Below are 56,256 nucleotides of genomic sequence, written 5' to 3'. Positions count from 1 at the left end.
TGATACAAAGCAGCAGATATTCCGCGCCCAAGCTGCTCATGAATACCAACACCACGGCGCCGCTGATGTAGGAGAGTGCCAATACGCGGTGTGGCTCGAAGCGGTCCATAAACCAGCCCAGCATAATCGAACCCAGCGGGCCGCCCAATTGGAACATGGCCGAAATAATCGAAGCTTGCGCTGCTGTCATGCCGGATTCTTTAATCATGGTCGGCATCCAGCTGCCCAACAGGTATACCAAAAACAGATGGCTGAAGTAAATCACCCACAGCAGCAAAGTGCCTTTGGTATAGTGCTGGTTCAACACGGTTTTAATCGGGTTTTCATTGCTTTGTACTGTTTGCGGTTGCGGAACGAAGAAGGTCGATTGCTCGGTAGTGCTGCCCGGGGCGCATTGTTCCACGATTTTACGGATTGCTTGGCGGTCGGCGCCTTTGTGCACCATATAGGCCAGAGATTCCGGCAATTTGAAAATCATAAACAGGCTCAGCAGCATCGGCACCACGCCGCCGAACCAAAACACGCTCGGCCAGCCCCATTGCGGAATCATCCAAGCCGCCAAAAAGCCGCCGCCTGCTGCGCCGACAGTAAAGCCGGCAAATACGATGGTCACCAACAGCGAGCTGCGGTGTTCGGGTGAGTATTCTTTGGCCAAGGTCGCCACCATCGGCATGATGCCGCCCATGGCAAAACCGGCGATGAAGCGGAATACAATCATGTGCCAGATCTGCGTGGCAAACGCCACCAACAGTGTGAACAGGCCGAAAATAAACACGCTTACAATCAACACTTTGCGTCGTCCGAAGCGGTCACCCAACGGGCCGGCGGCCAGCGCGCCGAAGGTCAAACCGAACAGGGCTGCACTCAATACCGGCGCCAAATCGTTGTTGGATAAATTCCAGGCTTCTTTCAGGCTCGGGCCGACGAAGCCCATGATCACCACATCGAAGCCGTCCATCACCACAATCAGAAAGCAGAGAAAAATCACCAATTTTTGGTAGGTACTCACGCCGCGGCTGTCGAGTAGCTCGCGGACGTTGATTTCATGATTTTGCGACATTGGTTTCTCCTTATCTATCGCGTTTTTCTTATCAAACGGTGTTGAGTTGGTTTCAGACGGCCTTGAAATAAAAAGAGGCCGTCTGAAACCATCAATACTGAATACGCGCCACTTCGCGCAGATGCTCGGCGGTCGTGGTCGGCAGGCCGAAATATTCCAAGTAAACCGGAATCTGTTCAAACAGCATATCGGTACCGACCTGAATCACGCAGCCTTTGGTTTTGGCGGCGGCCAAAAATGCCGTGATTTCGCTTTGCAGCACCACATCACCGACAAACGCTTCCGGCGCAATGCGTGCCACATCAACCGGCATAGGATCGCCTTCATACATGCCCATCGGTGTGGCATTCACCACCAAATCAAAACCTTGCGGGTCGTTGCTGCCGGTTTCAACGATTAAATCGGCATAGTGCTGTTTCAGACGGCCTGCCAATGCCTCGGCAGCGGCTGCGTTGACATCAAACAAAGCCAAAAGCGCCACGCCCGCTGCCGCCAAAGAGGCTGCAATCGCGCAGCCCACGCCGCCGCTGCCGACCACCAAAGCCGCTTTGCCTTCCGGTGCAAAACCTTTGCGGCGCACACCGCGCACAAAGCCTTCGCCGTCGAACATATCGCCTTCCAGCTTGCCGTCGGCACCACGGCGCACGGCATTGCATGAACCGGTAATTTGCGCGGTCGGCGTCAGGCGGTCAACCAAATCGATGGTGGTGACTTTGTGCGGCATGGTCACCAGCGCGCCGATGACATTTTCGCAGGTGAACACGCTTTTCAGAAAATCAGGATAAACCGGCGTTTGCGAAGAAAACGGCACCACCAGCGCATTGATGTCGGCCGCTTCGAAATAAGGGTTGTAAATCATCGGCGATTTGAAGGTTTGGGTGGGGTAGCCGATGTGGGCAATGACTTGGGTCAAGCCGTTGATGTTCATGAAGCTTCCTTTGTATTTGAGTGAAATATGGGTTTTTAACGATAAATTTTTCAGACGGCATTTATATCGATGCTCAGGCCGTCTGAAAAAATAGAATCATAAACCTAATCTGCGGCGGCTGGTTGTTTATTTTTGAATATTCAACCAAGGCCGTCTGAAAAAGTAAGATTATTGTTCAGACGGCCTTTATGACTTCATGAGCCAGCCCAAACACGTGCCGGAACCATCACTTCGCCGCGCATGATGTTGCGGGCAGTGCGGATTAAAGCCGCGCCGCTGACTTTGCCGTTGCCGTCGGTTTCCAACGCCACGCTGAATTCGCCGCTTGGGTGTTCGATGGAAAGCGAAGCCGGATTGTCGGCCACGGCCAAACCGCCGGCCACGCTGTCTTTCATCACACAGGCAGTGGCGATGGTGACGGCTGCCAATACGCCGATGGCTTCGTGACAGACATACGGAATAAAGCAGCGGGTGTGTACCGCACCGCCGTCAACAGGGGCGTTGAGCAGACACATTTTCGGATAGTTTTTGGCGGAAACATCGCCCAAACCCATTTTTAAAGAGGCTGTCAGCCGCAGCTTTTCCAAGATGGTTTTGAGTTCGCCGTCGTTATTTAATTCTTCCACGCTTTCATAGGCAGTGCGCTTCACATCGGTGGCGCGCACCAATATCATCGGCATACCGTTGTCTATGCAGGTGGCTTCGAGCGGGCCGAAACCTTCGATGTCGAACACGTCGCTGGTGTTGCCGGTTGGCAAGAGGCTGCCGGCTACCGAGCCTTCGGTATCTAAGAAACGGATTCGGATGGGGGCGGATGTGCCGGTTACGCCGTCGATTTTGGTATCACCGTCGTAATTGATGATGCCGTCGGGCGTTTCGACGGTGATGTCGCTCAACATGCAGGTGTTCAAGGTCAATACGCGCACAGTCGTTTCATCGCCTTGCGCCTGAATCAACCCTTTTTCCAACACAAACGGCACCACTGCCGCCAGCATGTTACCGCAGTTGGGTTTGGTATCGACAACATCGTTTTTCGGCTGCAATTGCGCAAACAAAAATTCCAAATCCAGGCCTTCTTGTTCGCTCACGGACACCACGCCCACTTTGCTGGTTAAAGGATGCGCGCCGCCGGCACCATCGATCTGGCGCGGGTCGGGCGACCCCATCGCCGCGAGCAACACTTGATTGCGGGTCGCCTCGTCGGCGGGTAAATCGGCAGCGGCAAAAAACAGGCCTTTGGAACTACCGCCACGCATCAGCATGGCAGGGACAGCGGTTTGGGCAGCCATTTCGATTCCTTTGGAAATGTAGTGGTATGTAATGGATTATTATAGGTAAAGAAATGTTTGGCGTTGAGGCAACTATCAGCTATATCAAATTAGTATAATTGCAAAGTCAAGCTATACTATAGTCGTTTAAAATAAAAATAATACAGCGTTGCCAGCTCCCTTATGTATACCTGTACACGGTGGTCGCTGCCGCCTTGTCTTATTTCTATTTTAAACGACTATTAAGATAATCAATATCATAAAACCAATAGCCAGAGATTGAGAAAAAGTCATGGATTTGAAACAGTTACGGTATTTTCAGCAGGTGGCGCAACAAGGCGGCTACACCCGTGCTGCCGATATTTTGGGCGTGGCGCAACCGGTATTGAGCCGCCAAATCCGCCTGTTGGAAACCGAATTAAGGCAAAACCTGCTCAACCGCCACGGACGGGGCGTTTCCCTCATCTAGCCGGGCAGGATTTTGCTGGAACACTGCGGCGTGATTTTGCAACAGATTGAAATGATTCAGGAAGATTTGAGTTTGAACAGCGGCAAGCTCAGCGGCCATATCACGCTCGGCTTGCCTCCGACGATTGCCAAATTACTGTCGCTGCCGATTATCCGAGAATTCCGCCAACATCTGCCCGATGCCCAATTGCGCATTACCGAAGGCTTGAGCGCACAGCTGCAAGGCCGTTTGCAGCAAGGTAAAATCGACATGGCGCTGCTGTATAATCCTGCGTATTCGGCCGATGTGAAAACGCAGTTGCTGTATGAGGAGCATCTGTATCTGATGGCACCGAAAAATGATTGCCTCCTCAATGCCGACACGCCCGTCAACGCCGAGCATTTGGCCGCCTTACCGCTGATTCTGCCTTCCGTGCCCAATACCTTCCGACTGCTGGTCGAACAGGAAATGGCGCGGCATAATCTTGTGCCCAATATCGTGATGGAAATAGACAGTGTGGAAACCATGTTGCAACTGGTGGCTGAAGGCATGGGTTATTCTATTTTGTCGAAATATTCGATTGATTTGATGAATTATAAAGAATCGATTCAGGTGATTCCGATTGAATCGCCGCAATTCGTCAGCCGTCTGTTTTTGCGACTTCGGCCAAACATGCGCTTACGCGCACGCAGAAAGAAGAGGATAAGATTTTGAAGCGGGTATGTTTGAATTTGGTGGAGGAAGTTTCAGACGGCCTTGATGGGCATGAATCAAGGCCGTCTGAAAACAAATAATTTACGACTATCAATAAAGCAGGAGGTTGTCATGAAAGCGCAATGTTTGTGCGGTGCAGTATCGTTGGAAGTCGAGCATAATTGACGTGTTCATGCATGTCATTGCGGAATGTCCAAAACTTGGGGGTCGGGCGCATATTTTGCTGTGGACGCGTTAGGTGCTCCTAAAATCGAAGGCAGCGAATATATATAAGCAGATATCGATCATCAGATTGGAATGAACGTTGTTTTTGCAAACAATGCGGCACGCATTTATTTTGCCACCTCATTCCTTCTGACGGATATGCAGTCAACGCGGGTTTATTCAAAAATGAAGCGTTACATTTGGATATGCAATTTTTCAGCGATTTACAACCGGCCTATTATCAGTTGGAGAATCAAGTAAAGTCATGACAGAGGCGGAAGTTATGAATCAGTTTAGGCAACCGTAAAAATACAGGCTGAGACCTTTGTAAAACTCCCTAAAAACCCACAGCACAAAGAACCGACGTCATTCCCGCGCAGGCGGGAATCCATTTTTGAGCATGGCAAACTATTGAATGAAATAAGTTTCTGAAATTTTAAGATGGATTCCCGCCTGCGCGGAAATGACGGCTGTTTAGTTTTTTATTGGTGGTGCATGAGGTTTTGCAAAGATTTTGGCCTGTTTGTTTTTCAGGATTGCAAACCTAGCTTCTTCAACAAAGCCATGCTGCCAGAATCGACCAAACGGAAAGTTTCGTCAAAATCGCCGGTGTACCACGGGTCGGGCACATGGTCATAACCGCTTTCGGGAATCAAATCGGTCAGCTTGAACAATTTCTCGGGATGTTTGCCGAACAGCTTTTCCAAATCACGCAAGTTGTTGTCGTCCATCGCCAGAATGTAATCGTAATGGTCGATGTCGCTGCGTTTGACTTTGCTGCTGATGAAGCCGGTGTGGTCCATGCCTTGCTGCGCCAGTATTTGCCGTGTGCCTTGGTGCATGTTTTCACCATCGTGCCAGCCGGAAGTACCGGCGCTGTCAGTATAAACGCGGTGGCCGACACCGGCTTCTTTGGCACGGTGGCGCAACACGAATTCACCCATCGGCGAGCGGCAGATGTTGCCGAGGCACACGAATAAAATACGGTATGTTTTCATGATTATTCCGCGAAAAACGGGTTGTGGCCTGCCGATTTCAAGGCTTGGGCGTAAGTTGGCAATTCGCTGTTTTCCGGCACCACATCATGCAGCATGTAAACATGTTCCACGCGGCATTCGGCCATCAAATCCAAGAAGTTTTGCTGGATAACGGCGATATTGTCGGTTGGCGATAAGGCCCAAGTATAGACTTGCGGTGTAATTTCAAACGCGCTGTCGGTGGCATTAAAGCCGAACTGAATCTGTCCGCCGGCTTTGGCGGCCACTACCACACCGACGCGCGGGCTTTGCATGCGGATAGCACGGATGGCGTTGGTGGAGAAGACGTCCATCGCCATCCGTTGGCGCATGTGGCTGCCGGCCGTTAATGCAGACAGCGGCGTATCAGGCGACAGGGGATTGACGAATAAGGTTAAGCCCGGCTGGGCGAGGGCTTCCTGCCACACCTGCATCAGTGGTAAACCGGCTTTTAACAAATTTTGGTTGAGCGAGTCTTGCAGCTTTTTGTCGCCGTAGCCTAAGGCAAACACCACATGCACCGATTGGCCGCTTGGAATCTGTAATTCAGACGGCCTAAACTGCGCAGCAAACTGCGCAGCGGCTTCGGGGTTTTGTTTTGCTTCAAACCATTGTCCGGCGTTGATTTCGCTCAATGCTGTCGAAGGCACGAGAAACGGCAGCCATGTCGCTTGGTTGAACGCACGCAAATGCGGATGGTTTTCCAACACGGCAAACAGCGTGGCAGTCGGTACGTTCAAAGGCAGAGTTTGATCTTGATTGCAACCGGCCACCAATACCAAAGGCATGACAAACCATTGGCTTTCTTCTTCTTTTTCGGCATTCAAAACCGTGGTCAGGTTGTCGAGTAAGACTTTGTAGCTTTCGGCATCGGCTACCATGCTCATGGCCACCGACAAACCTAAATAAAAATTTTGCTGAAACATCCCGCGGATTTCGGTTTGCAGCGATTCGGCGGATAATTTTCGTTGCGCGGCAGACGTGCTGTGTGCCAAGTTAGAAGCGTGCAGCAAGAGATTGTTTTTAACCGGTGTTTCAGGGTAAGGTCGTGTATCGGCAAGAATGAAAGGGTTGTTCATTTTCTACCTTTGATATTGTTGTTTTGAAAAGAGCAAAGATTATAGCAATAACTGACTGAAACAGTCGGGAATAAAGCGGAAAAAATTTCTATCCGCTTGATTTAGCTGATATAGAAATGAAAAACGCACTGATATGAATCAGTGCGTTTTAGTTTTGGCGCGGCGGACGGGGCTCGAACCCGCGACCCCCGGCGTGACAGGCCGGTACTCTAACCAACTGAGCTACCACCGCGCAAGCAATTGCGTTGCCACAACTGCAAGAAACTTGGTGGGTGATGACGGAGTCGAACCGCCAACATTCTGCTTGTAAGGCAGACGCTCTACCAACTGAGCTAATCACCCAAGGATTCGAATTAAACCAAATATCCCCGTTATACGCAAGTGATTTATGCGGCTTGCTTTCCAGCTTGTTGAAACTAAAATAAAAATTTTCAGACGGCCTATCGGTAATTAGGATTTTTCATAAAGAAAATGACCCAATTTATCCGCTTTTGTGTGCAGATAGCGCTCGTTTTCGACATTTTCACCCACCTGTAACGGGATGCGCGCCACAACATTAATGTCGGCTTTTTGCAGCGTTTTGACTTTTTCCGGATTATTGGTCAACAGTTTGACTTCATGCACGCCCAAATGGTCGTAAATGCTTTTTGCTAAAGTGAAGTCGCGTGCATCGACCGGCAGGCCGAGCTCGACATTGGCTTCCACTGTGTCGCGGCCTTGGTCTTGCAATTGATAGGCACGGATTTTGTTAATCAAGCCGATGCCGCGGCCTTCTTGGCGCAGGTAAACAATCACGCCACGACCTTCTTGCTGCACCGCCCGCATGGCTGCCTGCAATTGTGGGCCGCAATCGCATTTTTGTGAGAATAGGGCATCGCCGGTCAAACATTCCGAATGAATGCGTGATAAAACAGGCAGGCCGTCTGAAACATCGCCCATTACCAAAGCAACGTGTTCTTGGCCGCTTTCTTCTTCAAAACCATGCATGGTGAAGACGCCGAATTCGGTCGGCAAACGGCATGAAGCCACAAATTTTACTGCTTTAGTCATCTTGTGCTTCCTCGTCTTCCACTACGTTCAACAGCACTTTCATCGGCTCGCCCAAAGCCAGCGCTAAGGCCGTCCATTCGGTTAACGCCACATCATCCGCTTGGTTTTTATCGTTAAACTCAATATGCACTACGCCCAAAACTGCGCCACTTTTCGTACAAATCGGCACAGATACTTGCGCCTTGCCGGCCGCATTGCGCTCACCGGAAATTTCGCCCAAAGTCAGCCAGTAGCCAATATCGTTGGCCACATTCATCCAACCGCTTTGCGCAGTTCGGGAAGCCAGATAGATTTGGCTGTTGTCGTCATTAACATCCAAATGCGGCTCCAACCCTAAACCTTGTTGGGTGAGTAAAACCAATTTCGGCGTTAGCGTTTCAGACGGCATATGCGCATAAACAGCCGCGCTTTTGATGTTGGTTTGGCGGCTGTACACCGAATCCAAAACCATAAAAATTTTTTTCAATAAAGCACTGTTATCGACATTCGGTTCGATGTGTTCCGCCAGCTTAAAACCGTTTTTTTCTGGCCACAATACCGAGCGGTCAACCTCGGCATTACCCATGTTAATCACTGCCTGAGCCGCGGTATAAGCAACATACACGTCATCGGCAGACAGCTTCAAACCTTGTATTTGAAGGAAATCTTTAATTAGTAATCTTGGCATGTGCCATTCCTCAAGATACAACAGCGAGGCCGTCTGAAAAAATAAGTTAAGCGTTTTCAGACGACCGAGGCCTTTGCAAAATTTCCATCTTTGGTACATTTCTTCGCAATGAGCTTCATTTAACGCGTACCTATCTGTACCTATCTTCGGTAATACGTCTGCGTATTCCGCGCTGCTATTGCTTTGAACTGTAGTTAAATCATGGGGTTTTTGCAAAGGTCTCGGCTATTAAAATAGTTAATTTATTCCGATATGGTGTTGATTATGCCTTTTTTCAAGACAGAATAGGATTTGCATGCTTGTTGATTGTGTGTATAATTCGCTACTTGGTTTGCGGACGTGGCGAAATTGGTAGACGCACCAGATTTAGGTTCTGGCGCCTCGAGGTGTGAGAGTTCGAGTCTCTCCGTCCGCACCACCCAACCCCTTTTTAGGGGTATTTTTTTGTCTAATGCAATCTAACGCAATCGACCAAATTCAATACCAGCAAGGCTTTCAGGCTGATTCAATGCTTGCTTGGTGTCCAATATCATCTAATGCCGTCTAATTGAATAAACCATAAATTTACGGTATTTTATACGGTAGTAGAAAAATGCCTTTAAAAAAGTACCGTAAAATGCCCTTAAATGACCGACAAATAAAGAATGCAAAACCCGCTGATAAAGCCTACAAGCTGAATGATGGGCGCGGCTTATATTTGTATATCAACACCAGCGGCGGTAAGTTATGGCGGCTTGATTTTGCCATTCATGGAAAACGTAAAACCCTATCAATCGGCAAATACCCCGAAATCTCTTTAGTGGAAGCCCGAGAAGCAGCCGAGAATGCCCGCCGTATGATTGCCCAAGGCCAAGACCCCGCCGCCATGAAGCAGCAGGCCAAGCAAGAGCGTAGGGCGGCCTTACTCAATACCTTCGCCCACGTTACCAAGGCATGGCACGAAAAGAACATCATGCGCAAAGGCTGGAAGCCCAATCATGCCGCCCGTGTTTGGCGGTATTTTGAAACTGATGTTTTCCCCGTTATTGGCGAAATGCCGGTAAACGAAATCGGCAAGAAAGAGATAAAGGCCGTATTGGATAAAGTGACCGAGCGGGGTGTATCAGAAACCGCCGAGAAAATCAGGCAATGGATAGGCGCGGTATTTACCTATGCGGGCTTTGAAGAATTAACCGACCGCAACCCCGCCGCCTTGCTGCAAGGCTATATCAAGCCGTCTGAAACACGCCCTATGCCCGCCTTGCCGCGTGAAGAGCTGACCGAGTTTTACCGCCGTTTGATACTGGCAGACTGCAAGCCGTCAAACCGTATTTGTATTATGCTGATTATGCTTTGTTTTGCCCGCAATAAAGAGATACGCGGCGGCCAATGGCAGGAAATCGACTTTGAGCGCAAGATATGGACTATCCCAGCCCAGCGCATGAAGCGGCCGCGTGAGCATATAATCCCCTTATCTGATTGGGCGATTGAGCTGTTAAACGAGCTGCACGGCCAAACAGGGGATACCCCCTATCTGTTCCCCAGCCGCACCGCCGCAGATGGCTATATCAGCGAAAATACGGCAGGCAAAATCATCAACAGCATGGGCTATTACGGCATTGCCACGCCACACGGTTTCAGAAGCCTCGCCAGCAGTGTATTAAACGAACAGGGCTACAACCCTGATGCCATCGAGCGGCAGTTAGCCCACATTGAAGAAAACCGAATCAGAGCAGCCTACAACCGCGCCGACTATATGGCCGAACGTACCGAGTTTATGCAATGGTATAGCGACTTATTGCGCAGCAATTATCGGGAAGCACTGGCCATGCTTGAAGCAGGCGGGGAGCAAAGGCCGTCTGAAAACACACCAGTTTAACCGGCTGGTGTTTTTTATTGCCTTGAGAAAAACACCATACGCGCGCGAGAAAAGTAGCGGGAACAGCGGGAACGCGGGAACACTAATACATAACTATATAATATATATACATATTTTTATAATTAACTATATTCTATCAGCGGGAACAGAGCGGGAACGCAACGGGAACATTTTCAGTTTTCCCGCTTTGGTTGCTGATTGGATTGTTGGTGTGATGGCTGGATATTCAGAAAATCGACAGCAGGGCGGTAAATTTCATCACAGAGCGCATTTTTTGGTTTGGAAATACCTCTTTTTGCATGTCTTTTGAGATAAATGCCGTTAAATCGCAAATTTGAGCCATTTCTGACAGGGCGGATTTTCAGGCCGTCTTGCATTGGGTGTTTGGCCGGTTGCCGGTTCAACATTTCTAAACATACACCGGCTTACTTTTGGCCGTCTGAAGTTCAACATTTCTAAACATATCGACCCTATATCATGCCTGTTCAATAGCGTGCAGCCGCGTCTAATCCCGTGCTACAATGTAGCGACATATCAAACATATTCGAAAACAGGGGGACAGCGCATGAAAACCATGACAGCCCGAGAATTTAGCCAACACAAAAGCAAAGCATACAGAGACGTGCAAACCGCGCCCGTTGTCGTGACCAACCGCAGCAAGCCCGTTTACGTATTTATGACCTATGCCGACTATCAGAAAATGGCAGCCCGCCCGCAAAGCGCGTTAGACGTGTTGCTTTCGTTGGACAGCCCCGATACCGCAGGCGTTGGTTTTGAAGTACCGGCACGCAGCCGTGCGCAAAGACAGCCGGTTGATTTGAGCATGGGGATTGAGCCGTGTATCTGTTGGACACCAACATTATCAGCGAAATGCGGAAAGTGAAAAGCGGCCACGCCGATCCAAACCTTACCGCATGGCTGGCAGAGCAGGACAGCAACAGCTTCTACACCAGCGCAGTAGTCATGATGGAACTGGAACGGGGCATTTTGGGCATGGAACGCAAAGACCCACAGCAAGGCCGCGCATTGCGGGCATGGTTCGACAGCATGACCGCCGCCCTGCTTTCAGGCCGCGTATTGCCGATAGACGAAACCACCGCCGCCGTTTGCGCCAAGCTGCACATACCCGACCGCAGCCCCGAAAACGACGCATGGATAGCGGCCACCGCAAGGCAATACGGCCTGACCTTGGCAACGCGCAATACAAAGGATTTTGAGCCGATGGGCATCAGATTGTGCAACCCGTTTGAGGCCGTCTGAAATGTTTACCGCCACACCTAGCCCGCGATTAGCTACCAACGGCGAAAACAGGGCATTCCCTAGCCTTGCCGGTGTGGCTTTGATTTTGATTTTAGGGGCTTTAGGGAGAGTTTTAGATGGGTATTATTACCACTTCCAATAAGAAACAGACAGATGATTATTTACTAGCAGCAGATGCAATCAAGTACTTAGCCTATATCGACGATAGCACAGACTATTCAGCAATAGCTAAATTTTTAATCAGAAATAGATTTGATGAAAGCACCGCTGAAATTACTTATGGCAAAAGATTGGATGAAACTTTTTATTGTGTAGACAACCAATACGATGAGTTTGGTAATTGGATTAGCCCAGCATCAATAGATGAAGAGGGTAATTTTTATTCAGCAGATACAAGAAATTTCATTCGTCACGTTGCCATTTGCAACAGTCTTGATAACGAGGATATGCTTTCTGGTTATAGACAGCCTTTTAATTTATATTGGAAAAAGGAATTTTTTAAAAAATGGGTAGAAGAAATTTTTAAGTTGGAATCTGCTAATCAAAATACAGATTTGATTAATTTGCCCGATATTGATGGAGTACTATCAAAAATCAAAAAAGAGGAGATGGATTTATCAATAATAAAGTCTAAATATCGTAACGATTCTACTAAAGAAAACAATAAAAAAGCGATTCGAGAACTTCGTACTATTTTGAAATCAAAAGATGAAATTGAGGAATTGAAAGAAGAAAACCAAAATCTTAAATTGGAAATTGAGAAATACCGCAAGCTAACCGAAGTACTAAAAATAGAACTTGAAAAAAAGGTACAGGAATCAGAAAACAATCTTAACTCAGAGTTTGAGATAATTCGAAGGCATCGGCAATACGCCCCTGAATTTGCCGCCCTAATCCAAACTTTATTGCACCATTCAAATGAATATAAGTATAAGACAGGGGAGCAGCCACTAAAGAAAAATGTTGCCCTTACTTTTAAAGAAAAGGCAAATCTATCTAATTCTAGTAGAAGGCCGGATGAAGTAGCCAGAATATTAGGTTTGCCGGAAGATAAAACCTAATAAAATCAGTTATGACAGGGTGTCATGGCAATATGTCATATATTGCCTGACACCCTATTTTATTTTGCACAATGCCCCTATCTCAACCCGATAGGAATCTATCCAATGCAAACAAATAAACTTATCCGAGCTAAAGAATGCGCCGCCCTGTTTGGCGTTTCTGTTTCCACATGGTGGAACTGGAATAACCCTAAAAGCCGCCATCACCGTGCCGATTTGCCCCGCCCGATTAAAGTAGGGGAAAACAGCACCGCATGGCTGGAAAGCGAAATCAGCGACTATATCGGCAATTTGGCCGCCAACAATCGGGCATAAAGGGGGGAAGCATGGAACAAAAAAACAGCCGCCCAAACACCGGCACCAACACCAGCGTTTCAGACGGCCTTAACCACGCCCGCCATGATAACCGTTTCAGCCCTACATCTCAATGCGGCGAAATACTGGCCGTGTTGCAGGGCGGCCGCAGCATTACCCACTATCAAGCCGCGCAAATGGGCATTATGGGCTTCCCAGCGCGTATCAGCGAATTGCGGGCGGCAGGCTATCCGATTGTCTGCACCATGCAAGAGCATGAAAACAAGCACGGCAAAACGGTAAAGCGCGGCATTTACACGCTGGCGGCAGAGAAAGGGGCAGCGGTATGACACCCAAGCAAGAACAGTTTGCCCGTCTGTATGTTGAAACAGGCAATGCAAGCAAAGCATACCGGCAGGCATATGACGCGGAAAACATGAAGCCCGAAACCGTTACCAATGAAGCCTACAAGCTGTTGCAATCCCCCGATATTTCCGCGATGGCGGACGGCCTGAAAGCAGAGCATAAGGCACGGCATTGTGTGATCGTTGATGATGTTATTTCAGAGCTGGAACAGGCGCGGCAGGCGGCGTTAAGTACACCGACACCGCAATCGGGCGCGGCAGTATCGGCCACAATGGGCAAGGCTAAGATTTTGGGCTTGATTGTGGATAGGGCGGAAATCAAAGCGGAAGCGGAAGTACATAGCCGCAAAATCGAACCGCCCCTTGTATCACCGTTGAGCAAAGAAGAGTTGGATAAAGTCATTGATATGGCCGTGAGTGATTTAAACACCGTTACCCTTGCCGATATTCATGCGGTAACGGGTAATGATGACGACAAGCTGTATTGGGCGGTTTTAACCATCGTCTCAATCAAGAAAATAACCCGATAACGGGATTTTCAGACGGCATTAGGGGGCGGGGGGGGGGGAGTCAAAATCCAAGCGGATTTAGCCTGACAACCGGCTCGACAGCTTAGATTGTGTGCTAACCGAAAATATTTTCATGCATTAGGCCGCCTGATTTGAATTTTCCGCCAAGTACGCGCGTGCGCGCGCGAGGAAACCGCCCAAGATGTCGGAAAATTCAGACGGCCACACGCCAACAAAAAACACCGCTTAATCAGCCCGTTAAATCTTGGCAGGCATTTACCGCTTGCAAAGCTGAAAGCAATCGGGCAATAATACGGCCATCTGTTCAATAGCAGATTCAGCCGTGAGAAGCTGACACAAACAGGCAAGCAGCCGCCTTATTCTCAATGAATTTGAGCGGGATTTTTACGCTTGCATTACCCCCTTGCGTTATCTCTTTCAATGGTAAGCGGGGGCAGAGTAAGGCTATGCCTTGCTGGTTCTGTTTGCCAGTTTCTCACCCTTTGCCCTTTGCTTGCCGCCCCGCAACCGTGAGAAGTTGCAGCGGCTTGATTAAGCCAAACAGAAAGAGAGCATTTCAATGCAAAACCATCAAACACAGGCTGCAAAGCCTATCCGCAGCGCATTCACGCGCCCGATTATTTCTCAAAAAATCCGCAGTTTTGACACGCTGGCCGAAGCAGGCCGCCATATCGGCCGCCTGCAACGCCACAAACTCAATTACCGTTTCAACATCATTCAGACCGGCCGCCGCTGGTGTGTTTGCCGTATCGTTTCAGGCGAGGTGTAACCATGAATCACACCGCCGCTTATCGTGTTTACCGCGACACATGGGATACCGACCAACCACACACCAGCTATACGGTTGAAATCATGCGCCCCGACAATCAGCGATGGCAGCGTATTGCCGTTGCTGACACGCGTGAGAGCGCATTACTGGCCGCGCGTTTGTTTTGCAGTCGTTACGGCTGGCAGCTTTCAGACGGCCACATGCCAAACTAACCCCCGATAACCGCCCTTGCTATTGCTGATATGCGTTACAGCAGGGGGAACTACATCTTTAATTGAGCGTGTGTTTCTGTAAGTGATTGATTTATATCAGTCATGACAAAAGCAAAGCACCGCCGGAAAGTGAGCAAATATCATGAAAACCAACACCACCAACGCCCCTAAAACCATCAACGCCACCGCAGGCTATACCTGTCTTTGCAGCTTGTTGGACAACCTGTTCAAACTGGCCGAGCCGCAAATCCGCCAATTGAGCAAGCAGGAGACGGAAATCTTAACCGAATTGATGAAGGGCGCGGAAAACCATCTTGCCGATATTCAGCACGGTATGGGCATAGTAATGAACTCAATACCGCAAGAGAACTTGGAATTGCAGGGAGCTGACTTTTACCACGGCCTGACCCAAACCCTGCTATTGGGCGAAAGCCGAACCATGTTGAGCGATTTGGCCGATGATTTGGCCTTTGCCGCCGAGCAACGCGGCTGAAAGGATAACCGCCATGAAATACGCTATCCGCACCGCTTTGGCCGCCGCCGTTGTCATGACGGTTTACGCCTGCACCAAGCCCGCCACCGCCGAACCGATGGCAGCAGAGCCGCCCGCCGCATGGGAGCAAGTCTATACCGCCGATCCGATGGCAGCCGTGGTTTATGAGCCGATACCGAAAGGAGCAGCGCAATGAGCCGCCTTGATTATCACGAAATCCGACAATGCGCCGCCGGTAACTGGCACGGCATTTTAACCGCACTTGGCTTGCCGTCTGAAAGCCTGACCAACAAACACCAGCCATGCCCTGCTTGCGGCGGAACAGACCGCTACCGCTTTGACGATAAGGGCGGTAACGGCGGCTTTATCTGCACCCACTACAAAAACGGCGCGGGCGACGGCTTTGACTTGCTGATGCACTACTTCGGTTATTCATTCCATGAAGCAGCGTTAGCCGTTGCCGGTGTATTGGGCATGGCAGAGCAGACACCAGCCGCCGCGCCGCGTGCGGTACCGCTCCCACCCCCGAAAACACCGCCCAAAGACCGCCTGAATAAACTGGCCGCGATATGGGAACAGGCCGCACCGTTGACCGATGGCGACCCTGTTTGCGGTTATCTGCAAGGCAGGGGGCTGTCCATTGCCGAGCCATACCCCGAAGCATTGCGTTATCACGCCGCCTTGCCCTATTGGGCGGAATGTTTGGAAGGCTGGAAAGAAATAGGCCGCTTTCCCGCCATGATTGCCGCCATTACCGAAACAGACGGCACATTGGCAGGCCTGCACATTACCTACCTGAAACGCTGCTACACCAAACCGCAGGGCGACGGCGGCGGCCATACGCAGAGCTACACCAAACTGAATTTGCACCACCCCGAAACAGGGGCGCAATTACCGGCCAAAAAAATGCAAGTGAGATTCGAGGGAGTGAGCTGGTTATCAGGCCATGCCGTGCGGCTGTTTCAGCCGGTAAGCAATGCTTTGATGGTGTGTGAGGGCATAGAAACCGCTTTAGCCGCACATGAATTGACCGGCTGGCCGGTATCGGCCTGTTTAAGCACCGGCGGCCTGAAATCATTCAAATGGCCGTCTGAATTGCAGGCATTGGGCATTTACGCCGACCATGACGCAGCAGGATTGGAAGCGGCCGGCAAGCTGGCACGGCGGGCAAAACAGGCGGGCTTAGACGTGTTTATTTGGAAAAGCGACACGCCCGATACCGATGCGCTGGATGAATTGAACGCCATGCGGGCAGCGGAAGCAGCAGGCGGTATCAACGATTGACGGCAAAGCAAAAGCCGCCTGATTTTCAGACGGCCTTTGCACACGGAAAAAGCATTTAACGGAGATTGAATAATGACAGACACCGCAGAGAAAGACAAGCAGACCGGCAGAAAACCCGATTTTATTAAACTGTTCGAGGGCGTGGACAGCATGAACGGCGAAAGCTATCAATTGAAACCCCGCTACGAAGTAAGCAGTAATGGCGTACAGTACATCGGCATTACCCACGATAAAGACGGTAATTCCCGCGAGCAGCCGCCGTTATTGCTGGCCGATCCGATTGAGCTAATCGGGCGGGGCATAGACGAACAGGGCAGCCATTACCGCATTATCGAATGGCGCGACCGCCTGACCCGCCAAACCAAGCAGGCGGCTATACCGCAGGCCGATATAGGCAGCAATGCAGGCTGGCGGCAATTACAGCAATACGGCATTACCATCTTAAGCGGGCGCGTGAAGCGTGAACGTTTGGCCGATTATCTGCAAAACCACGGCAGCAACCGGCCATATACCATTACCGACCGCGCAGGCTGGCATGGCGGCGTTTATCTGTTACCCAATGGCGAAGCAATCCACCACGGCAAGGAAGCCCCGCGCATTATCTACAATGGCGACACCAGCCAAGCAGCAGCCTACACACCGGCGGGAACGCTGGAAGCATGGCAGCAGCAGATAGCCCGTTATGCAGCCGGTAACAGCCGCCTATGCCTTGCCCTTGGCACCGCCTTAGCCGCGCCGCTGTTGTCGTTATTGGGCGAAGAATCGGGCGGTTTTCATCTGTATGGCGATTCATCGGACGGCAAGACCACCGCCGCGCGTGTTGCCTTGAGCGTATGGAGCAGGCCGTCTGAAAGTATCATGACATGGCAGGGAACGGCCTTAGCGTTTAACAACACCGCCGCCGCCCGCAATGACGGCTTGCTGGTGTTGGACGAAATCAGCCAAGCCGCCCCCAAAGTAATCGGCAATACCGTGTATAGCCTGATGAACGGTGTAAACAAAGCACAGGGCGCAAAAGACGGCGGCAATCGGGCTTTGACCCGCTGGCGTGTGTTGATGCTTTCCACCGGCGAAAAAACACCGAGCAGCATTCTGAAAGCAGATAACGACTGGAACGCAGGGCAGGCAACCCGCTTGCCCAATATCCGAGCCGCCGCACAATACGGCATTTATGACACGCTGCACGGCTTTACCGATGGCGCGTTATTGTCGGAGCATTTGCAGGAAGCAGCAGAGCAGCACCACGGCCACGCAGGACGCGCATTTATCCGCCTGACAGACCAAACCGCACCCGCCGCCGTCAAAGAGCGCATCGCCGCATTTACGGCAACGTTGCCCGAGCTTTCAGGCCAAGCCCGCCGCTTTGCCCGCCGCTTTGCATTGGTTGCCGCCGCCCTGGAGATGGCCGCCCCTGTTACCGGCTTGCCCGCCGGTGTGGGCATGGCCGGTGTGAAACAATGCTTTGACGAATGGTTAGCAACCAACGGAACAGGCAAGTATGAAGATGAAAAAATCAAAGAGCAGACAAGCGACTTTATGCAGCGGTTCGGGCAGAGCGTGAGATTTACCGATTGGAACAGCACCATAGGCGGCAGCACCGACCGCAACCACGCAGGCTGGATTAAGCGGGGCGGGCAGAAAGAAGCTGACGAGTATTGGATTATTCCCGCCGTGTTTATTGACGAAATATGCGGCAGCTTTGACCGGAATAAGGTTTGCCGCGTGTTATATGATGCAAACTGGTTAAAGCGCAACGAAAAAGAAAACCGCTTTACCTACAAAAAGCGTGGGTATGGGGCGCATTATGTACTGATCGGCATTGAGCCGCCCGAGCCGAAATAACACCGGCCAAGCAAAGGCCGTCTGAAAATTCAGGCGGCTTTTTTGTGTTTCTAGGGTATTTGGGGCAGGGAAACAGGCTGACCGGCTGAAAATGTTCCCGCTGTTCCCGCTGGTGTATTTTCGATATTTATTGTTTTAAATCATTGGGATAGATAGTAAATAGGGCGGTTTTGGCGGAAAGTGTTCCCGCTGGCCAAAAAGGGAGCGGGAACATTTTGTTACCAAAAATCAATTATTTAAGTCAAATGTTCCCGCGTTCCCGCTGTTCCCGCTGTTTTTTAGCACCTATATACGCTTATTTTTAATTTGGGGTGGATGGGGCTGTTTCAGCCGATAGGTTAGGCCGTCTGAAAAATGATGCAGGCGGCCTAAATCTGATTTGCGCCGGTAAGCAAAAAACAGGGCGAAAAATGGGTGACTTGTGCAAATTTACGGTATTTTTACGGTATTTTTAAATATTGAATAAATTTAGTTATTTAAAATCATATATTTGAATTAAAAATCAGGGTCTCTCCGTCGCAATCTAACGCATTCCGTCACTATGGTTTAAGTAAAAACCGCTTTTAATTATAAAGCGGTTTTGTTGCATCTGAGGCTTTGTTTTTATCATCTATGTGCTAGTATGATTTATTGCTTTAGTTACGCACAATAATTAATATCAGATTATCTTAAATAAACTAATGTTTTTTTACGCTATCATTTTAACTATTTCTTTTTCTTATAAAAAATAAGTAAAGAAAATGGTGTTTTGCTACTTGTGTCTGTTTTTTTAAAGGATAAATAGGGTATTTTTAACCAAACCGGTTTGCTATCTCAAATTAGTTTTGCTAATATGAAATTGTAGTCTGGTGAAATGAATTTATTAATATTAATAATTTAATACGATAGGAGATGGATATGAAAGTAGCTCATTTATTAGCAGTTTTGCCGGTTGCGGCGATTTTGGCTGCGTGTAACTCGGTGCATCCGCAACAGGTTGAGGCGGAGCATGATTTTGTGTGTGACAATGGTGCAAAAATCCGTGTTTCCGGTACGACTAAAGGCGGTGCGGATCGTGTGAAAGTGACTGCTCTGAACGTGGCGGGCAATCCGAGTGCGGTATTGCAAAAAGCGCCTGCAGGCCAAGGTGAGCGTTTCCAAAATAATGCCGGTTTCTTTGGCAATGCGACAGAATTGCGCATTGTAGACGGTGTTACAACCCTGACCTACGATGATAAAAACAATAAATTCCAAACCAAGTGTGAACCGGTACCGCGTTAACGTTAAGAAGTGATTGGCTTGGATGTGAATATAAAAGCCGTCTGAAAATTTATTTTCAGACGGCTTTTTGTATTAATAACAGAATGACGGAATTAATCTAACAATAAAAAAGGATTGCCGCCGGCGCGGTCGAAACCTGCTTCGCCGACCACAATGTCCAAGCCCAGTGAGGCCAAGTCATCGGCTACAGGGTCGGCATATTGCTGTTTGTCGAGCCGGTAAAGTTTGCGGTAGCTGTGGCAGGATTTACAGCTTTCGGCATGCGCACCTTGATATACCGGCGCCAATTCCGGGGTGCTTTTTTCATCGATGTGCTGAATGCGCATATTGCCTGCATCGCCGCAAGTCGGGCATTTGGCGCGCAGTACGTTCCAGCGGCTGTTGCACAAGGGACAATGCATGTAGCGCAAACCGTTTAAATCGCCTTTGATCAACACCACGCTGCCGACCGGTTCGGTGCCGCAGCAAGGGCAGATGGTGCGGTCTTCGGTTGGGCGGACATGGTCTTCGGTCAGTTGCAATGTCCATGCTGTCCAAATTACTTGCAGCGCGGCTTGCGCCCAGATTTCGGCCGATCGGTCTTGGTCTTCGGTGGTTTGGGTCAATACGCGCTTGGCCAAGGCTTCGGCTTGTGCTTGGCTCAAGGCTTTCAACTTGCTCACTTCGATGGCGGCGGTGGCGGTGATTTTGCCGTTCACTTCTTTCAGAATGTCGCCAAAGACTTCAAAAAATTCAGACGGCACATTGCCACTCAAGGCTGCCGGCAAAACGGTTGCGCTTTCTCCCAATTGGTTTAGGGTTAAATCATGGCGCGCCATCACAGTTTGTTGCGCTTCGCAAACGGTGGCAAGCAGTGACAGGTAAAGATTCCATTTGCTTTTGTCTGCCTGCGCCAATTCCTTGAAACGCACCGCACGTTCGGTAAAAATTTCTTTTTCCGGTGCCAGCCAGAAAGGAGTGTGGAACAAGCCTTTTTGGATTTCTTCAACTGGCTTGATGGTGGTGGTTTTCATGTATTTTCCTTGTGGTGTGTTTCAGACGGCCTATTCATCAACAGTCGGTCTGAAAAAATATGTGTCAAGCGGATTTGAATATTTATTTCACAATATATTGCGGATGGGTATAAACGGTAAACTTATGCGGGCGGGCGAAACCGATTAAGGTCATACGGGCTTGTTCGGCCAAGCGCACTGCCAGCGCGGTTGGGCGGATACGGCGACGATGCTGCCTATGCCTATGGCGGCGGCTTTGGCGACCATTTCGTAACTGGCGCGGCTGGAAATCAGCGCGAAGCCGTGCTGCCAATCGTAAGCTTGTTGCGTGCCGTGGCCGATTAGTTTATCTAAGGCATTATGTCTGCCGACATCTTCAAACGTGGCTGAAATACGGCCGTTTTGCACCCAAGCAACGCCGTGCACGGAGCCTACGGATTGCCGTAAGGGTTGATGGTTATCGAAATCGGCTAAGACCGTCTGAATGTCGGTGATGGTCAAGGCTTGACCGCGTGGTACTTGCGGCAATTGCGGTTTGACCGCGGCTAAGCTGTCAATGCCGCACAAACCGCAGCCGGTGCGGCCGGTCATGTTGCGGCGGCGTTCTTTTAAAACTTGAAAACGTGCGGAAGCGATGTCGAGATGAACTTCAATGCCGTCGCAGGCTTCGTTGACTTCGATGTCGTACAGTTCGGAAGCTGTGGTCAAAATGCCTTCGCTCAAGCTGAATCCTAAGGCCAAGGTTTCCAAATTTTGCGGCGTGGCCATCAAGACCACATGGGTAATGCCGTTATAGACCAGGGCAACGGCGGTTTCTTCGGCCAGCACGTCTTGTTCTTTATGCAGGCCGTGTGTATCGGCACGATATACGGTGTAGCTTTGCAAGGGGAGGGAAGTCATGAGTGAGGTCGTCTGAAAAGCACTATTATAGCGCGGTTTTTTCTGCTTCTTAACCCGAATAAACCAAAGTTGGGCGCATAATTGAAATCGTTCATTGAATGATTAAGGTTATCAGCATGAATGCAGTAAATAAAACATTATTGACGGTTGCCGTGGCCATAGGCTTGGGTGCTTGTGCGGCCGTATCAGGTAAGGTGAACCATGACTTGGATTTTTCCAAACAGCCATACACCGAGCAAAGCATGGTGGTAAATGGCGAAACGATTAGATTCCGTGCTTATGAGGGCATTGTGTACGTCAAAAATCTGATCGATGCCGAGTATGAAGTGATGAATATTTATGTGCCGGAGCAATATTATCAAAATGGCAGCATTGACGGCTTTACAGCAGAGACAGCACCGATTTTCTTTCCCAATCAAATTGGTGGCTATATGCCTGCCAAACCGGCGAAGCCTGAATTGAAAAGCCCGTACGGGTCAATAGCTGAAAATGCGGTGCAATCACCGAATGCGGCAGCGGTGGCCTTATCGAAAGGCTATGTGGTGGCTTTGGCAGGTGCGCGCGGCCGAACTTCTGCCAACGGTAAAGCTCCGGCAGCAATTGTCGATTTAAAAGCGGCAGTACGTTACTTGAAAGCCAATGATAAAGTGATGCCGGGAAATGCTGAAAAAATTATTTCCAACGGCACCAGTGCGGGTGGTGCGCTTTCTTCATTATTGGGCGCAAGCGGCAACCATCCGGATTATGAAGCGCATCTGAAAGCCTTGGGCGCAGCGAATGCGCGCGATGATATTTTTGCCGTTTCCGCATATTGTCCGGTTACCGATTTGGAACACGCCGACATGGCTTATGAATGGCAGTTCAACGGTGTCAACGATTACAAAAAAATGAGCGTAACCATGCTCGATTACAACGTCAAGCGCGAATTGGTGCCGGGCACGCTCACCGAAGCGCAAAAAAACTTGTCGGATAGACTCAAACCCATGTACCCCGCCTACATCAACAGCTTGAACCTGAAAGATGCGAAAGGCCGTGCATTGACTTTGGATCAACATGGCAACGGCAGCTTTAAAGATTTCGTGACCGTATTTTTGGCGCAATCGGCACAGAAACAATTAGATGCCGGCAAAGAAGTGGAAGCCGCTTGGTTGGCGGTGAGCAACGGTAAGGTAACGGCGGTTGATTTTGTCCAATATGCAAAAACCGCAGGCCGTCAGAAAACGCCGCCTGCATTTGACGGCGTGGATTTATCGACCGGTGAAAACCAATTGTTCGGCAATGCCGATACCGACAAACAGCATTTCACCGCATTTGCCATGACCAACAGCACCGTAAAAGGCGCAACCATGGCTGCCGCAAAAGACATTAAAATGATGAATCCGTTGAATTATGTGGGCGACGCCAACGCGAAAATGCCGAAAAACTGGCGCATCCGCGTCGGTACCAATGACCGCGACACTTCATTAGCGGTGTCTGCCGTATTGGCGGCCAAGCTGCAAAACAATGGCGCAAAAGTTGATTATGCTTTGCCTTGGGGAGTGCCGCACAGTGGAGATTATGATTTAGACGAATTATTTGCGTGGATGAAGCAAGTAAGTACGCAATAAAAATCAATGCCGTCTGAACCTTTTCAGACGGCATTGATTTTTAGAAAACACAAAAGAATAAAAGCCTGAACATATGTTCAAGCTTTTTAATTTGGCTCCCCGACCTGGGCTCGAACCAGGGACCTGCGGATTAACAGTCCGTCGCTCTACCGACTGAGCTATCGGGAATGGAGCGTATTATAGCGTCTGCAAAAAATGTGTCAACCGATAAAAGGTAATAAACTCGTAGCAATATTACAAATAATTGAAAGCTAAGAAAATTTATTTTATCTGTAGCATTCGATGGCAAGGTTATGTTATTAAGCGGTCTGAAAGCTAGGCGTCATCATGATTTGCGTAAGCTGTGTATTTTGCAGTAATCAGTATTTTGCGCTAACCAATTTGCCGTTTTGGAAAACTTGCTGCTGCATAACGTTGCCGTTGTAAGCATAAGTCGTCAGCGAGCCATTGGCCGGTGTCGCGCGAAATTGCATTAATTGGTCACGGTTGATGGTGTAAGGGTCGGTGCGCTTGATGCTGTTGTCGCTGTAAAAATCTTGCACCACATATTCGTTATTGCGCTTGCTTAACAATTGACGGTAAAAACCGCCTTTCACCGCATTATTAGAAGCATTGCCGTGTGTGTCAAAATAAGTCACGATTTGTTCGTCAATGATATTCACGCCACTGTTTTTGCTTTGGTCGGTGTTGGAACCGATTTTGGTTTGATCCAAGCGAACAGGGATATTCAAAGAAGTGCCCAAGCCGACATGGCTGCCCAATCGGGTACCTACGCCCAAGCCCACAGACATGCCGGGTGTGCCTACCGAGCAGGCGCTTAAGGCGGCAATGGCGAGTGCGGCTGACAGAATTTTTTTCATTGTTTTCCTTTGGAAATTTCTTCATTAAAACTGACGGTTATGAGTATACCGTTTCTTTTGCTGATTTTCGTTATGCTAGGTAAAAATCAAAAATTAGCAGATGTTTTGTTGGTTTTTGGAAACGAAAACGCCAACAAGCGCTTTCTTGGGAAAGTGCTTGTTGGCGCTCGGGTAAACAAGGAGATGTAATAGTTTATTTCAAGCTGGCTTGTTGAATATTTTTGCCTTCTGAAAATTTGATTTCTTTCACAACACTGAATTCTTGAGCAATGCCGTTGATCAATACAGGTGACATGGTCTGCGCTTCCATCCATTGAACAGCGCTGTTGTCGATGCTGCTTGAGCCGCTGCTGCGAACCACGCGTACATTATGAACATCGCCGTCTGCACCAATAGTCAATCGCATGGCTACCTTGCCGGTAATCGGTGTAGTGGCTTCAGAGACTTTTTGATAGAAAGCAACATTGCTTGCCATGACGGTTTGTGAACCGGCTAAAAGGGTGAAAGCAACTAAAGCGGTTAAAGTTTGGCGGATGTTCATGATATTGTCCTTATGAGTTAAACGTTTGTCGTAATTTTGTTAATGTGTAATTTTTTAATTTATAAAAATTTTGTTTTGTCGGAACATATTGTTGTGTTCCGTGTTTCGATGTATGCATTTTGCAATGTTTGTGGATAAATGACAAGCGATAAATGAGCAAAAATTTCGATAAGCGGTTTATTTTTTAGTAGTTATTATTCTAATTGTTGACATTTTAATTTTGAAATTTATTTTATATTCAAGCGGCTTTAAAAAAATATGACAAATTAATTATTTAAAAATCATATATTTGTTTTGGATAAAACGTTAAGGGGTGAAAGATGCTGATGCTTTAAAATTTAAAAATACCGTTTATTTCCTTAAAAATACCGTTTGTCGTATTTTTGCACCGATTGTTAGGAGTGTTGTTTTTCGTGCACAATATTGGGGTTGTGATGAAATATTTTTAGATGATTCTTACAAAATGTAATCAAGATGCTGTGTTATTTCGCTTCAATGTTGTCATAGCTAGAAGTGGTAGGACGTAAAAATTGAGCTGAACTAAGGTAGAATGTGTTCCGATGGTATTTTGAACCAAAATAATTTTAGTATTTAGCAGTTGAAATAGTTTAATTTGACGAGCATGACGCTTTATATATTTATATTTATATTTAAGTCATATAGTAAGTCTGTCTGCTGGCTGAATAATACCTTCAGGCAGATAACGGTTAGGAAGTAATGATGAAAACTTTAAAATTTACAAAAATGCACGGCTTAGGCAATGATTTTATGGTGGTTAACGGCATTGAGCAGCAGTTTGATCCAAAAGAAGCGCCTTTGGCGCAATGGTCTGACCGTTTTCGCGGAGTGGGTTTTGACCAGCTTTTGGTGGTGGAAAAGCCATCATCCGAAGCGGTGGATTTTCGTTACCGAATCTTTAATGCAGATGGCAGAGAAGTAGAGCAATGCGGTAACGGTGCGCGTTGTTTCGTGCGGTTTGTCGTGGATAAAGGCTTAACCGACAAGCAGGAAATATTGGTAGAAACCGCCGGTGGTGTGATTGTGCCGAAATTACTGGATAACGGTTTGATCACAGTAAATATGGGCAAACCGAAATTTATGCCGTCTGAAATTCCGTTTGTACCGGTGAGCAATGAAGCAGATGATGCTTTAACGCATATTGTGTTGGTGGGTCTGGAATCGATTTCGGTGAGCTGCGTCAATATGGGTAATCCGCACGCAATCATTGTGGTTGAGGACACGCAGAATGCACCGGTCGAGCGTTGGGGCGAAGCCATCGAATCGCACAATCAATTTCCGGAACGCGTGAATGTTGGTTTTATGCAGATTGTAGATCGACAATCGATTCGGTTGCGTGTTTATGAGCGTGGTGCGGGCGAAACGCAGGCATGCGGTACAGGTGCTTGCGCGGCAGTTGTGGCCGGTGTGCAGTTAGGTTTACTGGATAGCGGTGTGCCTGTTAAAGTGAGATTGCCCGGTGGGGAATTGTTTATCAGTTGGCAGAATGGTGATGATGTGATGATGACCGGCCCTGCTGAGACGGTGTTTGAAGGCGAGTTGCAATATTAAGATGGTTTTTCATTTTGATTTATGGGCGGCCGTGATTTATGCCGTATTTTTCTTGGGGCTGATTTTCAAAGCTGAGAAATTCCAATGGTTTTGGGCGGCAGTAATCACATGGCTGGCTGTGGGCTTTTTAGGTGCCGAATTGATACCGGGTGCTTGGGGCATCACCCATATCGGGCCTTTGTTTATTCCGCATTTTTATTTAACGGTAGGCAGTATTTTTTTCTTTTTAAATCATTGGCTAAAAACGCCCGACGGCCAATTTTGGCAGGCTGATGAAGCGCATCCCTTGTTAAGCTTGTTTGCAGTCAGTAATGCGTTGATGACTTCGGTGTTTATTTTGCTGGCAGGTATGGTTTGGTATCATTATCCAGAAGGCACTTCTGTTTTTTCCATGCCGGCATTGTTGGTTTTTTATGCTCTGGAACCAAGCTATTGGTTTGTATTGCAATTGGTTTTAATGGCAGTATTTTATGTGCACCGCGCTAAAATTATGAATCAATCGGCCAGCTTATTCAGCAGCCGGCAATTGCAAAGCGGTTTTTTGATGTTGTTGATTGTTCAGGTGGCGGTAATTTTATCCATCATCATGGTAGGGCGTTTTTAAACAAAAAGTTATAAAGTAAGAAATATTAAATATTGGTTTTTCAGACGGCCTCAGATTAACATGCAGGCTGTATTATCTTTATTCAGGAGCAGAACATGAAAATTGCAAACAGCATTACCGAACTAATCGGCAATACCCCGTTGGTGAAATTAAACCGTTTGACCGAAGGTTTAAAAGCCGACGTTGCTGTGAAGTTGGAATTCTTCAACCCGGGCAGCAGCGTAAAAGACCGTATTGCAGAAGCGATGATTGAGCAGGCGGAAAAGGCCGGTAAAATCAACAAAAATACCGTGATTGTTGAAGCAACCAGCGGTAATACCGGTATCGGTTTGGCAATGGTATGTGCTGCCCGCGGCTATAAACTGGCCATCACTATGCCGGAGAGCATGAGTAAAGAGCGCAAAATGTTGTTGCGTGCATTTGGTGCCGAATTGATTTTGACACCGGCTGCAGAAGGCATGGGTGGCGCGATTGCCAAAGCACAATCTTTGGTTGACGAAAATCCAAGCACTTACTTCATGCCGCGTCAATTTGACAATGAGGCCAATCCGCAAATCCACCGTGAAACCACTGCCGAAGAAGTTTGGCGTGATACCGATGGTAAAGTAGATATTTTTGTGGCTGGTGTCGGTACTGGCGGCACAGTAACGGGTGTGGGAGAAGTATTGAAACAACACAAACCCGATGTCAAAATTGTTGCGGTAGAGCCGGAGGCATCGCCGGTATTGAGCGGTGGTGAGAAAGGTCCACACCCGATTCAAGGTATTGGCGCCGGTTTCGTACCGAGTGTATTGAATACTTCTATTTACGATGAAATCATCCAGGCGCCAAATGAAGCTGCATTCGAGACTGCTCGTGCGATGGCGGAAAAAGAGGGTATCTTGGTGGGTATTTCTTCCGGTGCAGCCGTTTGGAGTGCATTGCAATTGGCGAAGCGCCCTGAAAACGAAGGCAAATTGATTGTGGTATTGATTCCTTCTTATGGCGAGCGTTATCTTTCTACGCCATTATTTGCCGATTTGGCATAATATTGGTTTTTGGCATAATATTGGTTATTGAAGAGGCCGTTTCAGACGGCCTTTTTTGTTGTGTTTCATTTTCCACATGATGACGACTTATTCGAAATATGTTGTAATTGAGCAAACTTGATCATGTATCAGTGCGACCATCATTTGGACTATTCGACGAATCTGATTATAATGACCCACATGAAAAAATATATCCCCCTCTTATTTACATTGGCGGCACTTGCCGGTTGTCAATCTATCTACGTGCCAACCTTAAAAGAAGTGCCGGTGCGTCCGACTAATGTCCAAGTAACTGAGAAGCCGGCTGCCGGTTTCCGTTTGGCTTCTAGCCACTGGTCAGATGTTTCCAAAATCCGTGACGAAGCGACACGCTTGAGTTATCAGGTCAGCCAAGGAAAGATGACTAAGGTTCAAGCTGCCCAATACTTAAACCGCTATCGTATTCAATTGGTGGGTCGCAACTCTGTTGACGACAGCATGTATGAAGTTTATCTGCGTTCTGCCGTGGATAGCCAACGTGGTGAAATCACTACTCAACAATCCAAGTTGTATATCCAAAACGCTTTGCGCGGTTGGCAGCAACGTTGGAAGAGCATGAACAGCAAACCAAGTAATCCGGCATTTACCAATTTCCTGATGGAAGTGATGAATATGTCTCCGTTGCAATAATGTGATTTAAAATAAAAAGGCCGTCTGAATTTCAGACGGCCTTTTTTTTGCTGTTTATTTTTTACCTAAAATCTTAGCGGTGGCAATGCGGGCTTGTTCACGAATATCTTCGGTCAGATAGGCTTTCATTTGGCTGTAAACCAATGTGATTACGGCAATATCATCGGTGAATCCCAAGGGTCCCAATAAATCGGGAATGGCATCAATTGGGCTGAAAAAATACACTAATGCACCTACGATAATCATTTTTGCCTGTTTGGGCGTGTGCGGTGATTTCCACAAAAAATACAATGCATAAAGCTGGCGGACTACCGGTGCGCCCAATCTGCCCGCAAAGCGCCCAAGCTTGCGTAGAAAGCCGGGTTCATTGAGTTTTTTGCGTCTGAATTTTGGAATATAGTTTTCAGGGAAGCTGAGTTTGAATCGTTCATAGCATTCATAGAAAAGCCCTTTTAATCGTTGTCATGATATGTGTTGCTTGGCCATTCTTCTTGTTTGATTTGATGAAAAACATTGGAACGGGAAATTATAAGAAGTATAAGAGATTGGATGATTAAGATACGTCAACTCAATGCAGTTTTATGATAAGCAGCAAAATAATGAAATGCTAAAGCAGGATTAAATGATTACCGTACTTAATTAATATCAAAATAATGTCGATTGATCATGAGCGAATGGGAGTTTTACAAGCGCAGCCAGGTGAATAAATTCAGATAAGTTGAATGTTTTTTTGCGGGATAGCAGTTTAGGTTGATATTATCAATTATCAGGCGAAAGGAGTAGTCAAAAAGAAATACGATAAAATTATTTTGTCTCATTTTTGTAAAAATTTATTAGATTGTTTACAAATTGGGCTGTTCAAATGGCGATAAACCATGTAAATTATAGCAAGTGTAATTCATTGTAGTTTTGCGCTACCCGATTTTGAGAAGAAAATAAATTCAGAGGAACAGACCATGTCCGCCAAACCACGTCCTGTCTTTCTAGAAATCCCTAATATCCGCTTACCGATACCGGGGATTGTTTCTATTTTGCACCGTATTAGCGGTGTTGTTTTGTTTATTGCTCTGCCGGTATTGCTTTACTTACTGTCAGGCACATTAAGCCAACAGTCAGATTTTGAAGCCTATCGTGCCTTTGTTTCCAATCCGCTGGTGAAGTTGGCGTTGATTGGCTTGTTGTGGGCGTATCTGCATCACAGCTTGGCCGGCATCCGCTTCCTGTTGTTGGACGCGCATAAAGGTTTGGAATTGAACACAGCCCGCAATACGGCGAAACTGGTGTTTGTTGCTGCTTTGGTATTGACTGTAGTGATTGGAGCCTTGTTATGGTAGATCGTAAATTAACCGGTGCCCACTACGGTTTGAGAGATTGGGCGATGCAGCGTGCAACTGCTGTCATCATGCTGATTTATACTGTTGTGCTGATTGCATTCTTATTGGCATTGCCAAAAGAATATGCCGCATGGCAGGCATTTTTTGACCAAACTTGGGTGAAATTGTTTACTCAGGTGAGCTTTATTGCTTTGTTCCTGCATGCATGGGTTGGTATTCGTGACTTGTGGATGGACTATATTAAATCGTTTGGTCTGCGTTTATTTTTGCAAGTAGCTACTATTGTTTGGTTGGTTGGCTGCTTGGTATATTCAGTTAAAGTTATTTGGGGGTAAGTATGAGTTTTCCTGTTCGCAAGTTTGATGCCGTGATTGTTGGCGGCGGTGGTGCAGGTCTGCGTGCTGCCCTGCAATTGTCTAAATCCGGTCTGAATTGTGCCGTATTGTCTAAAGTGTTTCCGACCCGTTCGCATACTGTTGCTGCACAAGGCGGTATTTCTGCTTCCTTGGGTAACGTACAGGAAGATCGTTGGGATTGGCATATGTACGACACCGTAAAAGGCTCTGACTGGTTGGGCGACCAAGATGCGATTGAATTTATGTGTCGTGCGGCACCTGAAGCGGTTATCGAGCTGGAACACATGGGTATGCCTTTTGACCGTGTGGAAAGCGGCAAAATTTACCAACGTCCGTTTGGTGGTCATACGGCTGAACATGGTAAGCGTGCGGTAGAGCGTGCCTGTGCGGTTGCCGACCGCACCGGTCATGCCATGCTGCATACTTTGTATCAGCAAAACGTTCGCGCCAATACCCAATTCTTTGTAGAGTGGACGGCATTAGACCTGATTCGTGATGAAGAAGGTGATGTGGTTGGTGTGACTGCTATGGAAATGGAAACTGGTGATGTGTACATTTTCCACGCTAAAGCGGTAATGTTTGCTACCGGTGGGGGGGGCGTATTTACGCATCTTCGACCAATGCCTACATGAATACCGGTGACGGTTTGGGTATTTGCGCCCGTGCAGGTATTCCATTGGAAGACATGGAATTCTGGCAATTCCATCCGACCGGTGTGGCAGGTGCCGGCGTATTGATTACCGAAGGTGTGCGTGGTGAGGGTGGCATTTTGCTGAACGCTAACGGCGAACGTTTCATGGAACGTTATGCGCCAACCGTTAAAGACCTGGCGTCTCGTGACGTGGTTTCCCGCGCCATGGCGATGGAGATTTATGAAGGTCGTGGCTGTGGTAAAAACAAAGACCATGTATTGCTGAAAATCGACCACATCGGTGCCGAAAAGATTATGGAAAAACTGCCGGGTATTCGTGAGATTTCTATCCAGTTTGCCGGTATCGACCCAATTAAAGACCCGATTCCTGTTGTGCCGACAACCCACTATATGATGGGTGGTATTCCGACTAACTATCATGGTGAAGTGATTGTGCCTAAGGGCGACGAATATGAGTCAGTGGTAAAAGGCTTGTATGCTGCCGGTGAGTGTGCGTGTGCTTCTGTTCACGGCGCCAACCGTTTGGGTACCAATTCATTGCTTGACTTGGTAGTGTTTGGTAAAGCAGCGGGCGATAGCATGATCGATTTCATTAGAGCGCAAGAAGGTTGGAAAGCTTTGCCGGAAAATGCCGGTCAGTTGACTGCGCAACGCTTGGATCGTTTGGATAACCAAACTGATGGTGAAAATGTTGATGAATTGCGTCGTGATTTGCAGCGTTCTGTTCAACTTCACGCAGGTGTATTCCGTACCGATGAAATTTTGAGCAAAGGCGTAAAAGAAATTATGGAAATCGCCGAGCGTGTGAAACGCACCGAAATCAAAGACAAGAGCAAAGTGTGGAATACTGCGCGCATTGAGGCTTTAGAATTGGATAACCTGATTGAAGTAGCGAAAGCAACTTTGGTATCTGCTGAGGCGCGTAAAGAGTCACGTGGAGCACATGCTTCAGATGACCACCCTGAGCGCGATGATGAAAACTGGATGAAACATACCCTGTATCATTCATTGAGCAACACCTTGAGTTATAAACCGGTACACACCAAGCCGCTGACCGTTGATTATATCGAACCGGCCAAACGCGTTTACTAATGTATCCAGATTTCAGGCGGCGTATTAGCGTATTAAAGGCTGCCTGAAAATATCAGAAAAATAGACCCTACACCGACGGTTTGAAATTCTATAATCATTCATCAAGCCGCTCGTGAGAAAAGGAACACTTCTCATGGAAAAAGTAAGTTTTGAAGTTTACCGCTACAACCCTGATGTTGATGCAAAACCTTATATGCAGAAATACGAGTTGGAGATCGAACCAACCGACGTGAAATTATTGGATGCATTGGTTAAGCTGAAAGCTCAAGACGATACCTTGTCGTTCCGTCGCTCCTGCCGCGAAGGTATTTGCGGTTCAGACGGCATGAACATCAACGGTAAAAACGGCTTAGCTTGTTTGACTGACATTCGTAGCCTGAAGCAGCCGATTAAAATCCGTCCATTGCCGGGCTTACCGGTTATCCGCGATTTGATCGTGGATATGACTCAATTCTTTAAACAATATCATTCTATTAAACCTTATGTGGTAAACGATACGCCGATTGATTCGGATAAAGAGCGTTTGCAAACTCAAGAAGATCGTAAAGAACTGGATGGTTTGTATGAGTGTATCTTGTGTGCATGTTGTTCGACTGCATGCCCTTCATTCTGGTGGAATCCTGATAAATTCGTAGGCCCGTCTGGTTTGTTAAATGCTTACCGTTTTATTGCTGATAGTCGCGATACCATTACCAACGAGCGTTTGGATGATTTGAACGATCCGTATCGTTTGTTCCGCTGCCATACCATTATGAACTGTGTTGATGTTTGCCCGAAACACTTGAATCCTACTCGTGCAATCGGTAAGATTAAAGAAATTATGTTGAAACGAGCAGTCTAAAATGGTATTTGATGATACTGCAAAACGAAAAATCCGTTTTCAAACCCGTCGAGGGCTATTAGAGCTTGATTTGGTTCTTGGCCGGTTTATAGAAAGAGAATTTGAGCAATTAAATGATGAGGAATTATCCGCGTTTGTTGAAATTCTTGAGTTTCAAGATCAAGACTTGTTAGCTTTGGTTAACGGTTATACGAAAACTGAAAAAACTCATCTTATTCCATTGCTTGATAGAATCAGACAGGCATAAAATAAAATATTGATACAGTGTTTTTCAATATATTGTGAAATAGTTTATAGTTCGTCTGAAAATAAGACCGTGCTGTAAAGCAAAACGCATAAAAGCCTCATTTTACAAAGGAGCAGAGAATGTCTAAAACAGTAAAACTCAACACCCCAAACCAAGAGGCATTGGAATTGCCGGTATTGGAAGCATCATTAGGAAATGATGTCATCGATATCCGCGCATTAACCAAACACACTGGTTTGTTCTCTTTTGACCCTGGTTTTGTGTCCACTGCAAGCTGTGAATCTAAGATTACCTATATCGATGGTGAAGAAGGTTTGCTTTACTACCGCGGTTATCCAATTGAGCAATTGGCAGAAAAATCCGATTATTTGGAAGTTTGCTACTTGTTGATTTATGGCGAATTACCGAATGCAGAACAGAAAAAAGAATTTACCAATATCGTAAGCCACCACACTATGGTGCACGAACAGTTGACTTGGTTCTTCCGCGGCTTCCGTCGCGATGCGCATCCAATGGCAATGATGGTGGGGTAGTTGGCGCCTTGTCTGCTTTCTACCAAGACAGCTTGGATATTACCGATCAGAAACACCGTGAAATTGCCATTTATCGTTTGATTTCCAAAATTCCGACGATTGCGGCAATGTGTTACCGCTACTCAAATGGCTTGCCGTTTAACTATCCGAAAAATAATCTGACTTATGCAGAAAACTTCCTGCATATGATGTTTGCCACGCCATGTGAAGAATATAAGCCAAATCCTGTTTTGGCCCGCGCCTTAGACCGTATCTTCATTCTGCATGCGGATCACGAGCAAAATGCATCTACTTCAACTGTACGCTTGGCCGGCTCTTCCGGCGCCAATCCTTTTGCATGTATTGCAGCGGGTATTGCCTGTTTATGGGGGCATCGCATGGAGGTGCCAACGAAGCTGTTTTGAATATGTTGGATGAAATCGGCGACGTTTCTAATGTAGAAGCCTACATGGAAGGCGTGAAGCAACGTAAATACCGCTTGATGGGTTTTGGTCACCGCGTTTACCGCAACATGGATCCACGCGCCAACATCATGCGTGAAACCTGCTATGAAGTTTTGAAAGAATTGGGTTTGGAAGACAGTCCTAAATTCAAACTGGCCATGGAATTGGAACAAATTGCATTAAAGGATCCATTCTTTATTGAACGCAAACTTTATCCAAACGTTGATTTCTATTCGGGTATCGTATTGTCTGCCTTGGGTATTCCAACAGAGATGTTTACCGTTATCTTTGCCTTGGCGCGCAGTGTAGGTTGGATTTCTCATTGGCATGAGATGATTGGTGATCCGGCACTGAAAATCGGCCGCCCGCGTCAATTGTACACCGGTGAAGGCCGTCGTGATTTCGTGCCGGTTGATGAACGTTAATTAGTTTTTTAATCGATTGTCAATTTACATTTTTAAAGACTAAAAAGTCTGTTAGATTAGTTTTATTGATTTAAGACAAAATATTTACAGGCAATTAGTTCGGAATAGGGTAGAATAAAGTGTCATCTTCAGACGGCCTGAAATCCGTTAAAGTAGCACAAAGTTCTACCCTTTATTTATATCTTAAAGAAAAGAGCGCACGCCATGATGGAAGAAAAACTTAATTTCTCTTATCTGTTTGGTTCGAATGCCCCTTATATTGAGGAGTTATACGAAGCTTTCTTGGTTGACCCAAACTCAGTAGAAGATAAGTGGAAGCAATACTTTACTGACTTAACCAAGTTACCGGGGGCAACTGATGTAGACGTTGCCCATGCACCGATTCGTGAATCATTTGCCAATTTGGCTAAGACAAAATCAACGGCTGCTATTGCAGGTAACGTTGATGAAGCGATGTTGAAAAACAGGTTGGCGTGTTGCGTATGATTTCTGCTTACCGCATCCAAGGCGTTGGTGCGGCGCAATTGGATCCGTTAAAACGGATGCCGCCTAAATATTTAGAAGCATTGGATCCTAAATTCCATGGTCTGACAGATGCCGATATTGCTGTGAAATTCAGTATGGGGGAAGGCGATTTCGACGGCCAAGAAAAAATGGCCTTATCTGAAATCGTTAAGAATTTGAAGCAAACTTATTGCGGCCATTTGGCGGTGGAATATATGTATATTCCGGAAACCGAAGAGCGCCGCTGGATTCGCAATTACTTTGAAAGCGTGCTGTCTACTCCACGATATACTAAAGAACAAAAACGATACTTATTGAAACAATTAACTGCTGCGGAAACCTTAGAGCGTTACCTGCATACCAAATACGTCGGTCAAAAACGTTTCGGTGTTGAAGGTGGCGAAAGTGTTATCGCCGGCTTGAATTACTTAATTCAAAATGCCGGTAAAGATGGCGTAGAAGAAGTCATCATCGGTATGGCACACCGTGGCCGTCTGAACGTGTTGGTAAACACTTTAGGCAAAAAACCGGGCGACTTGTTTGCCGAGTTTGAAGGTCGTGCCGAAATAAAGCACCCAAGCGGTGACGTGAAATACCATATGGGTTTCAGCTCTGATATCGCAACACCAAATGGTCCTATGCATGTTTCATTGGCTTTTAATCCGTCGCACTTGGAAATCGTGAACCCGATGGTAGAAGGTTCTGCTCGTGCAAAGCAAGAGCGCTTGGGTAAGAACGGCCGAGAAAAAGTATTGCCGGTTTTGATTCATGGTGACTCTGCATTTATCGGTTTGGGTGTTAACCAAGCGACGTTCAACTTATCGCAAACCCGTGGTTATACTACCGGCGGTACGGTTCATATCGTCATCAATAACCAAATCGGCTTTACCACTTCCGATACGCGCGATACCCGTTCAACAGTATATTGTACCGATGTGGCAAAAATGGTTTCTGCGCCGGTTATCCATGTTAACGGAGATGATCCGGAACGTGTATGCTTTGCTATCCAAGCAGCTTTGGATTACCGCAAAACCTTCAAAAAAGACATCGTTATCGATGTAGTATGTTATCGCAAATGGGGTCACAACGAGGGCGATGACCCGACTTTGACCCAACCGATGATGTACAAAAAAGTTGCCCAACATCCGGGCACTCGCGCCATGTATGTTGAGAAATTGATTGCTGAAAATGTGATTACTCAAGCCGAAGCAGATGCTTTGGTTCAGGCTTATCGTGATGCCTTGGATAAAGGGGAACATGTCGAACAAACCACATTAAGCAATTTCCAACGCACCAGCATTGATTGGAGCAAATACCAAGGCCAAGACTGGCGTGAAGATGTCGATACCAGCTTGCCTGCTGCCGATATCCAACGTTTGGCTGATAAGTTCACCAATATTCCGGATAACTACACCCTGCATGCCACTGCTAAACGTGTAAATGAAGCCCGTAAAGCCATGGCTGCCGGTAAGCAGCCGATTGACTGGGGTATGGCTGAAACCATTGCCTATGCCAACTTGGTGACCAAAGGTGCGGGCGTACGTATTTCCGGTGAAGACTCAGGTCGCGGCACCTTCTCACACCGTCATGCAGTCATTCACGATCAAAAACGTGAAAAATGGGACGATGGTGCCTATGTGCCATTACGTAATATGGGCGAAGGCGCAGCCGATTTTTTAGTTATCGACTCGATCTTGAACGAAGAAGCAGTAATGGCCTATGAATACGGCTTTGCCTGCTCGGCGCCGGATAAACTGACCATTTGGGAAGCTCAATTCGGTGACTTTTCCAACGGTGCACAAGTAGTGATTGATCAATTCTTGTCATCAGGCGAAACCAAATGGGGGCGCTTATGTGGTCTGACCACTATTCTGCCTCACGGCTATGATGGCCAAGGTCCTGAGCATTCGTCAGCCCGTTTAGAACGTTGGTTGCAATTGTGTGCCGAGCACAACATGCAGATCGTGATGCCGTCTGAAGCGTCGCAAATGTTTCACTTGTTGCAACGTCAGGTCTTGGGCTCTTACCGTAAACCTTTGGTAATCTTTATGTCGAAACGCCTGTTGCGTTTCAAAGATGCCATGAGCCCATTGTCTGATTTCACCGAAGGTTCGCGCTTCCGTCCGGTGATTGAAGACAAAGCAGAACGCAACAGCGATGACAGCGTAAAACGTGTGATTCTGTGTGCCGGTCAGGTTTACTATGATTTGGCTTCAGGCCGGGCCGAGCGCAAGCTGGAAGACGATTTGGCCATTATACGTGTAGAACAGCTATATCCGTTCCCGGATAATGAGGTGAAAGCGGAACTAGCAAAATATCCGAATGCCAAACAAGTGGTTTGGGCGCAAGAAGAACCGCAAAATCAAGGTGCTTTCTATCAAATCCGCCACCGTTTGGAGGCAGTTATCGCCGAAGATCAAAAACTGTCTTATGCCGGCCGCCCAAGCAGTGCATCGCCTGCAGTGGGTTACATGAGCAAACATGTTGCCCAACTGAAGCAATTAGTTGGAGACGCATTGAATGGCTAATTGAAGAGAGAAACGCCTACGGCCTGACTCGGGCCGTAGGAATAAGAACACATCACAAGGCCGTCTGAAAGGCGGTAAACCGGAGACTAAAATGATTATTGAAGTAAAAGTGCCAATGTTGTCTGAAAGCGTATCGGAAGGTACCTTGTTGGAATGGAAAAAGAAAGTTGGTGAAGCAGTTGCCCGCGATGAAATTCTGATTGAAATCGAAACCGACAAAGTGGTTTTGGAAGTGCCTTCTCCACAAGCCGGTGTATTGGCTGAAATCATTGTTGGCGATGGTGAAACCGTTGAAGCTGACCAAGTGCTGGCGCGCATCGATACTGAGGCTGCCGCGCAACCTGCTACTGAAGTTGCACCGCAAGCCGAAGCTGCTGAATCCAAACCAGAACCTGCTGTACAGGCCGGTGCCCCTGCTATGCCAGCCGCTGCTAAATTGGCTGCTGAAAAAGGCGTAGATGTGAATTCGGTTCAAGGTTCAGGCCGTGACGGTCGTGTCTTGAAAGAAGACGTTCAAAATGCTGTTGCTAAACCTGCCGCCACTGCCAGCGCGCCAGTTCCTGCCGGTGCACGTCCAGCGCAACGCGTTCCAATGAGCCGCTTGCGTGCACGTGTGGCAGAGCGTCTGTTGGCTTCTCAACAAGAAAATGCCATATTGACCACTTTCAACGAAGTGAACATGAAGCCAATCATGGACTTGCGCGCAAAATACAAAGACAAATTCGAGAAAGAACACGGCACTAAATTGGGCTTTATGTCTTTCTTTGTTAAAGCTGCTGTCGCTGCGCTGAAGAAATATCCGATTGTGAATGCTTCTGTTGATGGTAACGACATCGTTTATCATGGTTTCTTCGACATCGGTATTGCCATCGGCAGCCCACGCGGTTTGGTCGTGCCAATCTTGCGCGATGCAGATCAAATGAGCATTGCCGACATTGAAAAAGCCATCGTAGATTACGCAGTTAAAGCCAAAGATGGCAAAATCTCTTTGGACGATTTGACCGGCGGCACCTTCAGCATCACCAACGGCGGTACTTTTGGTTCGATGATGTCTACTCCAATCATCAACCCGCCACAATCTGCCATCTTAGGCATGCATGCCACTAAAGAGCGTGCCATGGTGGAAAACGGTCAAGTCGTGGTCCGTCCTATGATGTATTTGGCGCTGTCTTACGACCACCGTATCATTGATGGTCGCGAAGCGGTATTGACCTTGGTGGCCATTAAAGATGCCTTGGAAGATCCAGCTCGTTTGTTGTTAGATCTGTAATATATTCAGACGGTCTTAAAGGCCGTCTGAAAGCGTGTCGAGGGTATCAAACATGAAGCAAGCGTTTATGATTTTGGCTACTCTGGCTTTATCAGCTTGTGCCGCTTTTTCCGGTAGGGAATACTCGGTCAATGCTTATAATGCACAAGGTAAGCAGCTGAATAAAAAATTCGAGCTCGATAGTAATAAAGCGGGTATTCAAATGGCGCGGCAATCGCTTTGCCAATCCTATCCGAATGCTACCATTCGTGTTTACAATAACATCACACGCATGGAAGTGAAGGAATTTAGCCCTTATTCATGCCGCTACAAACGCTAGGCATCACTTATTTTCGATACATTCTTTTTGAAGGACAAAGGATTTCAAATGTCACAATATGATGTAATAGTTATCGGTGCGGGTCCTGGCGGTTATGTTGCTGCCATCCGTGCTGCACAATTAGGTTTCAAAACAGCCTGTATTGATGCCGGCGTGAATAAAGCAGGCGACGCGCCTGCTTTGGGCGGTACTTGCTTGAACGTAGGCTGCATCCCATCAAAAGCCTTGTTGCAATCTTCAGAGCATTTCCATGCGGTGCAACACGACTTTGCCGAACACGGTATTACCGTGGGCGACATCAAATTTGATGCTGCCAAAATGATTGAACGCAAAGACGGTATTGTGAATAAATTGACCGGCGGTGTGAAATTCTTGTTCCAAAAGAACAAAATTGACAGCTTGTTCGGCTTGGGTTCGTTCAAAGGTAAAAACGGCGATTTGTATCAAATCGAAGTAGACAATAAAGGCGAAAAAACCGTTGTTGAAGCCAAACATGTGATTGTGGCGACTGGTTCTGTACCACGTCCATTGCCACAAATTGCCATTGATAACGTGAATGTATTGGACAACGAAGGTGCTTTGAACCTGACTGAAGTACCGGCTAAATTGGGCGTTATCGGTTCGGGTGTAATTGGTTTGGAAATGGGTTCGGTATGGAAGCGTGTGGGTTCGGAAGTTACCATTCTGGAAGCCGCACCGACTTTCTTGGCTGCTGCCGACCAGCAAATTGCCAAAGAGGCGTTCAAATTCTTTACTAAAGAACAAGGTTTGGAAATCGAATTAGGCGTGAAAATCGGTGAAATTAAAGCAGGACAAGGCGTGACCGTGCAATACGAAACTGCTAAAGGCGAAGCCAAAACCGAAACCTTTGATAAATTGATTGTGGCCATCGGCCGCATTCCGAACACCAACGGTTTGAATGTTGAAGCCGTGGGCTTGGAAAAAGACGAACGCGGTTTCATCAAAGTAGACGGCGATTGCAAAACCAACCTGCCAAATGTTTGGGCAATTGGTGACGTGGTTCGCGGCCCGATGTTGGCGCACAAAGCCAGCGATGAAGGCGTGGCCGTGGCTGAGCGTATTGCCGGCCAAAAACCGCATATCGACTTCAATAACGTGCCATTCGTGATTTATACCGACCCTGAAATTGCTTGGGTAGGCAAAACCGAAGAGCAGTTGAAAGCCGAAGGTGTTGAATACAAAAAAGGTACTTCAGGCTTCGGCGCCAATGGTCGTGCATTGGCCATGGGCAAAGCCAAAGGCACCATCAAAGTGTTGGCTTGCGTGAAAACCGACCGCATTTTGGGCGTGCATATGATCGGACCGGTGGTGAGCGAATTGGTATCTGAAGGCGTAACCAGCTTGGAATTTTCAGCCAGCAGCGAAGACATCGCCCGCATCATCCATGCGCACCCGACCTTATCTGAAGTGTTGCATGAAGCGGCATTGGCTGCCGACAAGCGTGCTTTGCATGGCTAATTGCTGGATTTTGTTTGAAATGCCGTCTGAAAAATGTTTCAGACGGCATTTTTAATGAAAATGGGAATCAAATTTGAGTTGGGGAAACTATATTTATGAGATGGCGCAATTTCATGATGGCAATGCCGGTGTGACGATTACGTCCAGCCAAACGGGTAAGGAAATTCAGTAGTATGAATATTAGGATGAGATGAATATGCGGTTAGGCCGTGTTTCACCGCATTATTTTAAGCCTATATGCCGATGAATGGAGAAAAACCGCTTGCAGCGTCAGATTCTTGAATATAAACAGATAGTGCTTTTATATCAGCCAATTGCTGTCTTTCAGACGGCCTGACTCGGTAAAACCGATAAAGCAGGGCATGGCAAAATCTTTTATAATGGCATATTGATTTTTCAGACGGCATTAAAGTGATGAATAAAGAATTACTCGGGCTGATTTTCTTACCGACCGGTATTATGTCAATGTGTATTGCCGCAGTTTTCCAGCTGTATGTGATGATGACCGAAACCTATACACTCAATCGTTATAAAGACAAAGCGTTGTTATGGCGCGTGGGGGTTTTATTTCTCAGTTTTAGTTTGGCAGTATATTGGCTTTGTCCGAATGCACGTAAAAAAGGCGTAGTATTTTTCATACTGGGAGTAGGCGGCGCATTGATGTATGCTTTGGCGCGTGTCTGGCTGCCCTTTAACCCGTGATGATATGCAAGGCCGTCTGAAAATATGGATTTCAGACAGCTTGTTTCAGTCAGCCTATTTTTAAGCGCACAAAAGGATAGCTGATCTAATCCGCTTCCGCCAAATCATTTTTAAAAACTTTTCACAGCAAATTTGAATCATTCAAAATCTAACAATCTTTACAAGAATTCAAATTATCTTTATGGAAATTATCTTGTGAGTCGATGTCGTTCTCTCTATACTGAAAAAACATCAAACGAACACGCAAAGGAGCGTAACAATGAAAAAACATGATTATGAAACCCGAAAAGAAGCTCTGTTGAAAGATATTCGTGAAGTAATGAATGATGTAGAAGATTTATACAACGCAGGCGCGGAAGCAACGACTGAAGAAGCCAAAGAGGCCAAAGCAAAATTGCAGGAAAAATTGGATGCAGCCAAAGATCGTCTGACTAAATTTGAAGCTGAGGCTGCCGAGCGTCTGCGCCACCATGCCGAGCAAGCGCGCGACAAATACGCTGAATTTGAAGCCGAAGCTGCCGAGCGTTTCAAAGAAGGTAAAAAACGCTTTGCTGAATTTGAGGCCGAAGCCAGTGAACGTGTGAAACATCACGCCCAACAAGCCGATGAAGCCGTGCGTGACAAACCTTATTACGCAATGGGCTTTGCCGCATTAGCCGGTCTGGTGGTCGGTGTGTTGCTGAACCGCCGCTAATCGCCAATGGATAGGCCGTCTGAAAATAGGTTTCAGACGGCCTTTCTATTTCACACGCGTGAAAACAAAATAAAGTTGAGAAAGGGAAGAGAGATGAATCTCAAAGAGAATATCCAGCATACCAAATTGGTGTTTAATCAAGGTATCGATTTATTGATGCTGCGTCTGCAACTGCTGAATTTGGATTTGGCCGCACAAGCGGGTAATGCTGTGCGCAGCATAATTTGGTTGGTGATTTCGGCCATATTGCTGTTGGTGGCGTTGATTAGTTTGTTATTCGGTTTAAACCGTGTATTGACCGACCAGCAAGCAATTTGGACATTTTTCGGCATTACCGGCTTGAGCCTATTGATTATCGCCATTACCTGTGCCCGTATTGTCTATGGCTGGAAAGGCCAAAACAACCGCATCGGCAACACATTAAAAGACATTCAATCCGATATTGCTTATTTGCGTGGTCAAATTAACGAAGAATAAACAAGGAGAGTCCCAATGAACCAACAACAAAAAGAAACCCGTGAGCTGCTCGAATTGGAAATTAAACTGGCGCGTTTAAAAGTGGCTGCTTCTTATTTGAAACAACGCAGACTTAAAGAAATCCGTGCGCAGAAATCGGCTGAAAATGAAGCCATGTTGTACCGATTGGCTGACTTCGGCAGTAGTTTTGCCGCTTCATCCACCAGCTTGTTGTCGAAAACATCGCATTTGCCTCTGCCCAAACTGTACCGCTACGGCGCCATATTTGCTTTGTTTGCTTTACAAGCGTGGCAGAACCATTTGAAGCAAAAATAAATAAAAATTGCTATCGTTTTAAAAGCTATTGTCTTTAAAATGAAAATTCATTAATATGTCGAGGCTGGTTTAACCATATTTTTGAAAAGGGAGATATTCACCATGCAAAAAACCATTCTCGCACTCACTTACGCCGCATTTTCATGCGGCGTTTATGCAGATGTGACCTTATACGGTCAAATAAAGAGCAGCGTCAGCACCAGCCAAGTCAAAATCAAAGGCGGCGCCGGTACGGAAAAAAGCGCAACCTCAACCCGTATTAACGACAATACTTCGCGTATCGGTTTCAAGGGTAAGGAAAAATTAAGTAATAATTTGACCGCTATTTGGCAGTTGGAGCAGCGCGCATCCATTTTGGGGCAAAGCAACAGCCAAAAATGGGGCAGCCGCGATTCGTTTATCGGTGTAGAAGGCAGCTTCGGTAAGCTGCGGGCCGGTAATTTGAACAATATGCTCAACGAAATGGATACCATTGATACATGGATGTGGAGTAATACCGCCACAGGTTTGGGTGTGTTTACCCGCACCGGATCGCGCAATGTATCGGTTCGTTACGATAGTCCGTCGTTGTCAGGCTTCCAATTCAATGCGCAATATTCTCCGCGCGACAACCAGAATCCTGAAGATAAATACACCCATGCCGAGCCGGGACGCGATCAATATACTGCCGGTGTGAGCTACAGCAATCCTCAATTTTTTACCAAACTGGCTTATAACCTGCGTAAAAACCGTGCCGGCACCGAGGATGGTCACATCGTCCGCTTGGAAACCGCTTACGATGCCAATAATTTATTTTTGGGCTTGGGTGCGCAATATGCCAAAGCTAATGAGAGCGCCAACACTTATCTGGCTAACTTCACCGATGGCTTCAATACCTACAACGGCAGCGACATTACCAAAGATGCCGGCAAAGAAGAAGCCGTAAAAGTTATTGATGCCGCCGTAACAGCAGGCTATAACTTCGGCAACTGGCGTCCGCGCATTACCTACGCACACGGCTGGCCGGCTAAAGGTGTAGACAGTGGCGAAAAATTGGTAGATAAATTCGACCAAGTGATTGTCGGGGGCGATTACCGCTTCAGCAAACGCACTTCAGCACGCGGCCAAGTCGGCTATCTGCGAGTAGGCAACAAAACACTTTTGACCGCAACAGATAAAGGTAAAGTGGAACAAGCAGCCGCTTCTTTGGGCTTGCATCACCGCTTCTAAGATTGTGCATGAAAAAACCTGCCTGAGTCATTCAGGCAGGTTTTGTTTATGTTAACTTTGGCAATAGGTTTGCAAAGGTCTCAGGCCGTCTGAATTAATCATGGCAAGACTTCTTAAGCGTATTTTCCGAAAGTTGCTCAATAATCGCGCATTCGGGATCGTCATTGCCTTGGCAGCAGTCATGCCAAGATTGCAGCGTAGCAGTCATGCTTTGCAGGCGGCTGATTTTTTCTTGCAGCGTGGCAATGTGTTCCGCCACCAATTGCTTCACTTGCGCGCTGGTTCGTTGCGGATTGTGTTTGAGCCGCAATAAAGTTTCGATTTGCGCCAATGAAAAATCAACATCACGCGCGTGTTTGATAAACATCAGTGTGTCTAAATCTTTTTCCTGATATTGGCGATACCCCGATTCGTTGCGCCCGGTGGCCGGAATCAAACCGATTTTTTCATAGTCACGAATCATTTTGCTGCTCAAGCCCGAGCGTTTGGCGATTTCGCTGATGTTCATGGGCGTTAAGTCCTTCAAGAGTTTAAACTTGATATAAGGCCGTCTGAAAAAATTTAAAGTAAAAGGCCGTCGGAAAGCGGGAATTTTTCAGACGGCCTGTTTAATTTTATTTGTTGGTATTGGCCAAGCTTGGTTTGTGGCGGCCGGCGCGTTGTTGCAAGCGCTCAATCAAACCTTTCACTGTATTTGGCGTACCATCGACACAGAATGCGTTATAAAGCACGCTGCGCAGTTCATCGTTGCGGCTCATCGCGCCGCCCATCGGCTTCCAATCTGCATTGCGCGGTTGAATCCAACGGCTGTTTACCGGATCGCCATAGCCGAATATTTTATACGAAGAGCGTTTATCGCCGCCGTAATTGAAGCTGGAGCGGGCGCAGAAAATACCTTCGGCCGTCAGGTTATCGTAACCTTGAGAAGACTGCGTGTTCAAAATATAGCGGATGCTGGTGTCTGGCGAAGGCATGATTTGCAGGCTGTCCAATAAAATTTTCGGCTGCTTGGCATAGGTTTCGCTCACATAAATATCAAACCAATCGCCTGATTTGGTGTCCGGCAGAGCAGGTAAACCGACTTCGGCTTCTTTAAATTCGCGGGCCGCTTTTTCTCCGGCGCTTTCTTGATAACGACTGTTGACCAAGCTGTCTTTATCGCTTTTGGGCAGGGCAAAAGCGGAAGTGGCAGCCAAGACCATAACCAGCAAACTGATGCGGCGCATAACGCTCTCCATGATGAAATATTTTGCATTTTAGGGTTTCAAAAGCGCAGGTGCAAGCAAGTCAGGTATAATTAACCTAATATTTAACCAGATTAAACGCAAACCATCATGACACAAACCTTAGACGTAACCGGCTTGAAATGCCCGATGCCGATTTTGCGTGCCAAAAAAGCCTTGGCACAAATGCAAACCGATGAAGTGTTGACCGTATTGGCCACCGACCCGGGGCGCCGGGCGATTTTGAAGCCTTCTGCCGCCAAACCGGCCATGTTTTATTGGAATCGACTGAAAGCGAAGGTGTGTTTACCTTGGTGCTCAAACACAAATAGGCCGTCTGAAATGCAGAAAACCTTATTGTGTGCAACGCTGTTGGTGTTGGTTGCTTGCGGCGGCGAAGAATTATCGCCCAAGCAAAGAGAAGAGCGGGCGCAAGAAGCGGTGAAGCTTTTTAACGAATCATGCGTGACGCTGCGTGGCGAACCGGCTCGAGTGACCGCTTGGGCGGGCGCACAAGATGCACAAGCCATGACGGAAGACGATGTAAAAAACCTGCCTTTCGGCATGATGGAACTCGATTGGAACGCCGTTTGGAAGCTCGAGAAAAACCAGACGGCTTATTATCTCAGCCTTGCGCCGGAAAGCTGCAGCATCAAAACCGAAAAAGCCGATGAGAATATGGTGCGCCAGCAATTCATGCAACTGGTCGAGCAAGCGCCGCAAGGCATGAACCATGAATTGCGTTCCGAAAAATCCACACAATCGCCGTTTCCTTTCCGTCAGCTTTCCTATGCATGGCGTGAATCGGGCAGCCCTGAAGAATGGGTGCTGACGGCCAATACATCGCCATCGGAGCAGTTGCCTGCGCAAGCCGCATTATATTTCACCCATCAGATTTATCATTCCAAACCGGTATTGAACCAAACAAATTGATTTTCAGACGGCCTGAACAAAAGGCCGTCTGAAACCGTAAAACCAAAAGGAAACCACCATGCAAACCCTGACCATTATCCAGCCGGATGACATGCATTTGCACCTGCGCGACGGCGAAGCACTCAAAGCCGTAGCTCCTTTCACCGCCCGCCAAATGGGCCGCGCCGTGATTATGCCCAACCTGAAGCCGCCCGTGGTCAGCGTGGCCGATACCTTGGCGTATAAACAGCGCATTCTCGATGCCTTGCCTGTAGGCAGCACTTTTGAGCCATTGATGACGCTGTATCTCACCGACAAATCCACACCTGAACTGGTGTGCGAAGCCAAAGCCGCCGGCATGGTTGCCTTCAAACTGTATCCGGCCGGCGCCACCACCAATTCCGATTCCGGCGTGACCGATTTGTTCAAACTGATTCCCGTGTTGCAGGAAATGGCGGCGCAAGACATGCGTTTCTTGGTGCATGGCGAAGTGACCGAGGCCGAAATCGATATTTTCGACCGCGAAGCCGCCTTTATCGAGCGCGTGATGAAGCCCGTGTTGCAGCAAGTTCCCGATTTGAAAGTGGTGTTTGAACACATCACCACCGCCGATGCCGCCCGCTTGGTGTTGGAAGCAGGTGACAACGTGGCCGCCAGCGTGACCCCGCAGCATCTGCTGCTCAACCGCAACGATTTGCTCGTCGGCGGTGTGCATCCGCATCATTTCTGCCTGCCGGTGTTGAAACGCGAAACCCACCGCCAAGCCTTGGTTGCCGCCGTTACCGGTGACAAAGCGCATAAATTCTTCTTGGGCACCGATTCCGCGCCACACGCCAAATCCGCCAAAGAAAATGCCTGCGGCTGTGCCGGTATGTTCAGCGCCATGACCGCCATCGAGCTTTACGCCGAGGTGTTTGAAAACGCCGGTGCACTTGACAAACTCGAAGCCTTTGCATCTAAAAACGGCGCACGTTTCTACGGCTTGCCGGAAAACAGCCGTACCATCACTTTGGTAAAACAAGCGCAAACCGTTCCTGAAAATATGCCTTACGGTGATGAAGTGTTGGTGCCGATGCGCGCAGGCCAAACCGTGGCTTGGTCGGTGCAATATTGATTGATATAAACAAAAATGCCGTCTGAAAATTTTCAGACGGCATTTTTTATACGGCAAAGGATTAACCGCGTTTCGGATCGTCCGGACGCAATTGCACGGCCAAGCGGTCGAGAATGCCGTTGACGAATTTGTGGCCGTCGGTGCCGCCGAAGGTTTTGGTCACTTCAATCGCTTCGTTGATGATGACCGGATACGGCGTTTCCGGCATGGCGGATAATTCGTGGCAGGCCATCAGCAATACGGCGCGCTCGATCGGGCTTAAGTCTTTTTCGTCACGGTCGAGCAGCGGGCGGATGCGTTCCATGTATTCGGCAGCGTTGGTTTTGGTGCCGAAGAATAATTTGGTGAACAATTCTTGGTCTGCTTTTTCAAAATCAGGCAGGTCTTGAATGTTTTTCGCCACTTCAGGAGCGGCGGTATTGTTGATATTGGATTGGTACAGTGCCTGTACCGCAAGCTCGCGGGCGCGGCGGCGTGGTGTTTTCATGGGTGATGTCCTTATAAAAGGTTTCAGACGGCCTGATACATGGCAGGCCGTCTGAAACAAAGCGTCGGATTATTCTTCGTCTTCTTCTGCGTCGAATTGGTTTTCGAGCAAACGATTCACCAAGTTGGCCATTTCTACGGCAACTTTGGCGGCATCAGAGGCTTTTTCTTCAATGCGTGCAACGGCTTGTTCGTCGTTTTCGGTGGTGAGAATGGCGTTGGCAATCGGGATGTTGTAATCCAAGCCGACGCGGGTCACGCCGGAGCCGGATTCATTCGACACCAATTCAAAATGGTAGGTTTCGCCGCGAATCACCACGCCGATGGCAATCAGGGCGTCAAATTGCTCGGATGAAGCGAGGTTCATCAAGGCAATCGGCACTTCCAGCGCGCCGGGTACGGTTGCGATGGTGATATTTTCCTCGGCCACGCCTAATTCTTGCAGCGTGCGGCAGCATACTTTCAGCATTTCGCCGCCGATTTCGTTGGTGAAACGCGCTTGCACGATACCGATGCGCAGTTGTTTGCCGTCTAAAACGGGTTCGATGATGTTCATGTTTAATCCTTTAAAAGTGGTTTCAGACGGCATAACCGTCAGGCCGTCTGAACAATTAATCTTTGGGCTGCCAATCGGCAACGGCTTGGAATTCGCCGTCTTCGCTCAATTCCCACGCGCTGCCTTGCGGCCGGGTGAGCAGGGCGACGATGTCGGGGTTGTTTTTGGTGATGTCCGACATGCTGCACACGGTGAAATTATCCGGGTTGTCGGTGTATTCGTCGCTTTCTTCGCCGGTGAAGAAACGCCAGCCGCTGTCGTTTTCAAACACCGGTTCTTCGCGGTATAAAAAGCCCACGGCTCGGCCTTGCTCGGTCACGGTTTTGGTGGCGATGCAGCGGTCTAGCGCGGTTTGCAGGGCTTGGGCAAAAATATTCATAAGGTTTGGCTTCTCAATGATGTGGGGGGGATTTTACACGATTCGGCTGTTTTTCGCACTTGCTACTGCCCATGAAATGTGGGGATTAATGTTACAATAGGCCTCTTGAAAACCAATCAGCCTTAAAGCGTTTGCATATTTTTAGCGGAGTATGGAAACCCGTTCAGGCTGCGCATAAAGGAAACCGATGAAACCCGATATATTGAAGCAGCAGGCGCACCAAAGAATCCAGCAGCATTTGGGTTATGCGTTCCGCCGTATCGAATTATTGCAGCAAGCCCTGACCCACCGCAGTTTCAATGCGAAACACAACGAGCGGTTTGAATTTGTCGGCGATGCGATTTTGAACTACACCATCGCCAAAATGTTGTTTGATGCCTTTCCGAAATTGACGGAAGGCGAGCTGTCGCGTTTGCGCGCCAACTTAGTGAACGAAGGCGTGTTGGCCGAAATTGCGCTGGAAATGAATGTCGGCGACGGCTTGTATTTAGGTACGGGCGAACTCAAAAGCGGCGGTTTCAGACGGCCTTCCATCTTGGCCGATGCCATGGAAGCCATGTTCGCCGCCGTGAGCTTTGATGCTGATTTTGCCACGGCGGAAAAAGTCATACGCCATTTGTTTGCCGGCCGCGTGAAATCGGTCGATTTCAAAAATCAGGGCAAAGACAACAAAACCACGCTGCAAGAAGCCCTGCAAGCCCGCCGCTTGGCCTTGCCGAAATACCGCATCGAAGAGCAAATCGGCACAGCCAACGACAGCCGGTTTGTGATTTCCTGTGATTTGGGCGAACTCGGTTTCATCTGCAAAGCCCAAGGCGCCAGCCGCAAAACCGCCGAGCAGGAAGCCGCTGCCGAAGCATTGAAATGGTTGGAACAAACATTCCCGATCAAGCGCAAAAAATAAGGGTGAGGCCGTATGAAAGTTTTGATGATAATCGGCACATTGGCCGTTGTGGTTATGGCCGCGTATGCCGCTCATTTGTGGCTTAAAGTGTACCGCCAAAAGCAGCAAGCCGAACAAGCGCAAGACGAGCGCCGCTGCAAACTCGCTCAAAGCATAGATCTGATTGCTATGGCAATGGCGCAAGGACAATGCAATTTATCCGAAGGCGTGTTGCGGCTAAAGCCTTTAATTGAATCAGCCGGACTCGATTTCAGCAGATATCCGGCTATGAATAAGTTGCATGAGGTGGTGGCCGATATGCCGATTTTGGCCGAACGCCGACAGCTTAAGCGCAACGAGCGTATGAAGTTGGATCTAATTCGAGAAAGCAGCGAAACCGAGCTGGAAAGCGAAATTGCAGCCGAAGCCGTAAATATCCGGCAGGCCGTACAAGCGTGGTTGCCGAAGCAGGCAAATTTATGATTTCAAACCGTTTTGTTTTCAGACGGCCTTTATTCCAAAACCTGTCAATACACATTTCAGACGGCCTGTTTTCATAAACAGGCCGTCTGAAAAAATAAGAAAGTAAAACATGGACATCGAAACCTTTTTAAACAACGAATCCCAGCGTAGCGAAAACTACCGTTGCGGCTTCGTGGCCATTGTCGGCCGGCCGAACGTGGGCAAATCCACCCTGATGAACCACTTAATCGGCCAAAAAATCAGCATTACCAGCAAAAAATCCCAAACCACGCGCAACCGCGTTACCGGCATCTACACCGACGACACCGCACAATTCGTGTTCGTCGATACGCCCGGTTTTCAAATCAATCACCGCAACGCCTTAAATGACCGCCTCAACCAAAACGTAACCGAAGCATTAAGCGGCGTCGATGTGGCGGTGTTTGTGGTAGAAGCCATGCGCTTTACCGATGCTGACCGTGTGGTGATGAAACAATTGCCGTCACACACGCCGGTTGTACTGGTGGTGAACAAAATCGATAAAGACAAAGCCAAAGACAAATACGCACTCGAAGCCTTTGTCAACGAAGTCAAAGCCGAATTTGAATTTGCCGGCCACGAAGCCGTCAGCGCCAAACACGGCTTACGCATAGCCAACCTGCTGGAGCAGCTCAAACCGTATCTGCCCGAAAGCATTCCCATGTATCCCGAAGACATGGTCACCGACAAATCCAGCCGCTTTTTGGCCATGGAAATCGTGCGCGAAAAACTGTTCCGCTACTTGGGCGAAGAATTGCCTTACGCGATGAACGTCGAAGTCGAACAATTCGAAGAAAGCGAAACCGGCATGTTAAACATCTACATCGCCGTATTGGTCGACAAAGACAGCCAAAAAGCCATCCTCATCGGAAAAGGCGGCGAACGCCTGAAAAAAATCTCCACCGAAGCACGCTTGGACATGGAAAAACTCTTTAATGCCAAAGTGTTTTTAAAAGTGTGGGCGAAAGTCAAATCCGGCTGGGCGGACGATATCCGTTTCCTGCGCGAATTGGGGCTGTAAGCAAAAATGTAGGTCGGCGATGCTTCGCCGACACAACCGACTGAATATAAAGCAAAACCATGCAAGTGATGCCGTCTGAAAAATTTTCAGACGGCATCACAAATAGGGCGGATATGCCTATCCGCTAAATACAACAAGACAGGGTGCGTAGGTCGGGTATGTTTACCCGACAAATTCATACGGCATTTAAAATCAAAAAAATTAAGGAAAATATTATGAATAATCAAGAAGTTAAAAATATTCGCGGGGGGGGGTAGACTGCCCGACTGAAAACCCGAATACGATATTAAACGGTAATCTTGCCAAACTCAAATCCCTCTTTCCTGAAGTCTTCAGCGAAAACCAAATTGATTTTGAAAAACTCAAATTAGTGTTGGGCGAAGACAATCTTTGCGCCCAAAACGAACGCTATCAACTGGGCTGGGCAGGCAAATCCGATGCCTACCGCACCTTGCAATCGCCCACATTCAACACGCTTGCGCCCTGCGTTGCCGAAAGCGTAAATTTCCACGACACGCAAAACGTATTTATCGAAGCAGAAAATTTGGAAGCCCTGAAAATTCTGCAAAAATCTTACGCGGGCAAAGTCAAAATGATTTACATCGACCCGCCCTATAACACAGGCAGCGACAGCTTTGTCTATCCCGACAAATTCGCCGAAACCCGCGACGAATACGCCCGCCGCGTGGGCGACAAAGATCAGGAAGGCTACCTGAAACGCGACGGCGTATTCCAAGGCGCGTTCCGCAAAAACGGCAAAGACAGCGGGCATTACCACAGCAACTGGCTCAACATGATGCTGCCGCGCCTGCATCTGGCGAAAACGCTGTTGCGCGAAGACGGCGTGATTTTTATCTCGATTGATGACAACGAACAGGCGCAGTTGAAATTGCTGTGTGATGAAGTGTTTGGGGCGGAGAATTTTGTGGCTGATGTGATTTGGCAGAAAAAATACGCTGCAACAAATGACGCAAAAGGATTTTCTACCTTACACGATTACATTTTGGTTTATCAAAAAAGTTCTGAATTTGAAAGAAATTTACTTCCACGAACAGAGGCTCAAAATAAACCCTATAAAAACGATGATAAAGATGGAAAGGGTCTATGGCGAAGCGATAATTTATTAGTTAAATCATTTTCTGCCAGTGCAGTATATCCCATTACAAATCCAAATACAGGGGAAAAATTCTTTCCCCCACAAGGAAGTTCGTGGCGGGCAAGTCAATCCACAATGGAAATTTGGTTAAAGGAAAATCGCATATTTTTTGGGAAAGATGGTTTAGGAGCACCACAATTAAAAAGATATTTAAATGAAGTTCAACAAGGCAGAGTGCCAACAACGTGGTGGAATTTTGAAGAAGTTGGACACAATGATGCCGCCAACAAAGAATTGCAAAATCTTTTTAATTCCAAAGCACCATTTGACACGCCAAAACCAACAACATTATTAGCACAAATGTTAAAAATTGGTTCAAATTCAGACGGCATCATTATGGATTTCTTTTCAGGCTCCGGCACAACTGCCCACGCCGTGATGCAGTTGAATGCCGAAGACGGCGGCAACCGCCGCTATATCTGTGTGCAGCTTCCCGAAGAAACGGATGAAAAATCCGAAGCGCGTAAAGCCGGTTTCGCCAACATCGCCGAAATTGCCAAAGAACGCATCCGCCGTGCAGGCGCGCAAATCCGTAGGTCGGGCATTGATGCCCGACAAAATATGCCGTCTGAAAATGCGGATACTGCTGCGGGCGCGGTGTCGGGCATCAATGCCCGACCTACTGTGGACACGGGTTTCAAAGTGTTTAAATTAACCGAAAGCCATTTCAAACAATGGCGCAGCCCCGCCGATCGCAGTTCAGACGGCCTTGAAGCGCAGCTGGAAATCTTCCGCGATGTCGTCGAACCGCACGCCACCGCCGAAAACATGGCTTACGAGCTGGCCTTGCGTTTGGGCTTCAAGCTGACCGACCCGATGGTTTTTTCAGACGGCGTGGTGTGGCTGGATAATGAAAACGGCAACCGCAAAACGGCTTTGCTGCTGGAAACAGTTTCAGACGGCCTGTTGTCGGAGGTATCGGCGCAGAATCCTGTGAAAGTGTTTGCGCTGGATAAAGCGTTTGCAGGCGGTGATGCGCTGAAAACCAATGCCGCCTTGCAGTTTAAAGATGCCGGTATTGACTTTGAAACGCTGTAACGGGAGTGCCGGATGGAATTGAAATTTGAACAGTTGGATTATCAGCACGAAGCCGTTAACGCGGTGGTGCGTTTGTTTCAGGGCGAACCCAATCAGAAGCAAACCTTTGCTTTGCAGTCGGGTTTTTCGCCTGTTGTGGGCAATCGGCGCGTTTTGCCGTTGGACGGAATCGGCAAAAATTTAAACGGAGTGCAAAAAGATTCCGGTCTGCCTGAAACGCAAATCGGCGAACACGGCTTGAATTTTTCCGTAGAAATGGAAACGGGAACAGGCAAAACTTATGTGTATTTGCGGACGATTTTTGAATTGAACCGCCAATACGGTTGGCGGAAATTTGTGATTGTCGTGCCGGGCGTGGCGATTCGTGAAGGCGTGTTGCAGAGCATTCGCGCGATGACGGCGCATTTTCAGACGGCCTTTGACGGCGTGCATTTTACCCATTCGGTGTACAGCAGCGACCGTTTGAACCGCTTGCGCAGCTTTGCCACCGGCACGCACATCGATATTTTGATTATGAATATTGACGCATTCAAAAAAGACGGCAATGTGATTAACCGCGCCAATGAAAGCGGCGAAGCCCCTATTTTGCAAATCAGCCAAACCCACCCGATTGTGATTGTGGACGAACCGCAAAATATGGAAACCGATTTGGCAAAACAAGCGATTGATTCGTTAAACCCTTTGTTTGTGTTGCGTTATTCCGCCACGCATAAAAATCCATATCACAAAATTTACAGCTTAAATCCCGTGCAAGCCTATAACAAAAAATTGGTGAAGCAGATTGAAGTAGAACCTGTATTGGCGCAAAACGATGTGAATGGCGCGTATGTGGTGCTGAAAGAGTTTGTGGCGGGCAAGAAAAAGCTGGCTGCCAAAGTGGACATTCATTTCAATAAAAAAGAAGTGAAAAAGAAAACGGTCAGCGTGTCTTCTGGCGATGATTTGTTTGACAAATCAGGCGGTAATGAAAGTTACCGGCACGGTTTTATTGTTAATGGCTTGGACGCGGAATCGGGCGAAATGGCGTTATCAAACGGCCAAATCATCACGCTGGGCGAAGGCGATGATTTAATCCGCGACGAAATCATGAAAAAGCAGATGGAATGCACGATTAAAGAGCATTTGAAAAAAGAGAAGCGTTTAAACCCGAAAGGGATTAAGGTTTTATCGTTGTTTTTTATTGATAAAGTGGCGAATTATCGTGAAAACAGCAAATTTGCGCGTTGGTTTGCGGAAATTTACGAGCGCGAAACGGGCGAAAGTGCAAACGGTGTGCATGACGGCTATTTTTCGCAAGACAAAGGCAAGGACAAAGACACCAACGGCAACAGCAAAGCCGATGAAGACACTTACAATCTGATTATGAAAGATAAGGAAAAATTGTTGTCGTTTGACAGCAGATTGCGCTTTATTTTTTCGCATTCCGCGCTGAAAGAAGGCTGGGACAATCCGAATGTGTTTCAAATCTGTACGCTCAACGAAACACGTTCGCCGATTAAAAAACGGCAGGAAATCGGGCGCGGTTTGCGCTTGGCGGTTAATCAAAAAGGAGAGCGGGTGCGCGATGACGGCGTGAATATTCTGACCGTGATTCCGAATGAAAGCTATGAAAGTTTTGCCGCCAATCTGCAAAAAGAATACGAAGAAGAATGCGGTATCCAATTTGGTAACGGCGGCGTGAAAAAGGCGAGTGACAGAACCCGGCAGACGTATCGCAAAGGTTTTACGCTAGACCCTGAATTTTTGGCAATTTGGCAGAAATTGTGTTGCAAAACCCGTTACCAAGTGGCATTTGAACGCGAGCATTTGATTCAGGCAGCCTGCAAATTGATTAAAAATATGCCGCCTATTCAAAAAGCGCAATTAGTCGTGCAAAAAGCCAAACTCAAGCAAACGCAAACAGACGGCATTTGGGGCGAAGAAATGTATTCGCACAATCATGCGCTGGAAAATGATTGGGAAATACCCGATGTGTTGTATGAAATCCAACGCAAAACGCAACTCACGCGCCAAACGATTTTTGAGATTATCCAGCAATCCGAGCGGATTGGCGAATTGACGAATAATCCGCAACGTTTTGTGGATTTGGTTAGCGAGAAAATTTTGTTGGCATTGCATGGTTTGATGATTGACGGCATTGAGTATTTAAGACAGCCTGAGAAAGATCAAACGGCATACACGCAAAGTTTGGCCCGTTGGCGCGATTTGGAACAAAACGGCGCGGAATTTTTTAAAAATGAGCATACTTTCGCCATTGAAAATGCCGATAAAACGATTTTTGCGGATTATATTTCGCTGGATTCCGGCACAGAAAACACGTTTGCCCGACAATGTGAAAGCCATGAAGATGTGCGTTTGTATTTCAAATTGCCCGATTGGTTTAAAATTCCTACGCCGATTGGCCATTACAATCCCGATTGGGCGATTGTGATGAATCACCATGACAAAGTTTACTTTGTTGCCGAAACCAAAAATACAGGCAAAGGCATTCAAGACGGCGTAGATTTGGCTAAATTGTATTTGGAAGAACAGCAAAAAATTGCGTGCGCGAAAAAGCATTTTGCCGTGTTTGACGGGGTAAACTATCGTGTGGTGGAAAAGCTAAGTGAATTGTGATTACGAAATGCCGTCTGAAAAAACGAAATCGGAATGTTTCAGACGGCATTTTTATTTAAAAACCGTTAAATCAGTTCGGCCAAACGCTTCACAATCTCTTTGGCAGCCTGCTGTTTGCTGCTTTCGGGGAACGTGGTTTCTTGTCCGTCATCAATAATCGTAATCTGATTGGTGGCTTTGCCCATCGCTTGCGATACTTGGTTGGCAACAATCATCGGAATGTTTTTACGTAGGCGTTTGGTGCGGGCATATTCCAATACGTTTTCACTTTCGGCGGCGAAACCGATACAAAATGGCGGATGAGGTAGCGCAGCCACCGAAGCAAGAATATCGGGATTTTCGGCAAGTTCGATAACGGGCGGTTTGCCGCTGCCGTCTTTTTTCAGTTTTTGTTTGCTGGCATTGCTCACTTTATAGTCGGCAACGGCGGCAACGGAGATAAAGGCGTCTTGTTTTTCTATATGCTGGTGTACGGCGCGATACATGGCTTCTGCGCTGACTGCCTGCTGGATATGGTGC

General features: G+C 47.6%; 56 protein-coding genes, 4 tRNA genes and 6 pseudogenes (2 of these 66 cut by a window edge). 45 read left to right on the top strand and 21 right to left on the bottom strand.

Annotation, left to right across the window (positions count from 1 at the left end; all coding sequences use genetic code 11):
* From CGZ65_RS09125 to CGZ65_RS09115, 3 genes are all read right to left on the bottom strand, one after another.
* Nucleotides 1–1,060, bottom strand: the 5' portion of a protein-coding gene (locus tag CGZ65_RS09125) for an MFS transporter (RefSeq protein ID WP_096295600.1). It extends 284 nt beyond the left edge of the window; the window shows 1,060 of its 1,344 coding nt (coding positions 1–1,060); it begins with the start codon at nt 1,058–1,060; its stop codon lies beyond the left edge, outside the window.
* 91 nt (nt 1,061–1,151) lie between these two features.
* Nucleotides 1,152–1,988 carry a shikimate dehydrogenase family protein gene (locus CGZ65_RS09120; protein ID WP_096295599.1) on the bottom strand — a complete coding sequence of 279 codons (837 nt, stop codon included), beginning with the start codon at nt 1,986–1,988 and terminating at the stop codon, nt 1,152–1,154.
* Nucleotides 1,989–2,182: 194 nt separating this feature from the next.
* Nucleotides 2,183–3,277 (bottom strand): 4-oxalomesaconate tautomerase, encoded by a 1,095-nt coding sequence (locus CGZ65_RS09115; protein ID WP_096295598.1) that lies wholly within the window; start codon nt 3,275–3,277, stop codon nt 2,183–2,185.
* 271 nt (nt 3,278–3,548) lie between these two features.
* Between CGZ65_RS09115 and CGZ65_RS09110 the strand changes: the two genes are divergently transcribed.
* Together CGZ65_RS09110 and CGZ65_RS09105 are read left to right on the top strand one after the other, a co-directional pair.
* The gene (locus CGZ65_RS09110) at nt 3,549–3,725 is read left to right on the top strand and encodes a helix-turn-helix domain-containing protein (protein ID WP_096295597.1); all 177 of its coding nucleotides are present in this window, start codon (nt 3,549–3,551) and stop codon (nt 3,723–3,725) included.
* Between the two features lie 12 nt (nt 3,726–3,737).
* Nucleotides 3,738–4,418: a LysR substrate-binding domain-containing protein gene (locus tag CGZ65_RS09105; RefSeq protein ID WP_096295596.1), complete on the top strand. Its 681-nt coding sequence runs from the start codon at nt 3,738–3,740 to the stop codon at nt 4,416–4,418.
* 734 nt (nt 4,419–5,152) lie between these two features.
* On the opposite strand, the gene CGZ65_RS09095 is transcribed toward CGZ65_RS09105, so the two are convergent.
* The 6 genes from CGZ65_RS09095 to CGZ65_RS09070 form a co-directional block, all read right to left on the bottom strand.
* On the bottom strand, nt 5,153–5,620 hold the full coding sequence (locus CGZ65_RS09095; RefSeq protein WP_096295595.1) for a low molecular weight protein-tyrosine-phosphatase: 468 nt from the start codon (nt 5,618–5,620) through the stop codon (nt 5,153–5,155).
* 2 nt (nt 5,621–5,622) lie between these two features.
* Nucleotides 5,623–6,717, bottom strand: a complete 1,095-nt coding sequence (locus CGZ65_RS09090; RefSeq protein WP_096295594.1) for a conjugal transfer protein — start codon at nt 6,715–6,717, stop codon at nt 5,623–5,625.
* Between the two features lie 155 nt (nt 6,718–6,872).
* Nucleotides 6,873–6,949: transfer RNA gene (locus CGZ65_RS09085), tRNA-Asp, on the bottom strand.
* 34 nt (nt 6,950–6,983) lie between these two features.
* Nucleotides 6,984–7,059: transfer RNA gene (locus CGZ65_RS09080), tRNA-Val, on the bottom strand.
* 108 nt (nt 7,060–7,167) lie between these two features.
* Nucleotides 7,168–7,767, bottom strand: a complete 600-nt coding sequence (ribA, locus tag CGZ65_RS09075) for a GTP cyclohydrolase II (RefSeq protein WP_096295593.1) — start codon at nt 7,765–7,767, stop codon at nt 7,168–7,170.
* Nucleotides 7,760–8,434, bottom strand: a complete 675-nt coding sequence (locus tag CGZ65_RS09070; protein WP_096296155.1) for a hypothetical protein — start codon at nt 8,432–8,434, stop codon at nt 7,760–7,762. Before CGZ65_RS09070 ends, ribA begins: the two co-directional genes overlap by 8 nt.
* A 333-nt stretch (nt 8,435–8,767) precedes the next feature.
* Here CGZ65_RS09070 and CGZ65_RS09065 point away from each other — a divergent pair.
* From CGZ65_RS09065 to CGZ65_RS08995, 15 genes are all read left to right on the top strand, one after another.
* Nucleotides 8,768–8,852 (top strand) — tRNA-Leu (locus tag CGZ65_RS09065).
* A gap of 198 nt (nt 8,853–9,050) precedes the next feature.
* The gene (locus CGZ65_RS09060) at nt 9,051–10,292 is read left to right on the top strand and encodes a tyrosine-type recombinase/integrase (protein ID WP_096296154.1); all 1,242 of its coding nucleotides are present in this window, start codon (nt 9,051–9,053) and stop codon (nt 10,290–10,292) included.
* A 565-nt stretch (nt 10,293–10,857) separates the two neighbouring features.
* A complete protein-coding gene (locus CGZ65_RS09055) occupies nt 10,858–11,175 on the top strand; it encodes a type II toxin-antitoxin system Phd/YefM family antitoxin (protein WP_096295592.1) in 318 nt (105 codons plus the stop codon).
* Complete coding sequence (locus CGZ65_RS09050) at nt 11,130–11,552, top strand: type II toxin-antitoxin system VapC family toxin (RefSeq protein ID WP_096295591.1); 423 nt, start codon at nt 11,130–11,132, stop codon at nt 11,550–11,552. The genes CGZ65_RS09055 and CGZ65_RS09050 overlap by 46 nt, the downstream gene beginning before the upstream one ends.
* A 116-nt stretch (nt 11,553–11,668) precedes the next feature.
* Nucleotides 11,669–12,613 carry a hypothetical protein gene (locus CGZ65_RS09045; RefSeq protein WP_096295590.1) on the top strand — a complete coding sequence of 315 codons (945 nt, stop codon included), beginning with the start codon at nt 11,669–11,671 and terminating at the stop codon, nt 12,611–12,613.
* 105 nt (nt 12,614–12,718) lie between these two features.
* On the top strand, nt 12,719–12,928 hold the full coding sequence (locus tag CGZ65_RS09040) for a helix-turn-helix transcriptional regulator (RefSeq protein WP_096295589.1): 210 nt from the start codon (nt 12,719–12,721) through the stop codon (nt 12,926–12,928).
* A gap of 11 nt (nt 12,929–12,939) precedes the next feature.
* Complete coding sequence (locus CGZ65_RS09035; protein WP_096295588.1) at nt 12,940–13,257, top strand: helix-turn-helix domain-containing protein; 318 nt, start codon at nt 12,940–12,942, stop codon at nt 13,255–13,257.
* The gene (locus CGZ65_RS09030; protein WP_096295587.1) at nt 13,254–13,802 is read left to right on the top strand and encodes a terminase small subunit; all 549 of its coding nucleotides are present in this window, start codon (nt 13,254–13,256) and stop codon (nt 13,800–13,802) included. The genes CGZ65_RS09035 and CGZ65_RS09030 overlap by 4 nt, the downstream gene beginning before the upstream one ends.
* A 559-nt stretch (nt 13,803–14,361) precedes the next feature.
* Entirely contained in the window at nt 14,362–14,571 is a 210-nt protein-coding gene (locus CGZ65_RS09025) for a hypothetical protein (protein ID WP_096295586.1), read from the top strand.
* Between the two features lie 2 nt (nt 14,572–14,573).
* On the top strand, nt 14,574–14,783 hold the full coding sequence (locus CGZ65_RS09020) for a hypothetical protein (RefSeq protein WP_096295585.1): 210 nt from the start codon (nt 14,574–14,576) through the stop codon (nt 14,781–14,783).
* A gap of 142 nt (nt 14,784–14,925) precedes the next feature.
* Nucleotides 14,926–15,276 carry a hypothetical protein gene (locus CGZ65_RS09015; RefSeq protein WP_096295584.1) on the top strand — a complete coding sequence of 117 codons (351 nt, stop codon included), beginning with the start codon at nt 14,926–14,928 and terminating at the stop codon, nt 15,274–15,276.
* A 13-nt stretch (nt 15,277–15,289) separates the two neighbouring features.
* The gene (locus CGZ65_RS09010) at nt 15,290–15,472 is read left to right on the top strand and encodes a hypothetical protein (RefSeq protein ID WP_096295583.1); all 183 of its coding nucleotides are present in this window, start codon (nt 15,290–15,292) and stop codon (nt 15,470–15,472) included.
* Complete coding sequence (locus CGZ65_RS09005; protein WP_096295582.1) at nt 15,469–16,560, top strand: DUF7146 domain-containing protein; 1,092 nt, start codon at nt 15,469–15,471, stop codon at nt 16,558–16,560. Before CGZ65_RS09010 ends, CGZ65_RS09005 begins: the two co-directional genes overlap by 4 nt.
* A gap of 72 nt (nt 16,561–16,632) precedes the next feature.
* Nucleotides 16,633–18,402: a DUF927 domain-containing protein gene (locus CGZ65_RS09000; protein WP_332457914.1), complete on the top strand. Its 1,770-nt coding sequence runs from the start codon at nt 16,633–16,635 to the stop codon at nt 18,400–18,402.
* Nucleotides 18,403–19,299: 897 nt separating this feature from the next.
* Nucleotides 19,300–19,662: a hypothetical protein gene (locus CGZ65_RS08995; RefSeq protein ID WP_096295581.1), complete on the top strand. Its 363-nt coding sequence runs from the start codon at nt 19,300–19,302 to the stop codon at nt 19,660–19,662.
* 92 nt (nt 19,663–19,754) lie between these two features.
* Here the strand turns inward: CGZ65_RS08995 and CGZ65_RS08990 are convergent, their stop codons facing one another.
* Together CGZ65_RS08990 and fdhD are read right to left on the bottom strand one after the other, a co-directional pair.
* The gene (locus CGZ65_RS08990; protein ID WP_096295580.1) at nt 19,755–20,675 is read right to left on the bottom strand and encodes a formate dehydrogenase accessory protein FdhE; all 921 of its coding nucleotides are present in this window, start codon (nt 20,673–20,675) and stop codon (nt 19,755–19,757) included.
* Between the two features lie 82 nt (nt 20,676–20,757).
* Nucleotides 20,758–21,554, bottom strand: a pseudogene (gene fdhD / locus CGZ65_RS14200) (formate dehydrogenase accessory sulfurtransferase FdhD).
* Nucleotides 21,555–21,670: 116 nt separating this feature from the next.
* Between fdhD and CGZ65_RS08980 the strand changes: the two are divergent.
* Nucleotides 21,671–23,161, top strand: a complete 1,491-nt coding sequence (locus CGZ65_RS08980; RefSeq protein WP_096296152.1) for a subtype B tannase — start codon at nt 21,671–21,673, stop codon at nt 23,159–23,161.
* Between the two features lie 92 nt (nt 23,162–23,253).
* Here CGZ65_RS08980 and CGZ65_RS08975 read toward each other — a convergent pair.
* The 3 genes from CGZ65_RS08975 to CGZ65_RS08965 all read right to left on the bottom strand — a co-directional run bounded on the left by CGZ65_RS08975 (nt 23,254) and on the right by CGZ65_RS08965 (nt 24,562).
* A tRNA-Asn gene (locus tag CGZ65_RS08975) sits at nt 23,254–23,329 on the bottom strand.
* Nucleotides 23,330–23,520: 191 nt separating this feature from the next.
* The gene (locus tag CGZ65_RS08970; protein WP_096295579.1) at nt 23,521–24,021 is read right to left on the bottom strand and encodes a lipoprotein; all 501 of its coding nucleotides are present in this window, start codon (nt 24,019–24,021) and stop codon (nt 23,521–23,523) included.
* A gap of 193 nt (nt 24,022–24,214) precedes the next feature.
* On the bottom strand, nt 24,215–24,562 hold the full coding sequence (locus CGZ65_RS08965; protein WP_096295578.1) for a TonB family protein: 348 nt from the start codon (nt 24,560–24,562) through the stop codon (nt 24,215–24,217).
* A gap of 720 nt (nt 24,563–25,282) precedes the next feature.
* On the opposite strand from CGZ65_RS08965, the gene dapF reads away from it, so the two are divergent.
* From dapF to CGZ65_RS08945, 4 genes are all read left to right on the top strand, one after another.
* A complete protein-coding gene (gene dapF, locus CGZ65_RS08960; RefSeq protein ID WP_096295577.1) occupies nt 25,283–26,131 on the top strand; it encodes a diaminopimelate epimerase in 849 nt (282 codons plus the stop codon).
* A 1-nt stretch (nt 26,132) separates the two neighbouring features.
* The gene (locus CGZ65_RS08955) at nt 26,133–26,735 is read left to right on the top strand and encodes a hypothetical protein (protein ID WP_096295576.1); all 603 of its coding nucleotides are present in this window, start codon (nt 26,133–26,135) and stop codon (nt 26,733–26,735) included.
* Between the two features lie 95 nt (nt 26,736–26,830).
* Nucleotides 26,831–27,763, top strand: coding sequence for a cysteine synthase A (gene cysK / locus CGZ65_RS08950; RefSeq protein WP_096295575.1), 933 nt, complete (start codon nt 26,831–26,833; stop codon nt 27,761–27,763).
* A 171-nt stretch (nt 27,764–27,934) separates the two neighbouring features.
* Nucleotides 27,935–28,432, top strand: coding sequence for a lipoprotein (locus CGZ65_RS08945; protein WP_095502149.1), 498 nt, complete (start codon nt 27,935–27,937; stop codon nt 28,430–28,432).
* Between the two features lie 54 nt (nt 28,433–28,486).
* On the opposite strand, the gene CGZ65_RS08940 is transcribed toward CGZ65_RS08945, so the two are convergent.
* Nucleotides 28,487–28,828, bottom strand: coding sequence for a YkvA family protein (locus tag CGZ65_RS08940; RefSeq protein ID WP_096295574.1), 342 nt, complete (start codon nt 28,826–28,828; stop codon nt 28,487–28,489).
* Between the two features lie 560 nt (nt 28,829–29,388).
* On the opposite strand from CGZ65_RS08940, the gene sdhC reads away from it, so the two are divergent.
* The 15 genes and pseudogenes from sdhC to CGZ65_RS08865 all read left to right on the top strand — a co-directional run bounded on the left by sdhC (nt 29,389) and on the right by CGZ65_RS08865 (nt 43,852).
* On the top strand, nt 29,389–29,766 hold the full coding sequence (gene sdhC / locus CGZ65_RS08935) for a succinate dehydrogenase, cytochrome b556 subunit (RefSeq protein WP_096295573.1): 378 nt from the start codon (nt 29,389–29,391) through the stop codon (nt 29,764–29,766).
* The gene (gene sdhD / locus CGZ65_RS08930) at nt 29,760–30,101 is read left to right on the top strand and encodes a succinate dehydrogenase, hydrophobic membrane anchor protein (protein WP_096295572.1); all 342 of its coding nucleotides are present in this window, start codon (nt 29,760–29,762) and stop codon (nt 30,099–30,101) included. Before sdhC ends, sdhD begins: the two co-directional genes overlap by 7 nt.
* Before the next feature lie 2 nt (nt 30,102–30,103).
* Nucleotides 30,104–31,866 (top strand): annotated as a pseudogene (gene sdhA, locus CGZ65_RS08925) (succinate dehydrogenase flavoprotein subunit).
* Nucleotides 31,867–31,999: 133 nt separating this feature from the next.
* Entirely contained in the window at nt 32,000–32,707 is a 708-nt protein-coding gene (locus CGZ65_RS08920; protein ID WP_095502133.1) for a succinate dehydrogenase iron-sulfur subunit, read from the top strand.
* 1 nt (nt 32,708) lies between these two features.
* On the top strand, nt 32,709–32,954 hold the full coding sequence (locus CGZ65_RS08915) for an FAD assembly factor SdhE (RefSeq protein ID WP_096295571.1): 246 nt from the start codon (nt 32,709–32,711) through the stop codon (nt 32,952–32,954).
* A gap of 119 nt (nt 32,955–33,073) precedes the next feature.
* Nucleotides 33,074–34,355 (top strand): annotated as a pseudogene (gene gltA, locus CGZ65_RS08910) (citrate synthase).
* 204 nt (nt 34,356–34,559) lie between these two features.
* Nucleotides 34,560–37,387 (top strand): annotated as a pseudogene (locus CGZ65_RS08905) (2-oxoglutarate dehydrogenase E1 component).
* 91 nt (nt 37,388–37,478) lie between these two features.
* A complete protein-coding gene (odhB, locus tag CGZ65_RS08900) occupies nt 37,479–38,657 on the top strand; it encodes a 2-oxoglutarate dehydrogenase complex dihydrolipoyllysine-residue succinyltransferase (protein ID WP_096295570.1) in 1,179 nt (392 codons plus the stop codon).
* 52 nt (nt 38,658–38,709) lie between these two features.
* Nucleotides 38,710–38,976, top strand: coding sequence for a hypothetical protein (locus tag CGZ65_RS08895; RefSeq protein ID WP_096295569.1), 267 nt, complete (start codon nt 38,710–38,712; stop codon nt 38,974–38,976).
* Nucleotides 38,977–39,024: 48 nt separating this feature from the next.
* Entirely contained in the window at nt 39,025–40,455 is a 1,431-nt protein-coding gene (gene lpdA, locus CGZ65_RS08890; protein ID WP_096295568.1) for a dihydrolipoyl dehydrogenase, read from the top strand.
* A gap of 414 nt (nt 40,456–40,869) precedes the next feature.
* Entirely contained in the window at nt 40,870–41,157 is a 288-nt protein-coding gene (locus CGZ65_RS08885; protein WP_096295567.1) for a hypothetical protein, read from the top strand.
* Between the two features lie 259 nt (nt 41,158–41,416).
* Nucleotides 41,417–41,851 (top strand): ElaB/YgaM/YqjD family protein, encoded by a 435-nt coding sequence (locus tag CGZ65_RS08880; protein ID WP_096295566.1) that lies wholly within the window; start codon nt 41,417–41,419, stop codon nt 41,849–41,851.
* Nucleotides 41,852–41,944: 93 nt separating this feature from the next.
* Nucleotides 41,945–42,328 (top strand): phage holin family protein, encoded by a 384-nt coding sequence (locus CGZ65_RS08875; protein WP_096295565.1) that lies wholly within the window; start codon nt 41,945–41,947, stop codon nt 42,326–42,328.
* A gap of 15 nt (nt 42,329–42,343) precedes the next feature.
* Nucleotides 42,344–42,643, top strand: a complete 300-nt coding sequence (locus tag CGZ65_RS08870; RefSeq protein ID WP_096295564.1) for a hypothetical protein — start codon at nt 42,344–42,346, stop codon at nt 42,641–42,643.
* Nucleotides 42,644–42,745: 102 nt separating this feature from the next.
* Nucleotides 42,746–43,852 carry a porin gene (locus CGZ65_RS08865; RefSeq protein ID WP_096295563.1) on the top strand — a complete coding sequence of 369 codons (1,107 nt, stop codon included), beginning with the start codon at nt 42,746–42,748 and terminating at the stop codon, nt 43,850–43,852.
* Nucleotides 43,853–43,946: 94 nt separating this feature from the next.
* Here CGZ65_RS08865 and cueR read toward each other — a convergent pair whose 3' ends face one another.
* Both cueR and CGZ65_RS08855 read right to left on the bottom strand, forming a co-directional pair.
* Complete coding sequence (gene cueR, locus CGZ65_RS08860) at nt 43,947–44,360, bottom strand: Cu(I)-responsive transcriptional regulator (protein WP_096295562.1); 414 nt, start codon at nt 44,358–44,360, stop codon at nt 43,947–43,949.
* 106 nt (nt 44,361–44,466) lie between these two features.
* Nucleotides 44,467–45,078 (bottom strand): CNP1-like family protein, encoded by a 612-nt coding sequence (locus tag CGZ65_RS08855; protein ID WP_096295561.1) that lies wholly within the window; start codon nt 45,076–45,078, stop codon nt 44,467–44,469.
* A gap of 105 nt (nt 45,079–45,183) precedes the next feature.
* Between CGZ65_RS08855 and CGZ65_RS08850 the strand changes: the two are divergent.
* The 3 genes and pseudogenes from CGZ65_RS08850 to pyrC all read left to right on the top strand — a co-directional run bounded on the left by CGZ65_RS08850 (nt 45,184) and on the right by pyrC (nt 47,101).
* Nucleotides 45,184–45,407 (top strand): annotated as a pseudogene (locus tag CGZ65_RS08850) (sulfurtransferase TusA family protein).
* Nucleotides 45,346–46,008 (top strand): NMCC_0638 family (lipo)protein, encoded by a 663-nt coding sequence (locus tag CGZ65_RS08845; protein WP_415906953.1) that lies wholly within the window; start codon nt 45,346–45,348, stop codon nt 46,006–46,008. Before CGZ65_RS08850 ends, CGZ65_RS08845 begins: the two are co-directional and overlap by 62 nt.
* Before the next feature lie 58 nt (nt 46,009–46,066).
* Nucleotides 46,067–47,101: a dihydroorotase gene (gene pyrC / locus CGZ65_RS08840; RefSeq protein ID WP_096295559.1), complete on the top strand. Its 1,035-nt coding sequence runs from the start codon at nt 46,067–46,069 to the stop codon at nt 47,099–47,101.
* Between the two features lie 61 nt (nt 47,102–47,162).
* Here the strand turns inward: pyrC and nusB are convergent, their stop codons facing one another.
* The 3 genes from nusB to CGZ65_RS08825 all read right to left on the bottom strand — a co-directional run bounded on the left by nusB (nt 47,163) and on the right by CGZ65_RS08825 (nt 48,522).
* Complete coding sequence (nusB, locus tag CGZ65_RS08835; protein ID WP_096295558.1) at nt 47,163–47,588, bottom strand: transcription antitermination factor NusB; 426 nt, start codon at nt 47,586–47,588, stop codon at nt 47,163–47,165.
* A 69-nt stretch (nt 47,589–47,657) separates the two neighbouring features.
* Nucleotides 47,658–48,143, bottom strand: coding sequence for a 6,7-dimethyl-8-ribityllumazine synthase (gene ribH, locus CGZ65_RS08830; protein ID WP_096296151.1), 486 nt, complete (start codon nt 48,141–48,143; stop codon nt 47,658–47,660).
* A gap of 55 nt (nt 48,144–48,198) precedes the next feature.
* On the bottom strand, nt 48,199–48,522 hold the full coding sequence (locus CGZ65_RS08825; protein WP_096295557.1) for a DUF2185 domain-containing protein: 324 nt from the start codon (nt 48,520–48,522) through the stop codon (nt 48,199–48,201).
* Between the two features lie 187 nt (nt 48,523–48,709).
* Here CGZ65_RS08825 and rnc point away from each other — a divergent pair, with 187 nt between their 5' ends.
* The 5 genes from rnc to CGZ65_RS08800 all read left to right on the top strand — a co-directional run bounded on the left by rnc (nt 48,710) and on the right by CGZ65_RS08800 (nt 55,737).
* A complete protein-coding gene (gene rnc, locus CGZ65_RS08820) occupies nt 48,710–49,426 on the top strand; it encodes a ribonuclease III (RefSeq protein WP_096295556.1) in 717 nt (238 codons plus the stop codon).
* A 12-nt stretch (nt 49,427–49,438) separates the two neighbouring features.
* Nucleotides 49,439–49,888, top strand: coding sequence for a DUF2489 domain-containing protein (locus CGZ65_RS08815; RefSeq protein WP_198345271.1), 450 nt, complete (start codon nt 49,439–49,441; stop codon nt 49,886–49,888).
* A gap of 109 nt (nt 49,889–49,997) precedes the next feature.
* Nucleotides 49,998–50,927: a GTPase Era gene (gene era / locus CGZ65_RS08810; protein WP_096295555.1), complete on the top strand. Its 930-nt coding sequence runs from the start codon at nt 49,998–50,000 to the stop codon at nt 50,925–50,927.
* A 283-nt stretch (nt 50,928–51,210) separates the two neighbouring features.
* Entirely contained in the window at nt 51,211–53,121 is a 1,911-nt protein-coding gene (locus tag CGZ65_RS08805) for a site-specific DNA-methyltransferase (protein WP_096295554.1), read from the top strand.
* Between the two features lie 12 nt (nt 53,122–53,133).
* The gene (locus CGZ65_RS08800) at nt 53,134–55,737 is read left to right on the top strand and encodes a restriction endonuclease (protein ID WP_096295553.1); all 2,604 of its coding nucleotides are present in this window, start codon (nt 53,134–53,136) and stop codon (nt 55,735–55,737) included.
* A gap of 65 nt (nt 55,738–55,802) precedes the next feature.
* Here the strand turns inward: CGZ65_RS08800 and coaBC are convergent.
* Nucleotides 55,803–56,256, bottom strand: a pseudogene (coaBC, locus tag CGZ65_RS08795) (bifunctional phosphopantothenoylcysteine decarboxylase/phosphopantothenate--cysteine ligase CoaBC) (it continues 727 nt past the right edge of the window).

It is taken from the genome of Neisseria weixii (assembly GCF_002327085.1).
Taxonomy (GTDB): Bacteria; Pseudomonadota; Gammaproteobacteria; order Burkholderiales; family Neisseriaceae; genus Neisseria; species Neisseria weixii.
Note: the sequence above shows the minus strand (reverse complement) of the source record. Positions and strands in the feature narration are given on the sequence as shown.

Bases quoted from the DNA above. Each gene is read 5' to 3' on its own strand.
- CGZ65_RS09120 (WP_096295599.1), bottom strand. From the start codon at position 1,988: ATGAACATCAACGGCTTGACCCAAGTCATTGCCCACATCGGCTACCCC.
- CGZ65_RS09115 (WP_096295598.1), bottom strand. From the start codon at position 3,277: ATGGCTGCCCAAACCGCTGTCCCTGCCATGCTGATGCGTGGCGGTAGT.
- CGZ65_RS09110 (WP_096295597.1), top strand. From the start codon at position 3,549: ATGGATTTGAAACAGTTACGGTATTTTCAGCAGGTGGCGCAACAAGGC.
- CGZ65_RS09095 (WP_096295595.1), bottom strand. From the start codon at position 5,620: ATGAAAACATACCGTATTTTATTCGTGTGCCTCGGCAACATCTGCCGC.
- CGZ65_RS09090 (WP_096295594.1), bottom strand. From the start codon at position 6,717: ATGAACAACCCTTTCATTCTTGCCGATACACGACCTTACCCTGAAACA.
- ribA (WP_096295593.1), bottom strand. From the start codon at position 7,767: ATGACTAAAGCAGTAAAATTTGTGGCTTCATGCCGTTTGCCGACCGAA.
- CGZ65_RS09070 (WP_096296155.1), bottom strand. From the start codon at position 8,434: ATGCCAAGATTACTAATTAAAGATTTCCTTCAAATACAAGGTTTGAAG.
- CGZ65_RS09060 (WP_096296154.1), top strand. From the start codon at position 9,051: ATGCCCTTAAATGACCGACAAATAAAGAATGCAAAACCCGCTGATAAA.
- CGZ65_RS09055 (WP_096295592.1), top strand. From the start codon at position 10,858: ATGAAAACCATGACAGCCCGAGAATTTAGCCAACACAAAAGCAAAGCA.
- CGZ65_RS09045 (WP_096295590.1), top strand. From the start codon at position 11,669: ATGGGTATTATTACCACTTCCAATAAGAAACAGACAGATGATTATTTA.
- CGZ65_RS09040 (WP_096295589.1), top strand. From the start codon at position 12,719: ATGCAAACAAATAAACTTATCCGAGCTAAAGAATGCGCCGCCCTGTTT.
- CGZ65_RS09035 (WP_096295588.1), top strand. From the start codon at position 12,940: ATGGAACAAAAAAACAGCCGCCCAAACACCGGCACCAACACCAGCGTT.
- CGZ65_RS09030 (WP_096295587.1), top strand. From the start codon at position 13,254: ATGACACCCAAGCAAGAACAGTTTGCCCGTCTGTATGTTGAAACAGGC.
- CGZ65_RS09025 (WP_096295586.1), top strand. From the start codon at position 14,362: ATGCAAAACCATCAAACACAGGCTGCAAAGCCTATCCGCAGCGCATTC.
- CGZ65_RS09020 (WP_096295585.1), top strand. From the start codon at position 14,574: ATGAATCACACCGCCGCTTATCGTGTTTACCGCGACACATGGGATACC.
- CGZ65_RS09015 (WP_096295584.1), top strand. From the start codon at position 14,926: ATGAAAACCAACACCACCAACGCCCCTAAAACCATCAACGCCACCGCA.
- CGZ65_RS09010 (WP_096295583.1), top strand. From the start codon at position 15,290: ATGAAATACGCTATCCGCACCGCTTTGGCCGCCGCCGTTGTCATGACG.
- CGZ65_RS09005 (WP_096295582.1), top strand. From the start codon at position 15,469: ATGAGCCGCCTTGATTATCACGAAATCCGACAATGCGCCGCCGGTAAC.
- CGZ65_RS09000 (WP_332457914.1), top strand. From the start codon at position 16,633: ATGACAGACACCGCAGAGAAAGACAAGCAGACCGGCAGAAAACCCGAT.
- CGZ65_RS08995 (WP_096295581.1), top strand. From the start codon at position 19,300: ATGAAAGTAGCTCATTTATTAGCAGTTTTGCCGGTTGCGGCGATTTTG.
- CGZ65_RS08990 (WP_096295580.1), bottom strand. From the start codon at position 20,675: ATGAAAACCACCACCATCAAGCCAGTTGAAGAAATCCAAAAAGGCTTG.
- CGZ65_RS08980 (WP_096296152.1), top strand. From the start codon at position 21,671: ATGAATGCAGTAAATAAAACATTATTGACGGTTGCCGTGGCCATAGGC.
- CGZ65_RS08970 (WP_096295579.1), bottom strand. From the start codon at position 24,021: ATGAAAAAAATTCTGTCAGCCGCACTCGCCATTGCCGCCTTAAGCGCC.
- CGZ65_RS08965 (WP_096295578.1), bottom strand. From the start codon at position 24,562: ATGAACATCCGCCAAACTTTAACCGCTTTAGTTGCTTTCACCCTTTTA.
- dapF (WP_096295577.1), top strand. From the start codon at position 25,283: ATGAAAACTTTAAAATTTACAAAAATGCACGGCTTAGGCAATGATTTT.
- CGZ65_RS08955 (WP_096295576.1), top strand. From the start codon at position 26,133: ATGGTTTTTCATTTTGATTTATGGGCGGCCGTGATTTATGCCGTATTT.
- cysK (WP_096295575.1), top strand. From the start codon at position 26,831: ATGAAAATTGCAAACAGCATTACCGAACTAATCGGCAATACCCCGTTG.
- CGZ65_RS08945 (WP_095502149.1), top strand. From the start codon at position 27,935: ATGACCCACATGAAAAAATATATCCCCCTCTTATTTACATTGGCGGCA.
- sdhC (WP_096295573.1), top strand. From the start codon at position 29,389: ATGTCCGCCAAACCACGTCCTGTCTTTCTAGAAATCCCTAATATCCGC.
- sdhD (WP_096295572.1), top strand. From the start codon at position 29,760: ATGGTAGATCGTAAATTAACCGGTGCCCACTACGGTTTGAGAGATTGG.
- CGZ65_RS08920 (WP_095502133.1), top strand. From the start codon at position 32,000: ATGGAAAAAGTAAGTTTTGAAGTTTACCGCTACAACCCTGATGTTGAT.
- CGZ65_RS08915 (WP_096295571.1), top strand. From the start codon at position 32,709: ATGGTATTTGATGATACTGCAAAACGAAAAATCCGTTTTCAAACCCGT.
- odhB (WP_096295570.1), top strand. From the start codon at position 37,479: ATGATTATTGAAGTAAAAGTGCCAATGTTGTCTGAAAGCGTATCGGAA.
- CGZ65_RS08895 (WP_096295569.1), top strand. From the start codon at position 38,710: ATGAAGCAAGCGTTTATGATTTTGGCTACTCTGGCTTTATCAGCTTGT.
- lpdA (WP_096295568.1), top strand. From the start codon at position 39,025: ATGTCACAATATGATGTAATAGTTATCGGTGCGGGTCCTGGCGGTTAT.
- CGZ65_RS08885 (WP_096295567.1), top strand. From the start codon at position 40,870: ATGAATAAAGAATTACTCGGGCTGATTTTCTTACCGACCGGTATTATG.
- CGZ65_RS08880 (WP_096295566.1), top strand. From the start codon at position 41,417: ATGAAAAAACATGATTATGAAACCCGAAAAGAAGCTCTGTTGAAAGAT.
- CGZ65_RS08875 (WP_096295565.1), top strand. From the start codon at position 41,945: ATGAATCTCAAAGAGAATATCCAGCATACCAAATTGGTGTTTAATCAA.
- CGZ65_RS08870 (WP_096295564.1), top strand. From the start codon at position 42,344: ATGAACCAACAACAAAAAGAAACCCGTGAGCTGCTCGAATTGGAAATT.
- CGZ65_RS08865 (WP_096295563.1), top strand. From the start codon at position 42,746: ATGCAAAAAACCATTCTCGCACTCACTTACGCCGCATTTTCATGCGGC.
- cueR (WP_096295562.1), bottom strand. From the start codon at position 44,360: ATGAACATCAGCGAAATCGCCAAACGCTCGGGCTTGAGCAGCAAAATG.
- CGZ65_RS08855 (WP_096295561.1), bottom strand. From the start codon at position 45,078: ATGCGCCGCATCAGTTTGCTGGTTATGGTCTTGGCTGCCACTTCCGCT.
- CGZ65_RS08845 (WP_415906953.1), top strand. From the start codon at position 45,346: ATGTTTTATTGGAATCGACTGAAAGCGAAGGTGTGTTTACCTTGGTGC.
- pyrC (WP_096295559.1), top strand. From the start codon at position 46,067: ATGCAAACCCTGACCATTATCCAGCCGGATGACATGCATTTGCACCTG.
- nusB (WP_096295558.1), bottom strand. From the start codon at position 47,588: ATGAAAACACCACGCCGCCGCGCCCGCGAGCTTGCGGTACAGGCACTG.
- ribH (WP_096296151.1), bottom strand. From the start codon at position 48,143: ATGAACATCATCGAACCCGTTTTAGACGGCAAACAACTGCGCATCGGT.
- CGZ65_RS08825 (WP_096295557.1), bottom strand. From the start codon at position 48,522: ATGAATATTTTTGCCCAAGCCCTGCAAACCGCGCTAGACCGCTGCATC.
- rnc (WP_096295556.1), top strand. From the start codon at position 48,710: ATGAAACCCGATATATTGAAGCAGCAGGCGCACCAAAGAATCCAGCAG.
- CGZ65_RS08815 (WP_198345271.1), top strand. From the start codon at position 49,439: ATGAAAGTTTTGATGATAATCGGCACATTGGCCGTTGTGGTTATGGCC.
- era (WP_096295555.1), top strand. From the start codon at position 49,998: ATGGACATCGAAACCTTTTTAAACAACGAATCCCAGCGTAGCGAAAAC.
- CGZ65_RS08800 (WP_096295553.1), top strand. From the start codon at position 53,134: ATGGAATTGAAATTTGAACAGTTGGATTATCAGCACGAAGCCGTTAAC.